Below are 55,412 nucleotides of genomic sequence, written 5' to 3' on the forward strand. Positions count from 1 at the left end.
CGAGGAGGTCGACGGCGTCGTCGACGCGGCCGTGCTCGAGGAGGAGCTCGACGTGGTCCGGCGTCCACCACCGCACGCTCGGCTCGCTCCAGCCCAGCACGGCCGCCGTCCGGTCGGCCTGGGCGAGATGACCGAGAGCGGCGGAAGGATCCCCACTCCACCGGGCGACCATGCCCAGCACCGCCACATGCTGGGGCGGGTGGAAGCCGAACTGCTCGTCGGCCAGGACCATCGCGCGCTCGGTGTGCTCGCGGGCCAGCTCCAGCTCACCTCGATGCACGGCGATGACGGCGATCGGCAGGTGGTCCTGCGGCACCTCGTGGCCGTACTGGCTGGCGATCTCGTGGGCGTGGGCGGCATGCTGCCCAGCGAGCTCCCAGTGCCCCGCCCAGAACTCGACCCAGGCGAGTCCCCACAGCGCGCGAGCACTCCGTGGTTCGTCCCGTTCCGACCACGCGGCGTACTCGCCGTCGAACAGGGCGCGGGCCTGTCCTCTTGTCGAGACGGGCGCCAGGGTGTGCACGATCGCCAGCGTCGCCTCCTGCACCAGCCGTTCTCCGCCGAGGGAGCTCGGCAGGTGCTGGGTGAGGGACACCAGATCGGCCGGCGTCGGTGCGGGGCCGGCGAACCAGTCGAGGATCGCCTGGACAGCCCGGGCCCGCGATCGAAGCCCAGCGTCGCCCAACCCCTCGGCGAGCTCGAGGGCCGCAGCCGCATGGTCGAATCCCGGCTGGAAGCGCATCGCCCAGGCCAGCCGGCAGTGGATCATCGACTGGAGCGCGGGTGAGCTCGTCTCCCTCAACGCCTCGAGGAGGAACTCGGCGACCCTGTCGACGCTCAGCTCGGCCAGAAGAACCAGGGCCTCCGCGCGCCAGTAGCCGAGCTCCGTCTGCTCCATGAGGTCGGTGGCCATGGTCCGGGCGCGCGTCCACTCCCCGGCGACCTGATGGGTACGAGCCGATGCCAGCGTTCGGCGACATCGTGCCTCGGGCTCATCCGACGGGGTCAGCCTGAGGGCGTGCTCGGCGAGCTCCGCCGCGGCCGCCACCGCCCCGCGCTCGCGCGCCAGCACCACCGCTTCGTCGAGCACGCACGCCACCTCGGCGTTCGCGTGGTCCTTTGACAGGGCCAGGTGGCGGGCCCGGACCAGAGGGTCCTCGGACAGTCGGGCCACCGTCGCGTGAACGCGCCACCGGCTTTCGCCGAGGTCGCGGTAGACGACCGAGGCCAGCAGCGGGTGGGTGAACCGGATCGTCCCGTCGATCAGCTCGATGACGTGCGCAGCGACGGCAGGTTGGACGACGCTGGGCTCGATCCCGGTCCGCTGCAGCATCGACTCCGGGAGCGAGCCGAACGCCGCCACGAAGGACAAGGCCTGCAGGGTCGGGCCGGGCAGCCCGGCGATCCTCGCACCCAGCAGGTCCTCGAGCGTCTTCGGCACCGGGAACGGCTCTGACGGGGTGCGGTCCGTACTCAGGACCCGGGCCAGCTCCATGGCGAAGAACGGGTTCCCGCGCGACTGCTCACGGATACGCAGCAAAGTCTGCCGGCCGAAGCTGGTCCCGAGGCGGTCGAGGAGCAGACGGTGCAGGGCTCCGACGCTCAGCGGCCCGACCGGCAGGCGCAGCAGGTGCTCTGGAGGGAGCGCGTCCTCAACCGGGTGGGGCTGCGGACTGTCGAGCAGCCGCCGAGTGAGCAGCACCAGAACCGGACTGGTCCGGAGCCTGCGGAACGCAAAGGCGAGCGCGGCGGATGAGGACGCATCCAGCCACTGGACGTCATCGACGGCAACCAGGACCGGTGCGTGCTCGCCGAGCTGCTGGAGCACATCGCGCACCGCGAGGGCGACGGCACGGTGGTCCACCGGGGCGCCGGAGCCCGGGTCTCGGAGCATCGCGACGCCGAGCGCACTGCGCCGGGGGGCCGCCAAGGTCGGCAGCGCCTCGTCGAGGACCTCTTCGAGCAGATCGCCGAGGCCGACATGGACAAGGGTCCGCTCCGCCTCGGCCGGCCGCGACGAGAGCACCCTCAGCCCCCAAGCCCGAGCCTGGGCCACGCCCTCGAGCCAGAGCGTCGACTTGCCGATGCCCGCTTCACCCTCCAGCACCAGCGCGGAAGGTGAGTCGGGCACCCCGGCGACGAACGCGGAGACAGACGCGCGCTCCACGTCCCGCCCGACGGTCTCCGACCCCGACATGCTCCCGCCTCCTCTGGAACGGGTCCCCACTCGCACCGGTCGCCACGCCTTGCCGGGCAGGCGATCCTTCGAGAAGCCACCACCCACTATCCGGCACAGCAGGCGTGTCCGGCTGTCGAACGAGGATCACCGACCACGTGGGCGATCTGCGAGACCGCAGGCCGCCCGCGAGGGCCCGAGGGGTGGCAGGCTGCCAGCCGTCACGGGCGACCGGCCCGGCGCGTCAGGGGGTCGTGCACATGTTCGGCATGAACAGCTATGGAGAGCTACCCGTTTCAGGGGGTTCACCCCGCAGCGCGCCGTCGACGGGACGCGCTGAGCCGGCCAGGCGGCATACGCCCTCGGTTGGTGCAGCTCAGGCCCCGGCGAGGTTCGGGTCCCGCCAGCGGCGCTCGAACGGCAGTCGCCAGGTGAACGGGGCGACGAGCTGGTGGATCTGGTTGGGGCCCCACGTGCCGGGGTCGTAGGGCCGCACGACGGGCGGGTTGTCGAGGAGCGGCTGGGAGATCTCCCAGAGGCGCTCGATGCCCTCGGCCGAGGTGAAGAGCGTGCGGTCACCGCGGGCGGCGTCGTAGATGAGCCGCTCGTAGGCCTCGAGCACCGCTCCGGCCCAGTCGGTCTCGCCCATGGAGAACTGCATCGACAGCTTGTCGAGCTTCATCCCCGGGCCGGGACGCTTGCCGTAGAACGACAGGGACATCCGCGACCGGTCGGCGAGGTCGAAGGTGAGGTGGTCGGGGCCGTTGTCCCCGACGCCCGAGCCCGCCGGGAACATCGAGCGCGGCGGCTCCTTGAACGCGATCGAGATGATGCGCGCACCCTCGGCCAGTCGCTTGCCGGTGCGCAGGTAGAACGGCACGCCGGCCCAGCGCCAGTTGTCCACGAAGCACTTGAGCGCGACGAACGTCTCGGTCTGGCTGTCGTGCCTGACGCCCGGGACGTCGCGGTAGCCGACGTACTGACCGCGCACGACGTCGTGCGGCTCGATCGGTGACATCGACCGGAAGACCTTGTTCTTCTCCTCGCTGATGGCCGCCGGCTCGAGCGCGGTCGGTGGCTCCATGGCCGTGAAGGCCAGGACCTGGAAGAGGTGGGTGACGACCATGTCGCGGTAGGCGCCGGTGCTCTCGTAGAAGTCGGCCCGCTGCGCCAGGCCGAGCGTCTCGGGCACGTCGATCTGGATGTGGTCGATGTGGTTGCGGTGCCAGATCGGCTCGAAGAGGCCGTTCGCGAAACGAAAGGCGAGGATGTTCTGCGCCGCTTCCTTGCCGAGGAAGTGGTCGATGCGGAAGATCTGCTCCTCGTCGAAGACCTCGTGCAGCTCGGCGTTGAGCGCTCGGGCGCTCGCGAGATCGGTGCCGAACGGCTTCTCCATGATGATCCGGCTGCGCTCGACCAGGCCGCCGGCGGCGAGCTGGCGCACGACCGTCAGCGCCGCCTTGGGCGGCACCGAGAGATAGTGCAGACGTCGCGCGCCCTCTCCGAGGATGGCCTCGGACTCGTCGACCGCAGCCCGAATCCCTTGCGGTCCAGCGCTGCCCGGCACCCAGTGGATGCGGTCGGCGAACTCGCGCAGGTCATCGTCGGTGACGGAGTGGCTCGAGTGCTCGCGGATGGAGGCGAACACGAGGTCGAGGAACTCGTCACGGCTCAGCTCGTCGAGCGACGTCGCGACGACCCGCAGGCCCTCGAGCAGCTGCGACTCGTGCAGGTGCAGCATGCCCGGGAGCAGCTTGCGCTTGGCGAGGTCTCCCGTGGCGCCGAAGAGGACGACCGTGGTGGCTGGCATGGGTCCAGAGTGGCCCAGATCGGGCGCCAGCGGGAGGTGCTTTCTCGCCGAACACCTGTGCCGGGAGGAGATGCAGCCCTAGGCTCAGAGCATGCTCATCATCGGCATGATCCTCTTCGGCATGCTCGTCGGCGCCGCAGCCCAGCTCCTCCTGGGCCGGGAGGGCAAGAGCATCGACTGGACGATGGCGATCGTCGCGGGCCTCGTCGGCTCGTTCGTCGGCGGCCTGCTCGCGAGCCTGCTCGCGGGTGACGGCATCCAGCTGCGTGCGAGTGGCATCATCGGCTCGATCGTCGGCGCCGTGATCGTCACGGGCGTGTGGCGCTGGAGCCGCACCCGCAGCGTGACGCGCTGAGACGTCGGGCGAGCGCCCCCAGCGTTCGAGCGGCCACCGCTGTCGCCGGCCTCACAGCGTCTCGACGCGCACGCGGCCCCGTGCGACCACCCACCGGTGGGTGAGGCGTATGCCGTCCAGCAGGCTCTCGTCGTGGCTGACCACGAGCACGGTCCCCCCGAAGGCCGCGACGGCGGCCTCGAGCTGCCCGATGGCGTCGACGTCGAGGTGGTTGGTCGGCTCGTCGAGGACGAGGACGTTGACCTCGCGGCCCTGGAAGAGCGCCATGAGGGCCCGGGTGCGCTCGCCCATCGACAGGCTCCGCGCGGGCCGTGACACGTGCTCGGACCCGAGCCCGAACTTCGCGAGCAGCGTGCGCACGTCGGCGACCGGCCACTCCCTGGACGTCTTCGGGTCGGGACCGAGCTCGCGCCGCACGACGTCCAGGACTGTCGCGTCGTCGTCGAGCAGGTGCCGGCGCTGGTCGATGACCCCGACGGCGACGCGGGTGCCGAGGGACTGACGCCCCGAGACGAGCGGCAGGTCACCGAGCAGGGCGCCCAGCAGCGTCGTCTTGCCCGAGCCGTTCTCGCCCACGACGGCGATGCGGTCGCCCCGACCGACGACGAGGTTGACCGGGCCGAGCCGGAAGCCGTGCCGTTCGACGACCGCGTCGGACAGGGTCGCCACGACGTCGGCGGAGGGGCGCCCTTCGGTGATGGCGTAGCGCAGCTGCCACTCCTTGCGCGGCTGCTCCACGGCGTCGAGCCGGTCGGCGGCCCGCTCGAGTCGGCCGCCCTTGGCGGCCTGACGGTCGGCCCGGGCCTTGTGCTTCTCGCGGATGTGCTTGTCCGGCTCCGTGCCGAGGGCGACGTTGCGCCGGCCCCTGTCGGCCCAGTCGTGACGTTGCCGGGACTGCGCGAGCAGCGAGTCGCGCTCGGCGGCATACCCCTCGTAGGCCTCCCACGCGTGCGCGCGGGCGAGCTTTCGTTGCTCGACGAACGAGCTCCAACCGCCGGCGTAGTGGCCGATGCGCTGCTGCTTGACGTCGAGCTCGACGACGCTCGTCGCCACCGCGTCGAGGAAGGTGCGGTCGTGGCTCGCGATGAGGATCGGTCCCTCGTGGGTCCGGACGAAGTCGGCCATGAGGGTGAGGCCCCGCGCGTCGAGGTCGTTGGTCGGCTCGTCGAGCAGGAGCACGTCGTACTGGCTGAGCAGAACGGCGACGAGGCAGGCCCGAGCGGCCTGCCCGCCGGAGAGGGTCCCGAGCGGACGGTCCGTGGCGACGTGCAGCCCCACCCGGACGGCCACCTCGGGCAGGCGTTCGTCGAGGTCGGCGGCGCCGAGGGCCAGCCAGCGCTCGAGCGCCGTGGCGTAACGGTCCTCGCTGCCCTCGTCACCGGCCGCGATGGCTGCGGACGCAGACTCGAGCTCGGCGTCCGCCGCGGTGACGCCGGTGCGCCGACGTGCATACGTCAACAGCGTCTCCGACGGGTCGGGCACGACCTGCGGGAGCCAGCCGATCGTCGCGTCGCGCGGGGCGAGGCGGATCGAGCCGGCCTCGACGGGCAGCTCGCCGACGATGGTGCGCATGAGCGTCGACTTGCCCGACCCGTTGGGGCCGACGACGGCCGTCACGTCGCCGTCGGCGAGCGTCAGGTCGAGGCCGGAGAAGAGGGTGCGCGCGCCGAAGGCGACGTCGAGGCCGGAGAGGGTGAGCGTGCAAGACATGAGAGGTCCTTGATGGTCGGCAGGGCCCCGCGGGTGACGTCGGACGATGGTCGACGGGTCAGCGGCGGGCGGGCTCGAGGCATCAAGAGATCCACACGGGAGCGACCTTAAGGGGCGTCCCCCGGGCGCGTCCACCACTTTCCGGCTCCCCCACGCCGGAAACCCCGCCGGGGCGGAGTTGTTGCGGTCGGCGGGTGTGCTTGGGGCGCCATAAGTCCGCCGGGGCGGAGTTGTTGAGGCCTGGAGGGGTGGTTCGGGCGACATAAGTCCGCCGGGGCGGAGTTGTTGAGGCCTGGAGGGGTGGTTCAGGCGCCATAAGTCCGCCGGGGCGGAGTTGTTGCGGTCGGTGGGAGGGGTGGGGCGCGGACGCGGCGGGACGGCATACGACCAAGGTCTGCTCTCGCACCCGACAGGGGCCGCCGACCCTGAGCACGGACCCTGACTCCGGTCAGGGTCGGGTGCGACCTTGCTAGGGGTCGGAATCAGGCTTGTGACGGATGTGCGACCCCGCCCGCCTTCGGGAGGGTGGAGCCCATGATCACAGTGGAGCGACTCACCAAGCGCTACGGCCCGTTCACGGCCGTCGACGACGTCTCGTTCGAGGTCAAGCCGGGCCTCGTCACCGGCTTCCTCGGACCCAACGGTGCCGGCAAGACGACCGCGATGCGCGTCATGGCCGGCCTCACCCCCGCCACCTCGGGGCGGGCCACGGTGCTCGGCAGGCCGTATGCCGCCCTGCCGAACCCGGGCCGCCACGTCGGCCTCCTGCTCGACGCGTCGGCGCAGCACGCCGGCCGCACCGGCCGCGAGGTGCTGACCCTCGGCGCGATCCTCATGGGAGTCGGCAAGCACCGCGTCGACGAGATGGTCGAGCTCGTCGGCCTGACGGAGAAGGAGGCGAACCGCCGGGTCCGCAACTACTCCCTCGGCATGCGCCAGCGCCTCGGCATCGCCCACGCCCTCCTCGGCGACCCCGAGGTCCTCGTCCTCGACGAGCCGGCCAACGGCCTGGACCCGGCCGGCATCCGCTGGATGCGCGACCTGCTGCGGGGCTACGCCAACGAGGGCGGCACGGTGCTGCTGTCCTCGCACCTGCTCAACGAGATCGAGCGCGTCGCCGACGAGATCATCGTCATCGGCCACGGCAAGATCGTCGCCCAGGGCACCAAGGACGAGCTGCTCGCCGGCGCCGGCACGTTCACCCGCTCCACCGACGACGACGCGCTCATGGCCGCGCTGGCCGAGCAGTCGATCGTCGCGCAGCGCACGCCGACCGGCGGCCTGCAGGTCGACGCCGAGCCGATCGCCGTCGGCCGCGTCGCCGTCGCCCACCAGATCGTCCTGACCGAGCTGCGCGGCGCCGACAGCCGGGGTCTCGAGGAGATGTTCCTCGACCTCACGGCCGACGCTGCCCGAGAGGAGGTGGCGGCATGACCGCGACCACGACCACCACCACACCCGCGACGCCCACCGCGCCCGTCTCCAAGAACGCCGAGTCGGCGCTCCCCACCCACGCCAAGGTCCCGAGCCGCATCGACGGCCCACGCCCCACCACCGGGGTGCCCTTCGGCCGCCTCGTCCACGTCGAGCTGCGCAAGATGCTCGACACCCGCGCCGGCCGCTGGCTGCTGATCGGCATCGGCGCGATCATCGCCATCGCCCTGACGATCATGTTCTTCAACGAGGGCGGCCAGCACGCCTTCGGTGAGTACCTCCAGGCCACGACGATGCCGATGGCGCTCATCCTGCCGGTCGTCGGCATCCTCGCCGTGACGTCGGAGTGGAGCCAGCGCACGGGCCTGGTCACCTTCGGGCTCGAGCCGCGCCGCATCCGCATCGCCTGGGCCAAGCTGCTGTCGGCGCTCCTCGTCGGCGTCTGCGCCTTCGCCCTCGCGCTCGTCCTCGCGGCCCTCGCGCACCAGGCCGCGATCACCTTCCGCGGCATCACCGGCGACTGGTCGACGGACGCGCTCGTGCTCCTCGGCGCCGGTGGCTACGTGCTGCTCGGCATCGCCCAGGGCGTCGGCTTCGGCATGCTCTTCAAGAACACGCCGGCCGCCGTCGTCGTCTTCTTCGTCCTGCCGACCGCGTGGTCGATCCTCGGCTCCATGGTCTCGTGGCTGCGCGACGCCGCCACGTGGCTCGACCTGAACCAGACGATGAACCCGCTCTTCCAGGGGTCGCTGACCAGCCAGCAGTGGGCGCACCTCGCCACGTCGGTCGCCCTCTGGGTCGTCGCGCCCCTCGCCGTCGGCATCTGGCGCCTCACCCGCGCCGAGGTGAAGTAGCCCACCCCCCCGGCTCCAACCGTCGAGAGGCCACGTGTGGTCGCCTCGCGCACGTCGAGAGGCCAATCCTCGCGACACGACGTGGCCTCTCGACTGACCGGACCCGGCCACACGTGGCCTTTCGACGGTCACCACGAACGAGAGGTGTGCCGTGTGCCCGACGGGGGCACACGGCATACCTCTTCGAGGCGGTGTCAGTGCGCGGCGTTCGTGTCCGTCTCGACGACGGGGTCGGTGACCACCTTGGCGTCGTCGGCGTCGCCGCCCGGGTTGGCGCCGCCGAGGCCGGCCCGGACGAGCTCCTCGATCTGCTTGCCGGTCTCGGCGTCGACCTGCTTCCAGTAGTCGAAGGCGCGCTCGAGCACCGGCGACTTCACGCCCCCGAGCAGGTGCCCGGCGACCGTCTCGGTGAAGGCCTCGCGCTGGGCGTCGTCCCACACCTCACGGACGAGCCGCCCGGCCTGGCCGAAGTCGTCGTCGTCCTCGCGCAGCGTGTAGGCCTGACGCACCATGGCGCCGTCGGTCTCCCAGCCCTCCTCGACCTCGCCGACGTGGTCGGCGTAGCCGCGGCCCTCGCTGTTCGGCGCGTAGACCGGGGCGTCGCCGCGGTGGTCGTACGCCATCGGCCCGTCCTGCGTGTACGTGTTGAGGTTCTCGACGCGGGGACGGTTGACCGGCAGCTGCAGGTAGTTCGGGCCGATGCGGTAGCGGTGCGTGTCGCTGTAGGCGAAGACGCGCCCGAGCAGCATCTTGTCCGGTGAGAAGCCGATGCCCGGGACGATCGCGGACGGCTCGAAGGCCGCCTGCTCGATCTGAGCGAAGAAGTTGTCGGGGTTGCGGTTCAGGGTCATCGTGCCGACCTTGATGAGCGGGTAGTCGCTGTGCGGCCACACCTTCGTCAGGTCGAAGGGGTTGAGGTGGTAGGTCTTCGCGTCCTCGTAGGGCATGGCCTGGATCGACAATGTCCAGCTCGGGAAGTCGCCCGCGTCGATGGCCTCGTAGAGGTCGCGCCGGTGGTGGTCGGCGTCCTGCCCGGCGATGCGGGTCGCCTCCTCGCCCGTCAGTCCCTCGACGCCCTGGTTGCTGTGGAAGTGGTACTTCACGAAAGTCTTGTCGCCCGCCGCGTTGATCCAGAGGTAGGTGTGGCTGCCATATCCGTTCATGTGGCGGAAGGTCTTGGGGATGCCGCGGTCGCCCATGAGGTAGGTGACCTGGTGCGCCGACTCGGGGTTGAGACTCCAGAAGTCCCACTGCATGTGGTTGTCGCGCAGGCCCGAGCCGCCGCGACGCTTCTGGCTGCGGATGAAGTGCGGGAACTTCATCGTGTCGCGGATGAAGAAGATGGGCGTGTTGTTGCCGACGAGGTCGTAGTTGCCCTCGGTCGTGTAGAACTTCAGCGCGAAGCCGCGCGGGTCGCGCCACGTGTCGGGGCTGCCCTGCTCGCCGGCGACCGTCGAGAAGCGCGCGAGCATCTCGGTCTTGACGCCCGGCTGGAAGAGCGCCGCCTTGGTGTATGCCGTCACGTCCTCCGTGGTCTCGAACGTGCCGAAGGCGCCCGAGCCCTTCGCGTGCACGTTGCGCTCGGGGATGCGCTCGCGGTTGAAGTGCGCCATCTGGTTGGTGAAGTGGTGGTCGTGCAACAGGATCGGGCCGTCCGGGCCGACGGTGAGCGAGTTGCGGTCGCTCGGTGCCGGTGCGCCCGTCTCGGTGTGGGAGCCGAGCTCGGCCTCCGTGCTCGGTGCCGTCTCGATCGACTCGCGTGACTGCGTGCTTTCGCTCATGTCTGCTCCTTCGACGTCGGAGTAAGGGCCATACCCACTTGACCGGGGGAGACCTAGAGTCGGCGCATGAGGCAGCATGTCGCTGGGAGTCGGGCGGTGGCGCTCGCCGTGCTGCTCGGCGTGGGTGCGGCCGCGGTCGCCGGGTGCACGAGCAGCGAATCGCAGGCCGCCGCGGAGACGGGCTGGTTCTCGCCGGGGCCTGCTCCGACACCGGAGGTGCCGCTGACGCCGATCGACCCCGGGCCACCGCCGGTCGTTACGGTCCCGGCGCCCGTGGCCGGTGAGGTGGCGCGCGTCGTCGTGACGAGGCAGGGCGCCGGCAAGGCCTTCCACAACGTGCCGGGGGTGCCGGTCGCCGCGGGCCGCACCTACACGGTCGAGGTGGCCTGCGCGGCCGGCCGCCCATCGACGGGCACGAGCTATGCCGTCTACGACGCGGCGCCCGGCACCTGGGGGCACGGCGAGCCGCTCTACTCCCAGCCCTTCCCGTGCGACGGTGCGGTCCAGCGGACGGTCCACCTCGGCCTGCCCCCAGGCAGGGTGCAGATCGACATCCGCGGCCTCCCCGGGGACGCCGTGACGGCATACGCCCTGATCCGGCCCGAGTGAGCGGGCGGCCGTCGGGCGCGGGGGTATCTCGGTCGTGGGGCGCGGCAGCGCGCCGATAGGCTGGCGCGCGTGATCGACATCAAGCTCGTGCGCGACGAACCCGACCGGGTCCGCGCCTCGCAACAGGCCCGTGGTGAGGACCCGGGGATCGTGGACGCGATCCTCGCTGCCGACGAGCGCCGTCGATCGTCCCTCGGCGAGTTCGAGAAGCTGCGCGCCGAGCAGAAGACCGTCAGCAAGTCGGTCGGCGCCGCGATGGGCGTCTTCCAGAAGGCCAAGAAGGCCGGAGCCCCCGACGCGGAGCACCTCGAGAAGGTGGCCCACGAGGCGCGTACGCACGCAGGCAGGCTGAGCGAGCAGGTCAAGTCGCTCGAGAGCGACGCCGACGAGGCCGGGGCCGAGCTCGAGCGCCTGCTGCGCCAGGTCGGCAACGTCATCATCGACGGCGTGCCCGTGGGTGGCGAGGACGACTACGTCGTGCTCGAGACCGTCGGCACGCCAAGGGATTTCGTGACGGAGGGCTTCGAGCCGCTCGACCACCTCGCGCTCGGCGAGAAGCTCGGCGCCATCGACATGGAGCGCGGCGCCAAGGTCGGCGGGGCCCGCTTCTACTACCTCACCGGTGTCGGCGCGCTGCTCGAGCTGGCCCTGCTCAACATGGCGATGGCCCAGGCCACCGCGGCCGGGTTCACGGCGATGATCACGCCGACGCTCGCGCGCCCGGAGATGATGGTCGGCGCCGGCTTCATGGACGCGCACGCCGAGGAGGTCTACCGCCTCGAGGCCGATGACCTCTACCTCACCGGCACCTCCGAGGTGGCGCTCGCCGGCTACCACGCCGACGAGATCATCGACCTGTCGGACGGTCCGAAGCGGTATGCCGGCTGGTCGGCCTGCTACCGCCGCGAGGCCGGGTCGCACGGCAAGGACACCCGCGGCATCATCCGCGTGCACCAGTTCCACAAGGTCGAGATGTTCAGCTACTGCCGTCCGGAGGACGCCGAGGCCGAGCACCAGCGCCTGCTCGCGTGGGAGCGCGAGATGCTCGCCAAGATCGAGGTGCCCTACCGCGTCATCGACACCGCGGCCGGTGACCTCGGCGGTCCAGCAGCGCGCAAGTTCGACTGCGAGGCCTGGGTGCCGACGCAGGGCAAGTACCGCGAGCTGAGCTCGACGTCGAACTGCACGACGTTCCAGGCGCGGCGACTCAACACGCGCGAGCGCGACCCGAACGGCTCGGGCACCCGCGCCGTCGCGACGCTCAACGGCACGCTGGGCACGACACGCTGGCTCGTCGCGATCCTCGAGAACCACCAGCAGCCCGACGGCTCGGTCGTGGTCCCGGCCGCGCTGCGCCCGTTCCTCGGTCTGGACGTCCTCAAGCCCCTCGCCTGACTGCGCCGACCGCCCCCCCGCCTGCCCCATCCCGATCGAAAGAGCAATCCGACCGGACGGATTGCTCTTTCGATCGGGTTTTCAGGGGGTGCGATCGGGTTTTCAGGGGGTGCGAGCGGGGGCGTAGGTGATGCCGAGCTGCCGGGCCACCTCGTCGAGCGCGCCCATGTTGGCCTCGACCGACTCGTGGTCGTGCAGGGGAGACGCGATCAGGCCGTCGCCGATGCAGCGGGCCGCCTCGAGCGCGGAGTGGTGGAGCGCGCCATGGCCGACCGGCTCGGGGTCGGTCCACGTGACCGACCGTGAGCCGTCGGCCGAGGTGACGACGACGTCCCCGGGCATGAAGAACGGTCCGGGCAGGGTCAACGTCGCCGCCGTGCCGGCGATGGTCGCCGACGTGGGCGTACGCGTGAGCAGCGTCGAGTGCAGCACGCTCGTCGCGTCGCCGGCATGGGTCAACAGCATGGCGGCCTGTCCGTTGACGCCCGTCGAGGCCATCTCGCCGGACGCCTGCACCCGCGTGGCCGGCCCGAGCACCCACGTGGCCAGCGTCGTCACGTAGGTGCCGAGGTCGAGGAGAGAGCCGCCCGCCATGGCCGGGTCGAGGATGCGGTGCGGCGGGTCGAAGCGCTCGCCGTGGTCGGCGAGGACGGTGCGCACGTCACCGAGCAGGCCCGCCCCCAGCACCTGGCGGACGACGTCGAAGCGCGGCAGGAAGAGCGTCCACATCGCCTCCATGCAGAAGACTCCGGCAGCCGCCGCCGCAGCCGAGACCTCCTGTGCCTCGGGGACATCGAGCCCGATGGGCTTCTCGACCAGGACGTGCTTGCCCGCCTGGATCGCGAGCAGGGCGCCCCGCCGGTGCAGGTGGTGCGGCGTCGCGACGTAGACGACGTCGACGCCTGGATCCTCGACGAGGTCGGAAGCCCGACGGAATGCTCTCTCGATCGAGAAGGTGGAGGCGAACGCATCGGCCGAGGCCTGGGTCCGCGACCCGACGGCCACGACCCGCTGGGTCGTCGAGGCCTGCAACGACGCGACGAAGCGCGAGGCGATCCACCCGGTCCCGAGCACGCCCCAGCGCAGGCTCGGCACGGACGAGGGCGACGGACGGCGCGGCGCGGGGAGGGCGTCGGGCAGCGAAAGGGTCGACACGGCATACCTTCTCGGTGGTCGGGCGCCGTGACGAAGCCGGCGCGGTCAGCGCTCGTCGAGCATGACCTCGATGGAGTAGTCCTGGGCGCGGTAGCAGTGGTCGCCGTACTCGACCGGACCACCGATGGCGTCGAATGCCGTGCGTGACATCGTCAGGACCGGCTGGGACGGGGTGATGGCGAGGTGCTTGCGCTCGACGGCCGACGGCTGGCGGGCGCCGATGCGCTGGTGCGCGACGACGGGTTTGCCCCCGCGGGCGCGGAGCAGAGCGTAGAGGCCGTCGCGCTCGAGGTCCTCCCGGCTGATGTCGGAGTAGGCCGGTGGCAGCCAGTTGCGCAGGATCGCGAGCGGCCGGTCACCGTCGAAGCGCAGCCGGACGAGCCTGAGCAGCGGGGTGTCGACGGGCAGGCCGAGTGCCGTCGCCGCGACCTCGTCGGTCGTCACCTCGTGGGTCAGCACCACGGTGCGAGGGTCCCCCGATCCCTCGCGCCGCAGGTCGTCGTAGAGGCTCGTCAGCTCGGCGCGCCGGTGGATCTGGCGCCCCGCGACCGTCGTGCCCAGACCGCGCCGCCGGAGCAGCAGACCCTGTCCGACGAGCTCCTGGATGGCCCGCCGCACCGTCGGCCGCGAGAGGCCCAGCCGGTCGGCCATGGCGACCTCGTTCTCGAAGGCGTCGCCCGGCTGGAGCTGCCCGCTCGCGATCGCCGCACTCAGCTGCTCGGCCAGCTGGTGGTAGAGCGGGACCGGCGTCTCGCGGTCGATGCGGACGTCAACGGGGTTGGACATGTCCGCACACTAGCGAGGGCGCACGAACCTGCACAGATGTGTTCATGTCAGCACACCTTCGTGTCATCACCTCGGGCTCTTGACGACGAGCACCGGCACGTCGACGTCGAGGAGGATGTGCTGCGTCACGCTGCCGAGGAGCGCCTTGCCGACGGGGGAGCGGCGGCGGGCGCCGATGACGAGGAGGTCGGGTGCGATCTCCGCGATCTTGCCGATGATGGCGGACGCGACGTCGCCCACCCCCGGTTTGCTCGCGACGAGGTGCAGGTCCCACGTGACCTCCTTGAGCGAGTCGTCATCGGCGAGCGCCTTCTCGATGGCGTCGGAGATGCCGGCCCGGTTGGCCTCGGCGATGTCCTGGTCCAGGGAGTCGACGACGTGGATGACGTCCAGCCGGACCCCGCGGAAGGCGGCCTCGCGGGCGCCCTCCCACAGCGCCCGCGCGGCGGACGCCGACACCTGATGTGCGACAGCGACGCTCATGACCGCTTCCCCCCGTTCACGACTTCTGCAGCTCGTGCGACAGTTCGGCGAGCTCGTCACCGCCGGCCATCTGCCGGGTGAGCTCGTCGAGGCTCACGTCGCCGCGCTTCTTGTCGAGCACGGCCTCGCCGAGCTTGAGGATGACGAAGTGGTTGCCGACGAGGTAGGCGTGGTGCGGGTTGTGCGTGATGAAGACGACGCCGAGGCCGGCGTCCCGAGCTGCCGCGGTGTACTTCAGCACCACACCGGACTGCTTGACGCCGAGGGCCGCGGTGGGCTCGTCGAGGATGAGCACCCGGGCGCCGAAGTAGACGGCGCGGGCGATCGCGACGCACTGGCGCTGGCCGCCGGAGAGCGTGCCGATGGGCTGGTTGATGTCCTTGACGACGATGCCCATCTTGCGCAGCTCCTCGTCGGCGATGCGCTTCATCTCGTTGATCTTCATCGGTGCCAAGGGGCCACGCCTGCTGACCATCTCGGACCCGAGGAAGAAGTTGCGCCACACCTCCATGAGCGAGACGACGGCGAGGTCCTGGTAGACGGTCGCGATGCCGTGCGCGAGGGAGTCGCGCGGCGAGGAGAACGAGACCTCCTTGCCGTCGACCTTCATCGTGCCCTCGTTGTGCGCGTGCAGGCCGGCGATGATCTTGATCAGGGTCGACTTGCCCGCGCCGTTGTCCCCGAGGACGCAGGTGACCTCCCCGGCGTTGACGGTCAGGTTGATGCCCTTGAGCGCCCGGATCGCCCCGTAGGTCTTGCCGATGTTGATCATCTCGACGAGCGGCTCGCCCTTGTACAGTCCCGGATCGGCGTGGTCGTGAAGGGTGTCGGTCATGTCAGCCCACCTTTCGGGCGGTCGAGAGCTTCTTGACGTAGAGGTTGACCATGACGGCGAGCAGGAGCATGACGCCGAGGAAGGCCTTGAACCAGTTCGGGTCCCAACCGGCATACACGATGCACAGGCTGGTCATGCCGAAGATGAAGGCGCCGATGGCCACGCCGATGGCGTTGCCGTAGCCGCCGGTGAGCATCGTGCCGCCGACGACCGCCGCGATGATGTAGAGGAACTCGTTGCCCACGCCGTTGCCGGCCTGGAGCGTGTTGTAGTTGTAGAGGTAGTGCATGCCGGCGAACCAGGCCAGGAAGGCCACGGTCATGAAGAGGCCGACCTTCACGCGGGTGACGGGGACACCGACCGCGCGTGCCGAGTCGGCGTTGCCGCCGACGGCGAAGATCCAGTTCCCGGTCTTCGTGCGCTGCAGGATGAAGGCGGAGAGCGCTACGAAGAGGAACCACCAGACGACGGTGATCGACAACGAGACCGATCCGATCTGCCACTCGTGGGCGAAGATCCAGGTGAGGGTGTCGTAGCCGGCCATCTGGTTGATGTTGGGGCTGGACACCGATCCGGTGACGAGCTTGGTCACGCCGAGGTTGGCGCCCTGCAGGACGAAGAAGGTGCCCAGGGTGATCAGGAAGCTCGGGATCCCGGTTCTCATGACCAGGTAGCCGTTGAGGAACCCGATCGCCAGGCACAGCACCAGCGACAGGATGGCGCCGACCCACAGGTTGATCCCGAGCTGGTAGCAGAACATCGCGTTGACGAGCCCGGCAGTGGTGACGAGCACGCCGGCGGACAGGTCGAACTCGCCGCCGATCATCAGCATGCCGACCCCGACGGCCACGATGCCGATGGTCGAGGACTGGTAGAGGACGGTGAAGAACGATGCCGGGGTGCGGAAGGCCGGCGCGACGATGAGGAAGAAGATGAAGATGACGATCGCCGCGACGAGGGCGCCGATCTCGGGTCGGGCCAGCAGTCGGTTCGACCAGCCCAGGGTGACTCGGTTGGATGCCTCGGCAGGGGCCGAGGGCGAGGGATCGGTTTTGACGGGGGTGCTACTCATGACAGCTCCAGTGCTGTTTCGGCGGGGGCCGGGCTGCCCAGACAGACGTGGACGGGCCCGACCCCCTGGAGGCGGTTAGCGAGTGTTCTGCTTGATGAACGGGAGGACCTGGGCGATGTTCGTCTTGTCGACGAAGGAGGGGCCGGTCAGCACGGCCTGGCCGCCACCGAGGACGTTGCCGTTCTTCTTGAAGAGGTAGAGCTGCGTGATGGCCATGTAGCCCTGCAGGTAGGGCTGCTGGTCGATGAACCACTGGATCTTGCCGTCCTGGACCGCTTGGGCCGCATCGGGGTTGGTGTCGAACGTGCCGACCTTCACGTCCGACCGCCCGGCTGTTTGGGCGGCCTTGACCGTGTCGAGGGCCTGCGGCGCACCGAGGGTGATGACCCAGTTGATCGTCTTGTCCTGGGTCAGCTTGGCCTGGATGGCGCTGGTGACGGCAGCGTCGTCGGCGCCGTTGACCTGCAGGTTCTCCGTGTTCGGGAAGGCCGCCTTGACGCCCGCGCAGCGGTCCTCGAGGGCGACCGACCCGCTCTGCTGGATGGTGCAGAGGATCTTGGTGGCGCCGGCGGCGGCGGCCCGCTTGCCTCCCTCCTGCCCGGCCAGCTTCTCGTTGGAGGCGAAGTGCGTCAGGGCCCCCGCCTGCTGGAAGAAGTCGATGCCCGAGTTGAAGGTGTCGACCGGGATGCCGGCCGCCTCGGCCTTCTTGATCGTGGGGATGAGCGCGTCCGGGGTGACCAGGGTCGTGGCGATGCCGTCGACCTTGGAGTCGATGGCGTTCTGGATCAGCACCGCCTGCTTGGCGGCGTCCGGGTCCGAGGAGTACTTCAAGGTGGAGCCGGTGTCCTTGGCGGCCTGCTGGGCCCCCGCCTTGATGCGATCCCAGAACGTGTCACCCGGCGTCTCGTGGGTGATCATGGCGAAGGTGTAGCCGCTGTTGCCGCCGCCACCTCCGCCCCCACCCGTCGAGGTGGTGCTGGGCGCACCGCCGCTGCTGCAGGCGGCGAGGGTGAAGCTGGCCGCGGTGACCACGGCGGCGGCGACGGTCAAACTCTTGCGAGTCCGAGTCGGAGTCATCGTTGATTCCTTTCGTTGCGTCGCGGTGGCCGGTCGCCGGATTGCGCGACGTGCTGTGACGGCAGATCCCGTCGGTCAAGGGGTGCGGCCCCGGGCCCGGCGCGCCGGTGGCGCGGTGGGCGGAGAGCCGTGGAGCGTCGGCCTGGCTCCTGCGTCGCGGCAGACCTCGCGGTGGAGGTCTGCTGGTCCCGGCGTCGATGCCAGCGATTCGAGGATCCCCCGCGCTCATCGTCGTGTCAAGAGATTGAGCAAACATCAGAATGTCCTAACATTTGCTTGACACGACGTGGCCCCTGGCACGACGATCGTTGTCGGAAGGCCGACGGCGCCCCCGCGCACGTCGACCGGACCCAACCGGACCCCGCGGCGACCAACCCACCCGATCGCCGCCCACCGCGATCACCCAAGGGAGTGTGCACATGCGCATCGGACTGGCCGGAGTCGGCCGCATCGGGGCATTTCACGCCGAAACCCTCCGCGACCTCTCGGACGTCGACGAGGTCGTCGTGGCCGACCTGGACACCGACGCGGCTCGCGCCGTCGCCGACAAGCTCGAGGTCGGGTATGCCGCGTCGCCCGCCGAGCTGCTCGCCTCCGGCGTCGACGGCTTCGTCATCACGACGGCGACGCCGGGCCACGCGCCCCTCATCCGCCTCGGCCTCGAGGCCGGCGTGCCGACCTTCTGCGAGAAGCCGGTCGCCGCGACGCTCGAGGAGACGCTCGACCTCGCCGAACTCGTGTCACGGACCTCCACGCCCGTCCACGTCGGTTTCCAGCGGCGTTTCGACCGCGGCTACCAGCGCGCCCGGCAGGCGGTGGCGGGTGGCGAGCTCGGCTTCCTGCACAGCATCCGCGCCCAGACGCACGACCAGGCGCCACCCCACGCCGCCTACATCCCGACGAGCGGCGGCCTCTTCCGCGACTGCTCGATCCACGACTTCGACATCATCCGCTTCGTCACCGGCCGCGAGGTCGCCTCGGTCTACGCCACCGGCGCCAACAAGGGCGCGGCGTTCTTCACCGAGGCCGGCGACGTCGACACCGCCGCCGCCGTCCTGACGCTCGACGACGGCACGCTCGTGTCGCTCTCCGCCACCCGCTACAACGGCGCCGGCCACGACGTGCGCATGGAGGTCCTCGGCAGCGAGGGCACGATCGGTGTCGGCTACGACGACTCGCTCGCCGTCACCTCCGTCGAGCCCGGAGCGACCTTCCCGTCCGGCCCGCGCCACTGGTCGTTCATGGAGCGCTTCCTGCCGGCCTACCGCGCCGAGCTGACAGCTTTCGCCGCCGTCGCCCGCGGCTCGCTCGCCTCGCCGTGCACGGTCCACGACGCCCTCCAGGCCTTCCGCGTCGCCGAGGCCTGCGAGCTGTCGCGCCGCGAGAACCGCCCCGTCGCCCTCACCGAGATCCCCGGCCTGTGAAGGAGGTTGCCGCGATGAGCGCCCCCACCACGACACCCGGCGACCCGGCATACGACACCGCGTACGACGTCGTTGCGATCGGACGCACCGGCGTCGACATCTACCCGCTCCAGCACGGCGTCGGGCTCGAGAAGGTCGAGACCTTCCAGAAGTTCCTCGGCGGCAGCGCGACCAACGTCAGCGTCGCTGCGGCCCGGCACGGGCACCGGGTCGCCCTCATCACCCGCACCGGGCAGGACGCCTTCGGTCGCTACATCCACGAGGCCCTCCAGGGCTTCGGGGTCGACGACGCCTTCGTCTCCGCCGTCGCGGGTCCGCCGACGCCGGTCACCTTCTGCGAGGTGTTCCCACCGGACGACTTCCCGCTCTACTTCTACCGCTACCCGATCGCGCCCGACCTCATCATCGAGGCCGACGAGCTGCCGCTCGGCGCCATCCGTGACGCAGGCGTCTTCTGGGCGACGGTCACGGGACTCTCGCAGGAGCCGAGCCGCTCGGCGCACTTCCGGGCCTGGGAGACCCGTGGCCGCCGCACCCACACGGTGCTCGACCTCGACTACCGCCCGATGTTCTGGACCGACCCGGCCGAGGCGAGCGAGCAGGTCGGGCGCGCGCTGGGGCACGTGACCGTGGCCGTCGGCAACCGCGAGGAGTGCGAGGTCGCCGTCGGTGAGACCGACCCCCAACGGGCCGCCGACGCGCTGCTCGAGCGCGGCGTCGAGCTCGCCGTCGTCAAGCAGGGCCCCAAGGGGGTGCTCGCCGCGACCCGCGACGAGCGCGTCGAGGTGCCGCCGTTCCCCGTCGACGTCGTCAACGGCCTCGGCGCCGGCGACGCGTTCGGCGGCGCCCTGTGCCACGGCCTGCTCGAGGGATGGGACCTGCGGCGCGTCCTCGAGTTCGCCAACGTCGCGGGTGCGATCGTCGCGAGCAAGCTCGAGTGCTCCACCGCGATGCCGACCTCTGCCGAGGTCGAGGAGCGCCTGGCCACCCGTGACCGGCCCGCTGCCCCGTTCGCCACCGTCGCCGAGGAGGCACGATGACCACCACGCCCGTCAGCCCGGCCGTCAGCTCGGCCGTCAGCCCGGCCGCCAGCCCGAAGGTCGCGGTCGCCGACCTGACCGAGATCCGCGTCCGCGAGCCCGGCCGCATCGCCGCCGCCTGGGCCGCCCGGCAGCGCCGCCCGCTCGTGCGCGAGGACGGCCGGATGCTGATCGTGGCCGCCGACCACCCGGCCCGCGGGGCCCTCGGGGTCCGTGGCGCCGGCACGGCGATGGCGAGCCGGAGCGACCTGCTCGACCGCCTCGTCACCGCTCTCGAGCGTCCCGGCGTCGACGGCGTGCTCGGCACGCCCGACATCCTCGACGACCTGCTCCTGCTCGGCGCCCTCGACGGCAAGGTGGCCATCGGCTCGATGAACCGCGGTGGCCTGCAGGGCGCCAGCTTCGAGCTCGACGACCGCTTCACCGCCTACACCGCCGCGGAGATCGCGGCGCGCGGCATCGACGGCGGCAAGATGCTGACGCGCATCTGCCTCGACGACCCGGGCACGGTGGCCACGCTCGAGGCGAGCGCACGGGCCGTCACCGAGCTCGCCGAGCACCAGGTCATGGCGATGGTCGAGCCGTTCCTCTCGACGCGCGAGGGCGGTCGGGTCGTCAACCAGCTCGACCCGGACTCGACGATCAAGTCGGTCCACATTGCCGCCGGGCTCGGCGCGTCGAGCGCCTACACGTGGCTCAAGCTGCCCGTCGTCGACGACCTCGACCGGGTCATGGACGCGACGACGCTGCCGACGCTGCTCCTCGGCGGTGACCCGCAGGGCGACCCGCAGGACACGTATGCGTCGTGGGGGCACGCGCTCGACCTTCCCGCCGTGCGCGGTCTCGTCGTCGGTCGCGCCCTGCTCTTCCCGCCCGGCGGCGACGTCGCCGCGGCCGTCGACATCGCCGCCGGCCTCGTCCACGGGTCCGTCAACGGGTCGGTCAACGGGAACGGGGTCGGCGCGTGAGTGACAACGAGCGCTGGGTGCGTCCGCTCGGGAGCGCCGGCACGGCCGAGTGGTCCGTCGCGATCGACGACACCGTCGACGGGTGGGCGCACACGCGGTTGTATGCCGTGGACCTCGCTCCCGGACAGAGCCGCACCGTCGTCGCGGGCGAGTGGGAGCACGTCGTCGTGCCGCTCGCCGGATCCGTGTCCGTCACGGCCGTCGACGCGGACGGCGAGAAGCACGAGGCGCACCTGGCCGGGCGGGAGTCCGTCTTCGCCGGCCCGACCGACGTCGCCTATGCCTCCCGGGACTGCGAGCTGACGGTGACCGCCGTGGGCGGCCCCGCCAGGGTCGCGATCTGCGGCGCCCGCGCGGCGGAGCGGCACACGCCGCCGTTCCGCCACGTGGGCGCTGCGGACGTGCCCGTCGAGCTGCGCGGTGCGGGGGTCGCGTCACGGGAGGTCCGCAACTTCGGCATCCCGGGCGTGCTCGACGCCGACTCGATCATCGCCTGCGAGGTGATCACGCCGGGTGGCAACTGGAGCTCCTACCCGCCGCACAAGCACGACGAGGAGCGCCCGGGCGTCGAGACCGAGCTCGAGGAGATCTACTACTTCGAGGTCGAATCAACCGAGCGAAGCGAGCTTGATTCGACCTTGGAGGGGCAGCCCGCCGAAGGCGGTCCTGGCTTGGGCTATGTGCGTGTCTACGGCACCGACGACCGTCCGATCGACGTGCTCGCCGAGGTCCGGTCCGGCGACGTCGTCCTCGTGCCGCACGGCTGGCACGGGCCGGCGATGGCGGCGCCCGGCTACGACCTCTACTACCTCAACGTCATGGCCGGCCCCGGAGCGGAGCGCGCCTGGCTCATCTGCGACGACCCCGCCCACGGGTGGGTCCGCGACACGTGGTCCGACCAGCCGGTCGACCCCCGACTTCCCCTTGGAGGTGCTCGATGACGAGCGACACCCAGGCGGCCACGACCGTGCGCCTCACGGTGGCCCAGGCCGTGGTCCGCTTCCTCGCCAACCAGTGGAGCGAGCGTGACGGGGAGCGGCAGAAGCTCTTCGCCGGTTGCTTCGGCATCTTCGGCCACGGCAACGTCGCCGGGATCGGTCAGGCGCTGCTCCAGAACGAGCTGGCCGACGGCCGGGAGCGCGTGCCCTACGTCCTGGCCCGCAACGAGCAGGCGATGGTCCACACCTCCGTCGCCTACGCCCGCCAGAAGGACCGCCTGCAGACGTGGGCGTGCACGGCCTCGGTCGGTCCCGGCTCGACGAACATGCTGACCGGCGCGGCGCTTGCGACGATCAACCGGATCCCCGTGCTGCTGCTGCCGTCCGGCACCTTCGCGACCCGCGTCAGCGCTCCGGTGCTCCAGGAGCTCGAGCTGCCGTATGCCGCCGACGTGACGGTCAACGACGCCTTCCGTCCGCTGTCGAAGTTCTTCGACCGGGTCAGCCGTCCCGAGCAGCTGCCGTCGGCTCTCCTCGGCGCCATGCGGGTGCTCACCGATCCGGTCGAGACCGGCGCCGTGACGATCGCCCTGCCGCAGGATGTCCAGGCGGAGGCCCACGACTGGCCGGTCGGGCTCTTCGCGCCGCGCACGTGGCGGGTCGCCCGCCCAGTGCCCGAGGCCGTCGACGTCGCGGACGCCGCGGCCGTCATCCGCTCGGCGAAGCGGCCGCTCGTCGTCGCCGGTGGTGGCGTGCACTACTCGGGGGCCGAGGAGGCGCTCCGCGCGTTCTGCGAGGCCACCGGCATCCCCGTCGGGGAGTCGCAGGCCGGCAAGGGCTCGCTGCCGCACGGTCACCCGCAGGAGATGGGTGCGATCGGCTCCACCGGCACGACCGCCGCCAACGCGCTCGCGGCCGAGGCCGACGTCGTCATCGGCATCGGCACGCGGTGGAGCGACTTCACCACGGCGTCGCGGACTGCTTTCCAGGACAACGGGGCCCGTTTCGTCAACATCAACGTCGCCCGCTTCGACGCGGGCAAGCACTCGGGCCTGTCGGTGGTCGCCGACGCGCGAGAGGCGCTGACGGCTCTCACGACGGCATTGCAGGGGTATGCCGTCGACGACGCCTACCGTGACCGTCAGGCGGCGCTGTGGGCCGAGTGGGACGCAGCCGTGGAGGGGGCCTTCCACCCGGCCGCCGAGGTGACCGACCGCCTCGCCGAGGGGCTGCTGACCCAGGGCCAGGTGCTCGGCGCCGTCAACGAGCTGAGCGACCCGCGCGACGTCGTGCTCTGCGCGGCCGGGTCGATGCCCGGCGACATCCACAAGCTGTGGCGGGTCCGGGACCGCAAGGCCTACCACGTGGAGTACGGCTACTCCTGCATGGGCTACGAGGTGCCGGCGTCGATCGGCATCCGCCTCGCCGACGAGTCACGCGACGTCTTCGCCATGGTCGGTGACGGCGGCTACCTCATGATGCCGACCGAGCTCGTCACCGCCGTGCAGGAGCGGGTCAAGGTGATCGTCGTGCTCGTGCAGAACCACGGCTTCCACTCGATCGGCTCGCTGTCGGAGTCGTTGGGGTCGCAGCGCTTCGGCACGAGCTACCGGTTCCGGGGGGAGTCGTCCGGCCGTCTCGACGGTGACGTGCTGCCCGTCGACCTCGCGGCGAACGCGCGCTCCCTCGGGGCGCACGTCATCGAGGTGCACTCGCTGGACGAGCTGCACCAGGCGATCAAGGAGGCCAAGGCCTGGCCGACCGACGGCGGACCCGTCGTCATCCACGTCGAGACCGACCCGCTCGTCCACGCGCCCGACAGCGCGTCGTGGTGGGACGTGCCGGTCTCGGCGGTCAGCGAGCTCGACACGACGCAGACGGCATACGGCGAGTACGTCCACCACAAGGCCACCCAGCGCCCGCTCCTCACCCCCGGCCGCCCGAACACCAGCCCGACAAGCCCGGAGTCCTCGTCATGAAGCTCGCCCTCGACCCGTACATGTTCCGTGAGACGCCACTGCTCGAGCTGCCCTCTCTCGTCGCTGATCTCGGCTACGAGTGGATCGAGCTGTCGCCGCGCGACGACTTCATCCCGTTCTTCAACCACCCACGCGTCGACGACGCCGGCGTCGCCGCCTTCCGCACGGCGTTGCGCTCGGCGGGTGTCGGGGTGTCGTCGGTACTGCCGCTCTTCAGGTGGAGCGGTCCCGACGAGGAGGACCGCAAGGCGGCGGTGCGCTACTGGACGCGCGCCATCCAGATCGCCTCGCTGCTCGGCGTCGACACGATGAACTCCGAGTTCAACGGCAACCCGCGCGAGGCGGCGACCTGCGAGCGGATGTTCTGGCAGTCGATGGAGGAGCTGCTGCCCGTCTTCGAGAAGGAGGGGATCCGGCTCGTGCTCGAGCCGCACCCCGACGACTGGGAGGAGGACGGCAAGCGCGCGGTCGACATCATCAAGGGGATCAACAGCCCCAACGTCAGCTTCCTCTACTGCGCTCCGCACACCTTCCACCAGGGCAACGACTGCGACGGGATCCTCGACAAGGCAGGCGATCTCGTGACGATGGTCCACGTCGCCGACGCCTACGACCACACCGCGTCGTCGGGGCTGCGCTACATCGTCAACCCGCCCGGCTCTCAGGTCACGGTGCACCAGCACCTCGACATCGGACAGGGCGAGGTCGACTTCGGCCAGTTCTTCGCCGGCCTCGAGCGCATCGGCTTCGACGGCATCGTCACCTCGTGCGTCTTCGCCTGGGAGGACCGGGCGCGTGAGTCGAGCACCTACATGCGCGACACCATCCGCTCCTACCTCGACAAGTGGGCCACCGCTCCCACGCTCGTCTCCCCGAACCGCCGCTGAGCCCACCCCGGCCAAGCACACGGCATACCCCTGAACCAGCTTGCAAGAGAAGGAAACCCTCATGAGCACGCCAACCCGCATCACCCACCTCATCGACGGCCGGCCGTGGACCGGCACCGCGGAACGCACGTCGCCCGTCTTCAACCCTGCGACGGGCGAGCAGACCGGCGTGCTCGACCTCGCCTCGGCCTCGCTCGTCGACGAGGTCGTCAAGAGCGCGGCCGGCGCCTGGGAGGGCTGGGCCGAGGCCTCGCTCGCCAAGCGGACTGCCGTCCTGTTCGCCTTCCGCGAGCTGCTCAACGACCGCAAGGAGGACATCGCCGCGCTCATCACGGCCGAGCACGGCAAGGTGCTGTCCGACGCGCTCGGTGAGGTCACTCGCGGCCTGGAGGTCGCCGAGTTCGCCTGCGGCATCCCGACGCTCATGCGTGGCGGCTTCTCCGAGAACGCCTCGACCAACGTCGACGTCTACTCGATCCGCCAGCCGCTCGGCGTCGTCGCCGTCATCTCCCCGTTCAACTTCCCGGCCATGGTGCCGATGTGGTTCATCCCCGTCGCCATCGCGTGCGGCAACGCCGTCGTGCTCAAGCCGTCGGAGAAGGACCCGTCCGCGGCTCTTGCGATCGCCGCCCTGTGGAAGGAAGCCGGCTTGCCGGACGGCGTCATGCAGGTCGTCAACGGCGACAAGGAGGCCGTCGACGCGTTGCTGACGCACCCCGACATCAAGTCGGTGTCCTTCGTCGGCTCGACCCCGATCGCGAAGTACGTCTACGAGACGGGCACCGCCCAGGGCAAGCGCGTCCAGGCGCTCGGCGGCGCGAAGAACCACATGCTCGTGCTGCCCGACGCCGACCTCGACCTCGCCGCGGACGCCGCCGTCAACGCCGGCTTCGGTTCGGCGGGGGAGCGGTGCATGGCGATCTCGGCCCTCGTCGCGGTCGAGCCGATCGCCGACGAGCTGATCGGCAAGATCAAGGACCGGATGGGCAAGCTCGTCACCGGCGACGGCACGCGGGGCTGCGACATGGGCCCGCTCGTCACGTCCCAGCACCGCGACAAGGTGACGTCCTACCTCGACGCCGGGGTGTCCGAGGGGGCGACGCTCGTCGTCGACGGGCGTCGGGACGACTACGACTCGGACGGCGAGGGCTACTTCCTCGCGCCGACGCTCTTCGACAACGTCAAGCCCGGCATGTCGCTCTACGACGACGAGATCTTCGGGCCGGTGCTGTCGGTCGTGCGGGTCCACTCCTACGACGAGGGGCTGAAGCTCATCAACAGCAACCCCTACGGCAACGGCACCGCGATCTTCACCAACGACGGCGGCGCGGCGCGCAAGTTCCAGCGCAACGTCGAGGTCGGCATGGTCGGCGTCAACGTGCCGATCCCCGTGCCTGTGTCGTACTACTCCTTCGGCGGGTGGAAGAACTCGCTCTTCGGCGACACCCACGCCCACGGCATGGAAGGCGTCCACTTCTTCACCCGGGGCAAGGTCGTCACGTCGCGCTGGCTCGACCCGAGCCACGGCGGACTCAACCTCGGCTTCCCCCAGAACGACTGACTCCCAAACCTTTCGAGAGGAACGACCAACGATGGCCGAGTCCAAGGCCCGCAACACCGACGAGCGCTACAGCAAGCTGACGATCGGCGTCTGTCCCGACCAGTGGGGCGTCTGGTTCCCCGAGGACGACAAGCAGATCCACTGGGAGACCGCCCTCGACGAGATGGCCGAGGCCGGCTTCTCGGTGATGGAGACGGGACCGTTCGGCTACTTCCCCAAGGACCCGAAGCGCCTGCAGGAGGAGATGGACCAGCGCGGCTTCAAGGTCGTTGCCGGCACCGGCTGGGGCATCCTCCACAAGCCGGAGGCGTGGGCCGACACCGAGAAGACCTTCCGCGAGATCGCCGAGACGCACGCTGCCGTCGGGGCGGAGTACATCGTGCACCTGCCCCCGATGTTCCGGGACGAGAAGACGTGGGACTACACCGACGACCGCGTGCTGTCGACCGAGGCCTGGAACGCCTACATCAGCAACGCCGACCGGCTCGGTCGCATCATGAAGGAGGACTACGGCCTCCAGATGGTGCTGCACCCGCACGGGGACAGCCACATCGAGACGCCCGAGGACATCGACCGGGTCTTCCAGGCCACTGACCCGGACTACGTCGGCTTCTGCCTCGACACGGGCCACATCGTCTACGGCGGCGGCGACCCGATGGAGCTGTGCCGCAAGTACCCCGAGCGCATCTCCTACGTCCACATCAAGGCGATGGACGAGGGCCTCGTCAAGCAGGCGCACGACGAGGACTGGCCCTTCGGCCTGGCCGTCGCCAAGGGCTGCTCGGTCGCGCCGCCGGCTGGCGCTCCCGACATGCCGGCCTTCGTCGAGGCCCTCGCCGACCTCGACAAGGAGCTCTACGTCGTGTGCGAGCAGGACATGTACCCCTGCGACCCGTCCTACCCGCTGCCCAACGCCATCCAGACCCGCGAGTACCTCGCATCCATCGGTCTCGGCCACCGCTGAGCCCCAGTGACGAAGGAGTCACAGCAATGACCGTTCGCATCGGCATGATCGGCCCCGGCGGGATGGGCCAGGCCCACATCGACCGCATCCACACCGTCATCGCGGGCGGCCGTGTCGTCGCCGTCGCCGATGTCGACGAGGTGCGCGCCAAGGAGGTCGCCGACCGGATCGGTGGGACCGCGTACGCGTCGTCGGGCGACCTCATCGCCGCCGACGAGGTCGACGCCGTGATGATCTGCAGCTACGGCCCCGCTCACGAGGTCGACGTCCTGGCCGCGATCGCGGCCGGCAAGCCGGTCTTCTGCGAGAAGCCGCTGACACCGACCGCCGAGGCGGCGCTGCGGATCATGGAGGCCGAGCAGGCGGGCGGGCGCCGCCTCGTGACAGTGGGATTCATGCGTCGCTTCGACCGCAGCTACCGGCAGATGAAGTCGCTGCTCGACTCCGGGGAGCTCGGCGAGACGCTCATGGTGCACTGCGCGCACCGCAACCCGACCGTGCCCGAGCACTACACGTGGGACATGGCGATCAACGACACCGCGATCCACGAGATCGACACGATGCGGTGGCTGCTCGGGGAGGAGTTCGTCTCGGCGCGTGTCGACAAGCCGAAGAAGACGTCTCTGCGCTTCGAGCACCTGCAGGACCCCTTGGTGCTGGTGCTCGAGACCGAGTCCGGCGTGCGCGTCGACGACGAGATCTTCGTCAACTGCCAGTTCGGCTACGACATCCGCTGCGAGGCGGTTGCCGAGAAGGGGACGGTCTCGTTGGGGGACCAGAACGCGATCGTCGTGCGCGACGGAGTCGGGGTGCGCAACTCGATCGCGCGCGACCACAACGACCGCTTCTGGGGCGCGTTCGTCACCGAGGTGCAGGAGTGGATCAGTGCCGTCGCGCGCGGGGAGCACACGGGCTCGACGTCGTGGGACGGGTATGCCGCGGCCTGCGTCTGTGACGCCGGCGTGCGTGCGCTCACCGACGACGGCGTCGTCAAGGTCGAGATGATCGCCAAGCCCGCCTTCTACGCCTGATCCGTCCGGCGGCCAAGGGCTGGCCCGTTCTGCGGGGTCAGCCCTTGGCGGCGAGGTACCAGACGGCGGATGTCAGCACGACGGCAACGAGGAGCGCGAAGAGCAGGCCGCCCGCCACGGGCAGGAACCAGCCGGGCGCGCGCCTCGACCGAACCGCGGTCACCTTGACGACCAGTGCACCGATGACGGCGCAGCCGAGGAGGCCGTGCACCACCGTCCGGGTCGGCACGGGCTCGCCGTCGGCCAACGTCCCGGACTCCAGGCCCAGCGCCCAGAGGCAGTGGTAGGCGACGACGACGATGAGCACGACCGTGACCGCGCCGGAGACCCGGTGTGCCGTTCCCAGCCAGGACGGCGGTTCGACGCCGAGCCGGCCGTAGATCCAGAGTGCCCCGACGAGCTGGACCACGGCGAGGATCCCGATCACGACGGTGAGCACGACCTTCATGTCGATGACCGTGTGGAACCCGAGGGTCGTCGTGCCGGCGAGGGTCGGGTCGTGCACCTTGCCGAACACCCCGACGAGCAGCGCGACGACCGCTCCTGCGGCAAAAGCCGTCAAGGGGACGGCCATGTTCCTCGACGGCGCACTTGCTGCCATGGGGTCAGGATGCTCCCGCACGGCGATCGAGGGAAGGGGTCAGTCCGACGTCGCCGCGTCGAGCGCGTTCCTCGCGCTGTCGGCGGCGCGGGCGAGCGCCTCGCCGACCGGTCGGGCGCGGTGCTCGTCGGAGAGGATCTCCACACCCCAGGGCCCGTTCCAGCCAGCCGTGCGCAGGGCTGTGATCATGCCCGTCAGGTCGAAGGTGCCCTCGCCGCAGTACTGGCGGCGGTGGACCGTGTCCTCGAACAGGGTCCCGACGACGTCGGCGTCGGCGTCGTTCAGCTCGACCCCGATGATCCGGTCCAGCGGCACGACTGCGAGGTCGGACACCGGCGTGTGCGCACGGGCGACGTGCCACGTGTCGATGATGACGCCGCCCGCCTCGTGACCGGCGTCGGCGACGAGCTGCAGTCCGTCGTGCAGGGTCTTGATGTTCGACCACGGGAAGAACTCGATGCCCAGGCGCGCCCCCACGCCCGCGGCCTGGTCGGCGAGCCCCGCGAACCTCGACGCCCAGACCGTCCGGTCCCACGGCCCGTCTTCGCCGTCGGGGGTCACCTTGAGGTGGCGCGGCTCGAGCACCTCGGCCGCCTCGAGGAGGAGGTGCCGGACCCGGTCCGACTCCGCACGGTGGGGCCCTTCGTCCCACCACCAGGGGATCCCCTCGAGCTCGAGGTGGACGATCCCGTTGTCGGCCAGCAGGTCACGGATCCCGCTGAGGCCGTAGGTGGTCACGGCGCCCGGAAGGTCGTCCGAGAGCAGGCCGAAGCCCCGGAAGCCGGCGTCCGAGGCGGCCTCGACGCGTTCGCGCAGGGTCAGCGGGCTGCGCAGGTCCGGGCGGTCGGAGGCGGCATCGCCCGCGCTCGTCCAACAGGTGGCCATCAGCTCGTCGGTGGGCATCGTCATCGGTGGTCGCTCCCGGAGTGGGCGTCGGAGGGTGTGGCGGTGTCGGAGTGGGACGGGCGCGGTGGCAGGCCGATCGCCTCGTAGCACTCGTCGATCAGACGCATCGTCCGGACGGCATCGGCCGCGTCCGTGCGGGCCGGCGCACCGGTGCGCACCGCCGTGGTGAGGGCCTCGAGCTGGTAGGTGTAGGAGGACCGGCGGCCGAGGTGTTCGGTGCGGCTGCCCTCGCTGGTGGTCACGATGAGCCGGTCGTCGTTGTGCGGGTTGACGAAGTCGGTGATCACCGCCTGACCGGCGGTGCCGACCAGGCGGTGGCTCATCTGGTGGCGGTCACTCGCCATGTTGCAGCCGGCGGTCCCGGTGACACCGTTCGGGAACGCCAGCTCGGCGGTCAGCCACTCGTCGACCCCAGGCTGCCCCGGTCGTTCCCCGCCCGTCGCGCTGACGAGCGCAGGCTCCCCGCCGGCGAACGGGGCCAGGATGCGCATCGAGTGCAGGCTGTAGCAGCCGAGGTCCATGAGGGCGCCCCCGCTGAGCTCCAGCGACCAGCGCGGGTCGCCGGCGTCAGGCGCGGGCATGTCCATGACGGTCTCGACGTGTCGCAGCTCGCCGAGCTCCCCGCTGGCGAGGATCGCGTGGAGGCGAGCGACCAGCGGATGCCAGAGGTAGTGGAACCCCTCGAAGAACATTCGGTCGGTGGTGCTCGCCAGGGCGGCGACGTCCTCCGCCTCGACCGCGTTGCTCGCGGATGGCTTCTCCGTGAAGACGTGCTTCCCGGCGGCGAGGGCGGCCTTGTTCCAAGGTGCGTGGAGGCTGTTGGCCAGCGGGTTGTAGACCGCCTCCACGTCGGGGTCGTTGATGACGTCGAGGTAGGACTGGTGCACCTTCTCGACGCCATGGGCCTCGGCGAACGCCGCCGCGCGGGCGGGATCCCTCGCCGCCACGGCGACCAGTCGGGTGCCGGTGACGCGCGCCGGCTTGATGACGGCCAGGTCAGTGATGCGGGCGGCCCCGAGGAGGCCGAGCCGCAGGGGCTCCGCTGCAGCGTCACCGTGGGGCATCGTCATCCGCGCCGCACCTCATCGACCCGCACCGGGCGGTGCTCCCGGAGTGACAGGGTGGCAGCCTCGGCGATGAAGGCAACGGCCAGGGCGTCGTCGACCGTGCAGGGCGATTTCCGCTGTCCGGCAACGACATCCGTGAACGCCTGCAGCTCTGCACGGAAGGCGGCCGTGAGTCGGTCCATGAAGAAGGTGGCGGGTGGCCCAGTGGGCCAGGTGGCGCCGGGCTCGAGGTTGCGCAGTGGCGTTGCATCGGTCCACCCCGCGGCGACGCTGTCACTGGTGCCGTGCAGCTCCAGCCGGACGTCGTAGCCGCGAGGGTTGTAGCGGGTGTTCGACACGACCGCGGTGGCGCCATCGTCGAACGTCAGCACCGTGGCCGCGGTGGCGACGTCACCCAGCTCTGCGAAGACGTCGTCCCCCCGGGCGCTCCCGGTGGCGTAGACCTCGACGACCTCGCGGCCCGTGACCCACCGGACGGTGTCGAAGTCATGGACGCTGCAGTCCCGGAAGATGCCTCCGGACGCCTCGAGGTAGGGACGTGGCGCGGGCGCGGGATCCAGAGTGGTGGACCGCACCGTGTGCACCCACCCGAGCTCACCGGACTCCACTGCCGAACGGGCTGCGCTGAAGGCGGGGTCGAAACGACGCGGGTAGCCGACCTGCACGGGCGTCCCGCTGGCGCTCGCATAGCGAGCGATCTCTACGGCCTCGTCGAGATCACCGGACAGAGGCTTCTCGCAGAACACGGGGACGCCCGCATCCACCCCCGCACGGATGAGTTCGGTGTGGGCCGTGGTGGCCGCCGCGATGACGATGGCGTCGACGCCGCTGCGCAGCAGAGCCTGCGGCGAGTCCGCTGGGTCGGCTCCCACCCGCTCCGCCACACTCTTCGTGGCAGCGGGGACGACGTCGGTCACCACGAGGGACTCGACGGCGGGGAGCTGGGACAGGGTATCGGCATGGAAGGAGCCGATTCGGCCGAGTCCGATCAGGCCAAGGCGCATGGTTCTCCTCGAGCGGGCGAAGGGGCGAAGGGGCGACGCCGACCCGCCGAGGCGACCGATGACGTCGTGGTCCCGGTTGATGACCCCATCGTGCAGTGGCGACGGCTGCCATGGCAGCACCTCGACCCCTCAGAAAGACCTCAGCGTCAGTGCACGCGGGTGCGGGGAGGGATGTTGTATGCCGTGACGACCTCGACGTTGGCCGCCACCGAGGTGGGTGCGCCACGCAACAGGCGGTGCGCTCGCATCAACTGGCGCACGCCGTTGCGCATGTCCGCGTGGAGGTCGTGGTGCAGGACCGCCGTGAGCACACCCGAGCGCAGCAGCTCGACGTTGTCCTCGTCGAGGTCGTGCGCGATGAACACGGTCGGTCGGCGGTCCGCCGCCGCGCACGCCTCGGCGATGGCCCGGTTGCCGCCGCCGACGGAGTAGACGGCGCGCACCTTCGGTTGCGCCGCAAGCAGATCGGACACGAGGGCGCTCATCGTGGCGTCGAGCCCGTCGCTGTCGGTGATGGTGTGCACGCGCCGTGCAGGGGAGAGACGTGCGAGGGCCGCCCCGAAGGCGGCGGCCCTCTCCCGTTCCCCGAAGAACGACGACCGGCTCAAGGTCAGCAGGACGTCACCGGGACGGTCCCCGAGCACCTGGGTCACGAGGTAGGCCGCCGTGGCGCCGGCCGCGGCGTTGTCGAGCCCGACGTAGGCCACCCTCGCGCTGTGGCGGACGTCCGTGACGAGCGTGACGACGGGGATGCGGCGTTCCGCGAGCCGCCCGATGGCAGCGGCCACCCCGGGGTCGTCCGGTGCCTTGAGGATCACCCCGTGACAGACGCGGCCTCGACGACCGAGACCGTCGAGGACCTCGACGGCGGCGTCGACGTCAGCGTTCTCGCGCAGGTGAAAGCGGGCCCGCACGGCGGCCGGACGCGCCGCCGGCAGCTCGTCCTCGAGCGCAGACCGGACGGCGGAGCTGAAGCGGGACGGCGCCTGCACCACGACGTCGAGCAGGATCGTGCGGGCGGCCAGGCGCAGCTGCGTCTGCTGCCGGTCGAGGTCGAGCACGGCCCGCTCGACGGCCTGGACCGCCCTGGGGCTCGCGCCCGGACGGCCGTGGAGCACCCGGTCGATCGTCGCCTCCGAGAGGCCCGACTGCTCGGCGATGTCGCGGACCCGGTGCGACGTGGATCGCTGTGGAGCCATGAGCCGGAGCCTAACGCCGGGCCACTGTGCCTGAGGTCTTTCTGAGGTCTTCGGCGGCCTGACCGGGGGCGGTCACGACCGCATCCTTGAGAGATCACCCCACCACCCTCGCCACCGTCCGCGCCGTCAGCCGGTGAGCACCGTTCAGCCCGAGGAGGGCACCATGACCGTCACGGCCACCAGCTCAGCGACGCACTGGATCCGTCCCGAGGATGCCCACCTGTCCGACCTGCTCGAGGTGCTCACCGAGCAGACCCACCTCGCCGACTACCCCCATGCGACCCGCGTCGAGCGGCAGGTGCTCGTCTACGACTGGGCCACGCTGCGGCATACGGCAGCAGACGACGCCTCCCGTCGCGACGTGCAGGCGGAGCTGGCCCGGGCGCTCTCGGACGGCCCCGGGATCGTCGTGCTGGCAGGCGCTTTCGACGCCGAACCCCTGGACCGCGCCACCGCGGCCTTCGAGCGGATGATCGCCGACCAACGCGCCAGCGGTGCCGCGGCCGGCGACCACTTCGCCAAGCCCGGCGCCAACGACCGCATCTGGAACGCCCTCGAGAAGCTCGCCGTCGCCGACCCCGAGGCGTTCGTCGACTACTACGCCAACGACGCCGTCGCACTCGCAGCCCAGGCCTGGCTCGGCCCCGGCTACCAGGTCACCTCGCAGCTCAACGTCGTCAACCCCGGAGGCGCCGGCCAGACGGTCCACCGCGACTACCACCTCGGCTTCCAGTCCGCCGAGACGTGCGCGGCCTACCCGGCCCACGTCCACGCCCTCTCGCAGGTGCTGACCCTGCAGGGCGCGGTGGCCCACGTCGACATGCCGGTGGAGTCCGGCCCGACGCTCTACCTGCCGCACAGCCAGAAGTACGCCCATGGCTACGTCGCCTACCAGCAGCCCGAGTTCCAGGACTACTTCGTCGCCCACCACGTCCAGCTGCCCCTGTCGGCCGGCGACGCCGTCTTCTTCAACCCGGCGCTCTTCCACGCTGCCGGCACCAACCACACGACCGACGTGCGACGCATGGCGAACCTCCTGCAGGTCAGCTCGGCCTTCGGCCGTGCCATGGAGACCGTCGACCGCGCCCGGGTCGTGCAGGCGGTCTACCCGGCCCTGCGAGCAGCCCGTGACTCGGGTATGCCGCGTCGCGAAGTCGAGAACGTCATCGCCGCCAGCGCCGAGGGCTACGCCTTCCCGACGAACCTCGACCGGGACCAGCCCGTCGACGGCATGTCTCCGCCGACGCAGGCCGCCATCGTCTCGGACGCGGTCGCCGCCGACCTGCCCACTCGCGAGCTGGTCAGCAAACTGCGACAGCAGCTCTCGGGGCGCGAGAGCCACTGACCCTCCGCGCCGACTGAGGAACCGGAGCCGCCGCGCCGCCCAGCGCCGTCGTCGGAACGACAACACCCCTCCGAGGGCTTCATTCCTCGGAGGGGTGTCGACCAACCGGTGTCGCTTACCGCGTCAGGAGCCAGGCTCCCGAGGCTGCGTCACATCCCGACTCACCGGGTCGGGGAGGCATCGGATCAGTCCGCGATCTGGAGGGCCTTGACCTCGTCGCGAGCCGCCACGATGGCGGCGTGCTGGCGGGCGACGACTGCACGGAAGCCTGCGCTGAGGTCCGCCTTCTCGGCCTTCTCGTACTCCGAGACCGCGTGGTCCTCGCCCGTGACCGCGGCACCGAGGACGCTGCTCGCGTCGTCACCGGTCAGGGCGTCCTTGAGCGAGATCCACCCGCGGTGCAGGGCCGCGGCGGCCGAGCCGCTCTCGTCGACGTCGTCGCCGTACTCGTGGCCCATGGCGACGATCTCGTTCCGGAAGCCCGCGCGCTGCTCAGCGAGGCGCTGCAGGGTGGTGGCCCACTCGGCGCGGTCGCTGTCCCGCAGCTTCTCGGCGGCGGAGGCGAAGCCTCGCTCGCCGTCCTTCAGGGTCTCCACGAGTTCCTTGGCGACGTTTGCGTCGTCCGACATGTGCGCTCCTTCGATCGGTGTGCTGGACCCACGAGTCCTACCCGCCTGAGCAGTAGACCAACCTCCCACGTCGGGTCCCACCCGGAGCCACGGGCCGGTCAGATCGGCGCTAGACGATCAAGCCGACCACCCCGGTGAAGGCGGTCCAGCCGCCGAGGACGCACGCGACGGCCAGTGCGATGGTGCCCAGGGTCGAGGGATCCGTGCGGCGGGACCGGAAGCCCACGATGACCGCGGGGGTCGCGACGGCGAGGACGGCGACAGGGACGAGTACGTGCAGCCACAGGGGCGCCGACTGCGAACCCCCGTTCGTGACCGCGTCGGACACGTAGTAGAGCAGCAGGCCGGCGGCAGCGACCCCGAACCCGAGGGCGACAGCGGTCCAACCGATCGGGGAGTGCGGCGCGAACGCCTTGACCGCGTTTCTCATGGGGGCGCCCCTTTCGATGGCCGGCGAGTCTGCTCCTCTCTCTGACATCGTTGCCGATGAGCCGCGCGCAGGGACGCGAATGAGCCGGTCAAGCGCGACGTACAGCAGTCCGGAGGCTGGCCCTCCAGAGGTGGGTTGCTAGAGGACGACGAGCAGGCCCGCCCCGACGCCCAACAGAGCGGCCATGCGCCGCAGCGAACGCGACGACGAAGAAGGCCGGGACGAGGGCGATGGAGATCCACGCCCGGGCCAACGGGCTCCGGGTCCGCGGGCCCTGCTCGTCCGCAGTGTTGCTGGACGAGCTGGTCGTATGCGTCGTGCTGGCCATGATGAGCGCCTCCTCCAGTGCAAGCGTCGCTCGCCGTGCAGGGCGTGAGAAGAGGCGAAGGTCCTTGCACTGTCGCTCTGCAGCGACCCGGGTGGGGCCGGTGACGGCGCTAGACTCACGACGTGCCGAGCCGGGTCCGCGTCGCGGGAGTCGTGGCTGCGCTCTCGGTGACGAGTGACCTGACTCGAGGCCGTCCGCCGGGAGAGGCCATGCGGGCGTGCTTGGTGGCCGGCGAGCTGGCTCGCCGTGACGGTCTCCCTCCGGTCCGTCTGGGCGAGGTCTACTACTCGACCTTGATGCGCTATGCCGGGTGCGCGGCCACCTCGCACGAGGCGGCGGCGGCCTTCGGGGGCGACGACATCGCGGTGCGTGCCCGCGGCGACCTCGTCGACACGGCCCGTCCGGCGGAGGCCGTGCGGTTCCTCGCGAGCCTCGGGACCGGGGTCGAGCGGCTTCGCGTGCTGGCCCGGATGCCGAGGGTCCCCGGCCTGGTGGCAGCGGGCGCGCGTGCCGACTGCGAGGTGGGCGCCGAGCTCACCACGCTGCTCGGCCTGCCCTCGGCGGTCACGGCATCCGTGCTGTGCGCCTTCGAGCGGTACGACGGGAAGGGCGCGCCGGTCGGTCGGTCGGGGGACGAGCTGCCGGAGCCGGCCCGTTACGCCGCTGTCGGCCACGCCGCCGTCATGTTCGACGCCGTCGGTGGGCCGGGTCTCGCCGTAGAGAACCTCACCCGGTGGTCCGGACGTGCCCTGGACCCGCGGATCACCGGCAGCTTCCTCGACGCGTCGCGCGAGCTGCTCGAGCTTGCGGATCCCGAGGACCTGTGGGCGACGGTCGTTGCCGCAGAGCCGGATCCGCACCGCTTCTTCCGGGACGACGACCACCTGGACGAGGTGCTGGCGGGGTTCGGCGATGCGGCCGACCTCAAGGCCCCGTTCTTCCAGGGCCACTCGCGTGGTGTGGCACTGCTGGCGCGGGCAGCGGCCCATGAGCTCGACGGCATCGAGCCGAGGCTGGTGTACCGCGCCGGGCTCGTCCATGACCTCGGCCGGGTGGCCGTCCCGACGGGTGTCTGGGAGCAGCCCCGGGCGCTGCGACCAGAGGAATGGGAGCTGGTGCGCCTGCATCCCTACCACTCGGGCCGGATCCTGTCGCGGTCGCCGGAGCTGGCGCCGCTCGCGCCGATCGCGAGCCGACATCACGAGCGGCTGGATGGCTCCGGCTACCCCATGGGCGTCCAGGCCGGCGAGCTCGACGCCGCCACAAGGCTGCTCGCCGCCGCGGACGTGTGGCACACGCTGGGGGAGCCACGGCCCCATCGGCCCGCACATCCACCTGCGGACGCCGCCCGGCTGATCTCGGCCCTGCCGCTGGACCGGGACGCCGTCCGCGCCGTCCTGGCTGCCGCCCACGGCCCGCGGCCGACGTTCCCGCCGCTGCCCGTCGACCTCACCGGGCGGGAGCTGGAGGTGCTGCGCCTCCTGGCCGACGGGCTCACCAAGAAGCAGATCGCCGCACAACTGTTCATCTCGCCGGCCACGGTGCACACCCACACGGTGCACGTGTACGCCAAGTGCCAGGTCACGACCCGCGCCGGTCTGGCGATGTTCGCCATGCGCCACGGCCTCGTCACGGCACCCGTCCGGGCCGGACGGGATATCGACTGAACGGTCGATGTGCCGGTCATCCGCCCCCTCCTAGCGTGGGCCGGACCAACCAAGCACCGACCTCAGGAGGACCCGATGACCACCATGACCCACTCCACCGCCGAGACGGACGTCCAGGCGGTGCGGTCCGGTTTCGAGGCTGTCGGCACCGGCGACCTCGCGGCCTTCGCGGACGGCTTCCACGCCGATGCGACCTGGAACCACCGCAACCCCGACCGGCTCGGCGGGATCAAGCAGGGCATCGACGAGATCCTCGCGTTCCTCGGAGCCTCGATGGAACTGACCGCCGGCACCCTCCGGCCGGTGCCCGAGCTGTTCATGCCCGACGGCGCCGGACACGTGGCGGTCCTCACCCGGATCACGGGGGCGCGCCCCGACGGCCGCACGTTCGACGACACCCAGGTCCTCTACTTCCAGCTCGAGGACGGCAAGGTGCGTTCGGTCGACCAGTTCGTCGGCGACCCGCCCGCAGTGACCGCGTTCTGGGCCTGAGCGGGCGCCCGGGCGCCGTCTCGTCAGCTGGTCGCTCGGCTCTGCGGTCTCGGCGCTGCCGCCTAGCCTTGTGGGATGGATCTCGGCCTGGACTTCGGCACCACGCACACCGTCGTGGCCCACGGCGACCGCGGCAACTACCCGGTCGTGTCCTTCCTCGACGAGGACGGCGACGCCCGTGACCACTTCCCCTCCGTCGTCGCAGACGACGCGGGCACGCTGGTCTACGGCTTCGCGGCGCTGGAGGCGGCCCGACGCGGTATGCCGTGCGCCCGCTCGTTCAAGCGAGTGCTCGCCGAGCCGCGGGTCACACCGGACACGCTCATGCGTCTCGGTGACCGCGAGGTGCCGCTCTTCGACGTGCTGACCGGGCTCTTCTCGGCCGTGCTCGACGCGCTCCGGACCGCGTCGAGCATCGAGAGCCGGCTGGAGGGGGCGGTCCCGCCCCGCGCCATGCTCGGGGTGCCGGCCCAGGCCAACAGTGCCCAGCGCTTCCTCACGCTGGAGGCGTGCCGACGTGCCGGTTTCGACGTGGCCGGCCTGGTCAACGAGCCGTCGGCAGCCAGCTTCGAGTTCGCGCACCGGCAGGCCCGGTCGATCACCTCCCGGCGCGACCTCGTCATCGTCTACGACCTCGGCGGCGGCACCTTCGACGCCTCGCTGCTGCGGCTGTCGGGCACCCAGCACGAGGTGCTCGACTCCTTCGGCGTCAACCGGCTCGGCGGTGACGACTTCGACCACGCCCTCGCCGAGGCCGCCCTGCAAGGAGCCGGCCGCACGAGGACCGAGCTGTCCGGGGCGTCGTGGGCGAGCCTGCTCGAGGAGTGCCGCGAGGCCAAGGAGCGCATCGGTCCGCAGTCACGCCGGGTCGCCGTCGAGGTGCCCGCGGCCGATGGCGAGGCCGGCACCGCCGTGACCGTCCCCGTCGACGACTTCTACGCCGCGGTGACTCCACTGGTCACGGCGACGACCGAGGCGATGGAACCGCTGGTGCAGTCCCTGAGCTCGCCCGACGGGGACGGTGACGAGCTCCAAGGGGTGGCCGGCATCTACATCGTCGGCGGCGCGAGCGGACTGCCGCTGGTCCCACGGCTGCTGCGGTCTCGGTTCGGCCGCCGCGTGCACCGCTCCCCGATGCCGAGCGCCTCCACCGCCATCGGCCTGGCCATCGCGGCCGACCCCGACGCGGGGTTCTCGCTGCGCGACCGGCTGTCGCGCGGCTTCGGCGTCTTCCGGGAGCGCGAGGGTGGGGCCGCGGTGTCCTTCGACCCGGTGCTGGACCGGTCGCTCCGGACCACCGACGCACTCGGCGACCCGGCATCCGCCGAGCCGGTGGTGGTGACGCGCCGCTACCGGGCCGCCCACAACATCGGCTGGTTCCGCTTCGTGGAGTACTCCTCCGTCGACGACCAGGGCGAGCCCCGCGGGGACCTCACCCCGGTGGCCCAGATCGTCTTCCCCTTCGACCCGGAGGTCCAGCGAACGGTGAGCCCGACCGGAAGCGAATCCCCCGCCGAGGCCTCGGCCCTGCGCGAGCTGCCCATCGTGCGCCTCGAGGCCGGCCCGCTGCTCGAGGAGCGCTACACCGTCGACCCGGCCGGCATCATCGAGCTGTCCCTCACCGATCTCACGACCGGCTACCGCCAGGAGCACGTGCTCCACGTCTGATCCGGATCGGACCGGGTGCGGCCCCTTGGCAGACTGGTCGTATGACGGGACCTGATCGTGACCGGGACGCCGTAGGCCGCGCGCGCCAGGGGAGGCCTCGCGACGCTCTGGGCCGGCCCTTGCCCTACGGCGCCGAGGGCGTCGAGCCGGTGTCGGAGGAACCACTGCCACCCGAAGAGACACTTGCAGCAGCGCGAGAGCTCGTGGGAGCAGGCCGGCCGTTCTCCGCGCACGAGGTGCTGGAGGCACGCTGGAAGGCGGGGCCGGTCGAGGAACGCGACCTGTGGCAGGGGCTCGCGCAGGTCTGCGTCGCGATGACACATGCCGCCCGCGGAAACCAGGTCGGAGCCGATCGACTCTTCGACCGCGCCGCGGAGCGGTTGACCGCCTTCGAGGCGACCGGCCGCTGGGCCTACGGCCTCGACGTCAACGCCGTCATCGAGCAGGCGCGGAGTCACGTCGGGAAGCTGTAGGCGCAAGCCCGGAGCGCCGTGAGGTGATGCCCGTCGTTGAACGATGCAATGATCACGTCGCCTCGCAACCACTGTCACGGAGGCCCGACGCAAAGGAGCGCGATGACTCACACCGTCACCGAGGGCCTGGCCGTCGCAGCCTGCGGACTGCTGCTGCTCGCCGCCGCGTTCCAGCTGGGGCTCAGCGCCGGGGCCCCATGGGCAGCAGCCGCCTACGGCGGCCGCGTGGCGCTTTCCGACGGCCGACTGCCGAGCAGGTACCGCGCCGCCAGCCTGGTCACGGCCGTGGTGCTGATCGCGATCGGCTGGCTGCTGCTGCTTCGCGGCGGAGTGGTCGGCTCCACGTCGCAGAGCTCGGCGCTGACCCTGGCGTGCTGGGTGTTCGCCTTGCTCTTCGCGGTGAACACCGTGGGGAACCTCGCCGGCCGGCACCCCCTGGAACGATGGGGCATGGGAGCGCTGACGGCGTGCCTCGCTGTGCTGTGCGTTCTCCTCGGTCTCGGCTGATCACCGACTCCCGGCACGCGGCGGGATGACTGTGAGGATCGCCAAGGCAGCCTGACGGCGCTGGGTCGCGCCCTGCCGGAGGGACGGGCCCGGGGAAGCCATGCCCCGCGCGTTGGCGCATGATGATGGAGACGTGCGCGGGGTGCTGCTCGATCTCGATGGTGTCGTCTACGTGGGTGACCGGCCGGTGCCGGGCGCCGCCGAAGCCATCGGCTGGCTGGAGCGTGAGGGCATTGGACACCTCTTCCTGACCAACACCACCTCGCGTCCGCGGCTGTCGGTGGTCGCCAAGCTGGCTGGTCTGGGGATCTCGGCAGGAGCGGACCAGGTCCTGACACCGGCAGTGGCTGCAGTGACCTGGCTGCGAAGCCAGGGCATCACTCGGCCCGCGGTGTTCGTCCCGGAGGCCACCGCCGCGGAGTTCGCCGAGCTGGATCCCCTGCCGGACGGGCTCGAACACGGCGCTGGTGCGGTGGTCATCGGCGACCTGGGCGAGGGCTGGAGCTACTCCGCGCTCAACCGCGCTCTTCGTCTGCTGATGAGCGACCCTGCAATCCCTCTGGTTGCCTTGGGGATGACCCGGTACTGGCGAGCCGAGGACGGCCTTCGCCTCGACGCGGGCGCCTTCGTGCGGGCGTTGGAGTATGCCGCGGGCCGGACCGCGGTCGTCGTCGGGAAGCCCGATCGGACCTTCTACGACGCCGCGGTCGAGGCCCTGCACCTTCCGGCGGACCAGGTCGTCATGATCGGCGACGACATCCACACCGACATCGAGGGTGCCCAGCTGGCGGGACTGGCAGGCGTGCTCGTGCGCACGGGCAAGTTCCACGCGTCCGATCTCCACGGCGGGGTGAGCCCCGACGCGGTGCTCGACTCCGTGGCTGACCTGCCACGACGGTGGGCCGAACTCTGACCGAAGCCGATCGCTTGGGTGGGCGAGCTGGAAAACCGCCTCAGCCCCTTCGGTCCCGATGCAGAATGCCCAGCATGATGATCCGCTGGGGTGACGAGGATGCCGATGACGTCACGGCATACGACCTTCCCCGTGGCACGTGCCCAGCGTGCGGGGGCGGCCAGGTCCGGCATCTCGTGATCGGCCTGCCCGCTGACCCGGAACCCCTGACGAGTACGCCGCCGTGGGTCGAGTGGGTGGGCTGCCTTCACCCCGGGTACGACCGCGAGTGTGACCGTTGCGGTGCCCAGTGGGAGTCGGAGGATTCAGCGTCCTGACGCTGCGCGACCGCCTTGCTCCCGGCCGAGACTGGCCGCCACGGCGAGCCGGTCGACGAGGTCGTTCATCTCGTGGCCGGAGTGACCCTTGACCCATTGGAAGGCGACGTCGCCGCGCTCCTTGACGGCCAGTACGAGCGGTTCCCACAGGTCACGGTTCGCCACCGGCTTCTTCGCCGACGTGGTCCAGCCGCGCTTGAGCCACCCGTCCCACCACGTGTCGCGGAAGCAGTTCACGACGTAGGTCGAGTCGCTCACCACGACGAGCGGGCCAGAGAGCGCGGTGACGGCCTCCAGGGCTGCGCGGATCTCCATCCGCTGGTTGGTGCTCGGTCGTTCCGAGCCCGACGCGAAGTGGTCGCGGTCGATCGCCCAGGCCCACCCACCCGGGCCCGGGTTCCCCGAGCACGCGCCGTCGGTGTAGACGAAGGTCGCACCCTCGGGAGCGACCATCGCTGGCTTCGACGCCCGGGCCTTGCCCGCGGTCCGGCCATGCGGCGAACTGGACGTGTTCGACTGTGGCATGGTCAGGCCCGGGAGCGCGAGGTCGTCCCGGCAGTCGGTGTGCACCCAGCCCGTGGCGTCGCTGCCGGCGCCGACGATCTCGTCGCCTGCTCGGATGGGTGCCTGACAGCGCGTACAGCGTCCCGGAAACTTGGCCAGCACGGTTCTCCTCAAGCTCAGTGCGCCGCGGGGACGGTCGCCTGCACGGCCCGCCCACACGATCCGCGGATCCGAGCGTAGTGACACGGCCAAGACCACCTGAACGCACCCGCACCGCGCGACGGCAGGCGTAGCGTCCGAGGATGCGCAGCTTCCCGGTGACCGACGAGATTCGCTCCTACGCCGTGGCTCATGGGACCTGGCGCCCGGACGGTGTGGTGCGTGAGCTGCAAGCGCAGACAGCCGAGCTGGGGGACCCGGCAGGGATGCAGATCGGCGACGACCAAGGCCAGCTGCTCACGATGCTCGCTCGGCTGATCGACGCGCGCCGAGCGGTCGAGGTGGGAACGTTCACCGGCTACTCGAGCCTGTGCATCGCTCGGGGCCTGGCCGAGGGAGGCTCACTGCTGTGTTGCGACGTCAGCGCCGAGTGGACGGAGATCGGTCAACGCGCATGGGCCACGGCCGGGCTGGCCGACCGGATCGAGCTGCGCATCGCACCGGCGATCGACACCCTGCGCGCCCTACCCCTGGCGGCAGACATCGACCTGGTCTTCATCGACGCGGACAAGCCCTCCTATGCCGCCTACTGGGATGAGTTGGTGCCGCGCGTCCGCCCCGGCGGTCTGTTGCTTGCGGACAACGTCCTGTGGAGTGGCCGGATCACCGACCCGGAGGCGACAGACGCCAACACCACCGCCCTGCGCGCCTTCAACGACGTGGTCGCCTCCGACGATCGCGTCGAGGCCGTGGTTCTCACCGCATTCGATGGTCTGACCATCGCCCGACGGCGGTGACGGAGGCTGCGAGAGCAAGCAATCCTGGCGATGAAGCGCATGCGTGACAACGCTGACCGGCCGTGGGTGTAGCCGCCGGCCGCAGGCTGGGTGGGCCGAGCAGCGACTTGAGCTCTGAAGCGGCGTCCGGCTGCGCCCCTTCGAGGGTCGACTGCGGCGGTTAGACGCAACTCCGTGGGGAGGCGGACCGGTGCCGGAGACCCTCAACCCTGCAAACGGCGGGCCACGATCAGTCAGCGGACGGCTGTAACCGCTCCTTCAGGCTTGAGAACGTTCGCACGGTCGGCGTGTGATCGGCGACTTGAAGCCATTGTGTCCTCCGGGCCATAGAAGTTTCCGTGGGCAACACCAGGCAGGCCCAGTACGGAGTCCACTTCGTCTCTCGACAGGTAGCCGGCGTGACCGGCCACGCGGGTGATCACGTCAACGAGAAGCTCGATCTCCTCGAGCAGCTGATCGTCGACGAGGTCGCGCCGCGGCGGCGGTGCGGGATCACCCGTCCCCTGAACGGGAGGGGTGCCTTCTGGCATGGGGTTGTCTCCTCTTCAGGCGCTCTGTATGGCCGTCCTGTCGCGCATAGGAGCGGCCCCGTCCCACTTGTGGCGAGGAGCTGCTCCCTGCGACGGAGCCGCGATCTCCGACCGACCGGACGGTCACGAACCGATCTACCGGTCACCTCGCATCGCCAAGCGCGCCTACCTGGCCTGTGACGCCATTCCTGCCCGAAGGGCAGACTTCCATGAGGTGATGTCGGGCCGCTTCCGGAGCAGCGCTCGGCGCTCCCGCTCGGTCATGCCTCCCCACACCCCAGCCTCTGTCCTGCTGTCCAAGGCCTCGGCCAGGCACTGCGCGAGGACCGGACACGTCTTGCAGACGGCCTTTGCGGCATGCTGGGCCTTGCCCCGGACGAACAACGACTCAGGGTCTTGGCCGGCACAGTTGGCCTCCCTGGCCCACTCGTCCACCCACAGATCCAACGCGACAGCACTCATGTCAACCACCCCTCCCCGGCCCGGCGCCTCCCATGACTACCGAGCCGACCCGGGCCGTCACACCGGCCCCGATCATGCGGACCCCCCACAGGCCCAAGGACAGACACTACGAGCTCAAACCCTGTCCTGATATAGCCCATTTAGACCGTTTTGCGTAAGACGTGACTAGTCACTTTCGCCGAATCCTTGCTGGTCACTCCAGCCAGCTGGAGAGAGAGCTGCAGCAGCTGCGAGCCGACGTGGAGCGGACGCGGAGCTGGGGCTCTGCCCTTCGTCGTCCTCGCCCGAATTACGGCGAAGTGTCGCGCCGTGCAGCTGGGGCGGTCGACGGGGTGCCAGCGTCGATCCGGTCGGAAGTAGGCTCCTGCGATGACTGTGGACGTGGAGACCTCTATCGAGATCGACGTTGCCCGCGATCAGGTTGCCGCCTTCGCCTCCGATCCCGAGAACGCCCCTCGCTGGTACGTGAACATCCGCTCCGTCGTCATGGAGACTCCGCCACCTGTCGCTGTCGGGTCGCGTATGGCGTTCGTTGCACATTTCATGGGCCGGCGGATCGCGTACACCTACGAGGTTCGCGAAATGGTGGTCGGCGAGCGGTTCGTGATGAGCACCGCTGAAGGCCCGTTCCCGATGGAGACGACCTACACCTGGTCCGATACAGCGACCGGTGGAACCCGAATGACCCTGCGCAACCAGGGAGAACCGACAGGCTTCGGCCAGCTCGCAGCGCCTGTGATGGCACGCGCCATGCGCCGCGCCAACCTCAAAGACCTTCGGACCCTCAGGAGCCTCCTCGAGAACGCGGCCACCTAGCCCCCATCAGTAGGAACGCAGGCAGGATGATCGGCAAGCGGCGGTAGGACGCTGCCTCGAGCCATCGCTCGCCGACCGTCGCCCCGTGCGCGGCTACGCTGTGGGCGTGAGTCGGCCCTTCTTCGACGCCTCGGAGAGGGCGGCGCTGTGCGACCTCCTCGACCAGTTGGGGCCAGACGCCGCAACTGTTCTCGCGCCGTGGACCACCCGCGACATCGCCGTGCATTTGGTCCTGCGTGAGCGCGACCCGGTGGCTGGCCCCGGGCTGGTGGTGCCGGGCCCGTGGGCGCGTCTCGCCCAGCGTCACCATGCGCGTGCGGCGACGAGGGACTACTCGCAGCTCGTCGCGTCGGTCCGGTCCGGGCCCACCGGAGTGTTCCGGCTCAGCTGGCTCAGACACGTGCCGAATCTCAATGAGCTGTTCGTCCACCACGAGGACGTCCGCCGTGCGAACGGCGGCGCCCCTCGGGACCTCGACCCGGCTATGAGCCGGGCGCTCTGGGGGAATGTTCGCAGCGGAAGCTGGCTCCTGGCTCGCCGACTGCGCGGTTGTGGACTTGAACTGCACAACGCCTTGACCGGAGAGACAGTCCGCGCCCGGCGCGGCCCGGACATGGTCCGACTCGCCGGAGAACCAGGCGAACTCTTGCTGTATCTCTTCGGGCGTCAAGATGTTGCTGACGTCCAGATCGAGGGCCCACCGCGAGCCGTCGAAGAGGTGAGGTCCACCCGGTTCGGTCTCTGAAGAATCATCGACGCGCGGCTATGAGGATGACCGACTGGCGGCGGAGAGACGCACGCTGCTGGGGGCCGTCGCTCGAAACGGCCAAGCTCTGGGAGATGAGACGTTGAGCGTCACCTGCTCAGCGCCTCGTGGTTGCGGGATAGCTCGTTGTCGATCGTTGACAGGGTTTGCTGCGCCGTCGGCCGGTCCGTGCCGCGACGCTGAAGGAGAGCCAGCACGGCAATCGTCACGCGTTCGGGAGTGCCGGCCGTGTCCATGACCTGGCGGTACTCGTCGGCGATCTGTGCGTGGTTCAGCTGTTGTGCTTCGCCTTTGCCTGCTGAGGCCATCTGGTTGCGGTGGCCGGCGATGAGGTCGAGTGACCATCCGAGCACCTGCGCCAAGGTGATGCCCAAGGCGTAGCAGTCTTTGCTCTGCCATCCTGTGCCGACCGTCATCCAGTTGCCGGGCAGGTAGTGACGGGTGCCGAAGCCGGACGCTGTCTTGTCCTGGTCCTCGCAGGCCCCTTCGAAGTCGAGCGCCCACCCGGTGTCGGGGTCGGCCAGGATGATGTTGCCGGGCTTGCAGTCTCGCCAGGCCAGGCCCGAGCGGTGGATGTCGGTGACGAGGCCGGCGACGGTGCGGCAGATCTGCAGCCGTTCGTGCAGCGACGGGGGCGGCTCGTGCAGGATCCGCTGTTGCAGGTCGACGCCGTCCACCTCCTGCATCGCGAGGTAGAAGTGGTCGGACAACTCGACGGTGCCATAGGGCTGCGGCACCGGCACGCCAAGGGCGTGTAGGCGCTGCAGGGCCTCCGCCTCCCGCTGCATCCGGTGGAACCCGTCGACTCCGTGCCAGTCCGTCTCGCCGTGACGCCGTCCTTCCTTCAGGATGCAGGGGCGTCCTTGGACCTGGCTCACGTCCATCGCGCGGTACGTGCCGCCCTTGCCCCGCTGGCGCAGCGCTGCGTAGCCGAGATACGGGTGCGTGGTCTTAGCGTCCTCGCTGCCACGGGCCGGGTTCGGGAACGGATTGTCGACCCAGTCCGGGGTGGCGTGGTCGAGGTCCCTGAGATCAGGGACCAGCCGCCCGTCCGGAGTGCGTAGCTGCCGGTCGGACCCCTCTGTTTCGTCGGGCTCGGGCCGGAAGACGCCGTACCGGTAGGAGACTCGACTTCCGGGGCGGAGCGCAGGTTCGCTCGGGACCGCCGGCCCTGGCAGACCGTCGGTCGCTGCGTCGAGCTCAAAGGCGAGTGCGACGGGGTCACAGACGGGGTAGGCCGTGATGAACTTGCCGACCTGGGTGTACGCAGCGAAGAGGCCGCAGTTCAGCTCGGCTAGGTCGGCCAGCGTTCGGGGGGCCTTGAAGTGGACGCCCCAGCGTTCCAGGATCGGAGCGACGCGAGTCAGGGTCTCGGTGGCCGTGAGCACGGTCGCGGACACGTGCAGTTTCCAACCCTGCCGCGGCAAGGAAGTCTGGGTGAGGTTGGTGCACCAGATCCCATGCGAGTCAACGGGAAGGGTGTGGGACCGTACCCGGCCCCACACCGCTTCGAGCAGCTCGCGCTCCACGAGGCCGTCGACCGCATCGACACCGGTGAAGGCGCGCATCACATCACCAGTCGGTCGTGGTCGTGGTCGTCGTCGTCGACAGGCACTCGATGCTCGTCACGGTCGTCACCGTGGTCGAGGTGGTGCCGTTCATCTGCTCGGGCCCCACGGCGGGGTCGCTGAGCTGGGCGAGCTGGGCAGGACTGCTGAGCAACGTGATTCCAGTCATGGTGTGTCTCCCTTCACGTCGGGCGGCCCCTGCGGCAACCCGTCAGCCAGTGAGAGATCGCGACGGCGAGACTGATACCCAGCAGGACGAGGATGCGGGGTGATCAGGGCCCAACTTGAGTAGCCATGCTCAGGCACGCAAGGTGCGAGAGGCGGAGGCGCAACCGAGCCGCCGACAAGCCGGGTGCCGCTGGTGTGCCCCGGTGCGGTTTATCGCCGCCGTGAGAACACCAGCAACGATCAGCCCAAGCGGCGGCGCCCGGAACGCGGCGGAAGGACGCGGATATCGTTGCGGATTTGCTGTTCGGGCCGCTCAGCCTAGGCGTGTTGGTCCGCGGCCGAGTCTGGTTGTACCGACCAGTCTGCGGGTTCGTCGTCGGTGTCGGTGTCGGCGATCGCCTTGGTCTGGTGGACCTTGCCTGGTGTGTGGTGTTGCGGCGCGTAGACGGTGTAGACCTGCATCGGCTCGTCGCCGACGTTGGTCACGTTGTGCCAGCTGCCGGCCGGAACGATGACGCACCAGCCGTCGGTGACCTCTTGGTCGAAGGTCAGTTCGTCCTTGCTGGGTCCCATCTGCGCCCGGCCGCGGCCGCGGTCGAGTCGGATGAACTGGTCGGTGTCGGGGTGCTTCTCCAGTCCGATGTCGCCGTTCACTGGGATCGACATGAGCGTGACCTGCAGGTACTTGCCGCTCCAGGCCACGGTGCGGTAGTTCGCGTTGTCGAGCGTCTCGCCCTCGAGGTCGAAGGCCTGAGGATTGGGGCCGATGTCGGTGATGCTCATGGTTTCGACCCTAGCCTCGCTCGGACGTGACCGGACTGCTTCCTTGATCAAGGCAGTCCCGACGCGCTGAAGGCCGTGTTCGTGAAACGAGAACTCCCTTCTCATGAGGTGGTTTCATCCTCCAGGACGGCAAGCGGGCCGGAGGACCTGCCGCTTCGCGGCGGAGTGGAATACGCCCAATCGTTCGGTCGCCCGGGGGCGCCGCGCCCGATCTCAGCCTCTGGTGCGCGCCTACGATGCGGTATGACCGATCGGGCTACACCGAACCTGCCAGCGCGTGATTTCGTGAGTACGAGCGCGTTCTACGCGCGGCTGGGGTTCACCGAGGACTACCGCGACGACGGCTGGATGATCTTGCGACGCGGCGGGGTGCACCTGGAGTTCTTCCCCTTTCCCGACCTGGACCCATCCACGAGCTCGTTCAGCTGCTGCCTGAGGCTCGACGATGTCGACGACTTCTATGCGGTATGCCGCGCCGATGGATTGCCCGAGACCACACACGGATGGCCTCGGATCCATCCACCCCGCCGCGAGTCGTCCGGGCTGCGAATTGGTGCCCTGGTCAATCCGGACGGCAATCTGCTGCGACTCGTGCAGAACGGCTGAGCGACCTCGAGGATGCCTTGGAGTCGCGACGGGTTGGTAGGGGGAGTGCACTTCTGCACATTTCAGGAGGTGGCCGGCTCGCGGGCGGAAGGACGCATGTCGACCACCCGCGCGAATCGTGGCTGACCCGTCGATTACGCCCGAGGAGCGCCAAGGCGTGCCGTCCGCAACGGTCAGTCTGCCGAACGTGACTGACTCAGCCCAGGGATGCAGCGTTTCGCCACATCGTGAACACCTCGGGCCCGCCTACGGGCAGCTTGAACGAACCACGCACTTCGAACCCGTGCCGTTCGTACAGTGCGACGTTTGCGGGGTTGCTGGCCTCCAAGTACGCCGGCATCCCGGCGTCGTCGATCCGGCGCAGATTCTCCGCCAACAGGCCGAGTCCATACCCTCGCCCACGGTGCTCGACTCTCGTGCCCAGCAGACTCAGGTAGAAGTGCGGCACGTCTCGGGGGTGGGCGCGGTCAAACAGCTCGAAGGCGTGAACCACCGGGCCAGCATCTGCGCCTAGCATCTCGACGACGGCCGGCTCCAATGCTGCTTCCTGCTCTTCCGATAGCTCTGTTCCGTTCGGGGGGATCCACACGGACGTAGCGGTGTTACGCGAGGTCAGCCACACCCACGGATAGCGCATGGCCCCCTCGACGAAGAGCCCCCACAGCCGCCTGTGCTGTCCAGCCCTCCGGGACGGATCCGGGAACGCCCAGCTCCACGTCGGATCGTCGTGGAACGCGCTAACAAGGATCGCGACAACAACGTCCCGGTCCCGCGGGGACGCAACACGCGGGCTGAGGTCTTCTGCGGCCATGGATTCCACTCCAACAGTTGCGGGTCAGTCCAGCAGGGCCGACCGAGCCATGGCCGCCAGCGTAGAACGGCTCTTCACAATCGGGGGTGTAGTCGGGGGGACTGCTGACGGCCCGGCGTCGCACCGGAAGGTGGGGCTCGCCCGGCACCGGGCATACGCCCCCTAGCGACCAGCGCCGAGAGGCGGCGAAGTGACGCAGGTGTGGTGATCGCCGTGCGGCGGCGGCCTGGCGATGTGCGCTGCGAGGGTCCGCCGACCTGTCTGTCGTCATAGGCCCAGGTCCGGGTGTAGCGCAGCCTGCCCGACATGGCTTCTCCGCCAAACGTTCCGGCGATGGCCGCCCTGTGTCGACACCCTGAGAAACGCGGAGCCGGTGGTGCCGGAGACGAGTGCCTCGACGTCCTCTTCGGACAGCTCGGTGATGACGGAGAGGCCCGGGCGGTAGGCGGAAGTGTTCGCAGTTCACGGATTGTGATGAGGGTGGCCGGATCGTTGGGATGGGTCGATGCGCCCAGGCCCTTGGTTGCATATGCGCGCAGGGCTTCGGCGCCGGTGTTAGTGCGCCGAGCCTGTTCGAGCCAAGGTGGACGCGGCCGGGTCCGGACGGTCGACGCGGTGGGAGGCGGCGGTCGAGGTCACCCCACGGCGGCGGTGGCCAGGCAGGCTGTCGTTGGGGCCATCGGGTACTCGCCGGCGACTGCTACTCGACCGAGAACCTCCGCGATGTGGGACACGTAGTGGTCCAGCACGTCGGTCGCGACGGGGGTGTCGGGATGGCGGATGGCCAGGTGCAGTCCGTCGTCGAGCCGCGAGGCCCAGACGTGGCTGTCGTCTGCCACGGAGACTTGGCCGATGGTGCGGGGGGTGGACTCGGCGTAGCGGTCCGCGCCGGGCATCTTGCGGTAGTCCGTGTAGGAGACCATGGAGAACAGGTCTCGCCGGGTGACGCGGAAGTCGTCCCCGAGCAGCTGGATCATGCGCGCGGCGGGGTAGCGCGAGAGCCGGAGCGCGGCACGTACGCTTGCCTGGGCGCGCGGCAGGACGTCGGCGAAGCCTCGAGCATCCTCGATGGAGAAGTCGACGGGGGCGCAGGTGATGAACCAGCCCATCGCCGTTCGCCAGCTCTTCTGGTGACGGGTGTGGAGCGGGATGATGGTGCGGAACTGCTGCTGCCCGGTCATCTCCCCGACCGCGATCGCCATCGCGGACAGCAGTCCGGCGAAGATGCTTCCGCCCGCCTCCTGGCAGGCTGTCTCGACGGCCTCGACCGTTTCCTTGGTGAGCAGTCTGTGGGTGTGCATCCGTTGCGGCCACGTCTGGCCGACCTCGACTCCCAGTGGCAGGGGGAAGGCGGGGGTCGTCCCCCCGCAGGCGCGGACGAAGTCGCGCCACTGCGCAAGCGCCGGGTCATCAGGGCGGATGGCGTCGCCGAAGGCCCGTTCCTGGACGCAGGCGTCCGCGAAGCTGCCGGTCTCCGGCAGATCGAGCAGCCCACCGTCACGGACCGATTCGTAGGAGGCCTGCAGCTCCCAGACCGCAAGGGCAAGCGAGAAGCCATCACCGGCGACGTGGTCCATCCCGAGGAAGACAGTCGAACGATCCGGACGCACGATCACGCCCAGCACGAGCCCCGGCCACGCCAACGGGTTCACGCCGTGGACGAAGCGCTGGTCGAGGTGGGTGTGCAACGCCTGGGCATCGCCGAAGTCCTGCACGCCGCCCCGATCGAGGACGACGGCCTCCGCGGGCACGGTAAACCGCTCGATGAGCTCCCCGCGCTCACGGAACCCGCTCCGCAGGGCCTCGTGACGGCGCATCCATGATGTGAAGGCCGACCCCAGGGCGTCCAGGTCCGCGGCCCCCGCGATGTCGAACGTCGCCCCGATCCACGGGTTGCCCGGCAGGCCGGCGCGTGCGGCCGCTTGCGCGGACTTCAGGTGCAGCTCCTGGTTGTACGACAAGGGAAGCGGGTCGGCCGGCCCGGACCGGGCCGCAGCCACGGCGGCAGGGTCGACCGTCCACTCGGTCACCTCGCCTGGCTCGGGGCGGAAATCATGGAAAGAGATCGGTTGCATGGGGAAACCACCCTCGTTTGGAGAAGGCCACCGCGCCGGAGTAGCAGACAGTGACCGAAGACAAGCAAGACATAAGGGTCGAAAACGACAAGCCAGTTGATGGGGGCTGCACGTGATGTGAACGCATCGCACGCGCCCGCCACGAGAGGGTCACCGAGCTGCTGCTTGACTTCGGGCAGATCAGGCAGCGCCCGGCGCCCGCCGCCACGGGTCTGGACGTCGTCGCCAGCGCGAACGCGGGCCCGCCTCTGCCCGCGACACTTGATCTCACGGCATACCGGATCGTGCAGGAGTCGCTCACCAACGCGCTCAGATATGCGCACCCGCCTGCAGCCCGTGTCGAGATCAGCAGGCTCGACGGCTCGTTGCGGCTTCGGGGAGCAAGCCCATCGGGTCAGCCCAGCCCGCTCGGACCCGACGGAGCAGCCGGCGCCCGTGGGGGGGCAAGGGCTGGTCGGGCTCCGCGAGCGTTCGGGCTGTCCGGCGGCAGTTGCGAGGCAGGCAGCGCAGGGGACGGCTCATTCGTCGTGGAGGTATGCCTGCCCGTGCCCGAGCCTGAGGCGACCTCGTGATCACCGTGCTCCTGGCCGACGACCAAGCCCTCATCCGCAGCGGCTTGGCAGCGGTGCTAAGCCGCGAGCCGGACATCGAGGTCGTCGGGGAGGCAGCCACGGGAGGGAGGCCGTGACCGGCTCGACCCGACTTCGGCCGGACGTCGTGCTCATGGAGATCCGCATGCCAGATCTCGACGAGCTTGCCGCGACCCGCGAGCTGACGATGCTGCCCGCGGGTCCGCGGGTGCTCATCCTCACCACCTACGACCTGGACGAGTACGTTTAGGCCGGGTCAAGGCGGGCGCGAGCGGCTTCCTGCTCAAGGACGCCCAGCAGGAACGGATTGGCGAGGCCGTCCGCACCATGGCGGCCGGGGAGGCACTCCTTGCCCCGACCGTCACTCTGCGGCTCGTCGAGGCGTTCGTCACCTCGCCCAGCCCGGCGACCGAACTGGGCTTAACGCTGACCCGGCGGGAGGACGACGTGCTGCGGGAGGTGGCCAGAGGCCGGTCCAACGCGGAGGCGGCCAGCGCGCTCTTCCTCAGTGAGGCCACCGTGAAGACCCACGTCGCTGCGATCCTGGCCAGGACAGGCGCCCGGGACCGTCTCCAGACGGTCGTGCTGGCCTACGAGGCCGGGATAATCCAACCCGGCCGCTAACTGGAACCGGGGGGACTGTCAATGTGCAGGCATGGCGTGCATCGACCGTTCAGAGGACCGCGGCCGGACGTACCTGTCCCTCGACGCCTCCCATGCCTGCCAGATCTTCGGGATTTTGTGATACCTGCCGCCGGATCTGGACGGACATACGCTGAGCGGCATTATCTGCAAACGCGTGCGCCCGACAGGCGGCGGAAGGACGCACGGCCGGCCATCGCTTCGGCTCGTGGCGCCACACCAGGACGCGACGGCTATCGCAGTTCGAGCCATCAATCTATCGCGCCTAACAGGAGTTGAGGATCAACGGGCTGTTCATTGACCGCGCATTCCGCAAATCACGAGAGATGTCCTGCCGAAGGATCTGACGAAACCCTCGGGACTCGAAGGCGTTGCGAGCTCGAGTCGTTCGGGAGACGACGACGTAGTACTCCGCAAGATGGTCGGCGTCCGGGCCGGGACTGAAGAATAGCTGGTCGCACCAAGAGCGCTACTAGATCGTCACGGTTTCAACGATGACTCGGTCACCGTCTCGAGCCACCACGGCGTCTCGAGGAAACCGCGCTTGACCGTGAGCAGTTCGACGCTCGCGGTCCAGCCGCGGACCCCGTCGATGCGACCGAGGCCCTCGGTCATGAACTCGAAGACATCCTTGCTCGAGGGCATGATCAGCTCACACATGAGGGTTCCATTCAACGTGGCGGCGAGGTAGCGCACGCCCACGTAGGAGGACAGCTCGTGGGCGATGTCATCGATGCTGTTCGGCTGCACCGAGATGTTGAGAACGATCTCCGACTCGAAGCCGAGCACCGATGCCGCGACGAGGGTCAGGACCCAGGCGCAGCCGCGGTCGCGCATCGCCTCGAACCGGCGCCTCACGGTGCTCTCGTTGACCCCGATCGAGTCGGCGACCGACCGGAAGCTCGCCCGCCCGTCGGTCCGCAGCTCACGGAGGATGGACAGGTCCGTCTCGTCGAAGTGCGTTGGGTCGCAGATGTGCGGCGGCTTGATCTCGTCACCCGAGGACTCCCGGGAGGAGGTCGCACCCTCGGCCCAGTGCTGGGAGACCTTATAGGCGTGCAGCACCAAATCGCTCTCGCAGCCCTCGACCCCATCGATCGCGAGGATCTCGTTGATCTGGCGAACGTGCAGCGAGTCGGCCCGGCGACACACAAGCTCGGCGAGCAGGTCGCTGCCGCCCGTCACGAGGCAGAGGAAGCGCAGGTCCGTGCGGCGGGCCAGGGCCTTGGCCACCGTGACCTGTGAGCCCGCGCGGCAGGCGATCCGCAGCATGAAGAGGTCGGTCTCTCCCGGGGAGTTGATGTTGCTGCTGACACCGACCCGCAGCGCCCGCGACGCGAGCAGGCTCTGGCCCCGCCGCGTGACCGTGGGCAGCGGCGCGCCGCACTCCTCGGCGATCTCGGTCCAGCTGGCCCGACCGTCCTTCTGGAGCGCGGCGACGATCTGTCGGTCAAGGGCGTCGAGCGGGCGTGGGGGAGTCGACACCTAGAGCACCGTTCCTCGTGCCATGGAGCTCGCGAGGAAGTCGCGCACCACGGCCTGGAATAGCTCGGCCTCCTCGACCTGGGGCGAGTGGCCCGACTTCTCGAAGATCTCGAGCCGCGCGTTGGGGATCAGCGACGCGATCGTCTCGCTGCACGCGACCGGCGTGATCCAGTCGTCCCGCCCGACGACGACGAGGGTGGGGCAGGTGACGTTGGGCAGCTGGTCCTTGATGTCGTATGCGGGCATGTTCTCTGTGAAAGCCCAGTTGTGCGTCTCGTAGCGGTACGCCGTCGCCTCCACCTTGCGGGCGACGTTGGCCGGGTCGTAGACGTGGTCGTAGAGCGGCAGGATCTCGGCCCAGCAGTCGCGCAGATCGGCGTCGTCCCGCGTCGTGCCGTCCATGATCCGCTCGAACTTGCCGAGGTCGATCTCGACCCGGGCGCTGGCCAGGGCGTTGGCGCGGGCCAGCTCCTCGTTCGCGTGGTCGGGCGAGGTGTCGCGCAGCACCATTGCGACCAGGCGCTCGGGGTGCCGGATGGCGTACTCCATCGAGATGAACCCACCGTAGGAGCCGCCGGCGATGACGAACCGCTCGGCGCCTGCCCACTCGCGCAGCGCCTCGACGTCGGCCGCCCACTGCTCGTGCGTCAACGGCCCGCGCCCCTCGCTCTGCCCGGAGCCACGGGCGTCGAAGACGATGACCCGGAAGTCGTCGGCGAGCGGACCGAACGTGGCGCGCGGCTCCGTGAGCGAGCCGAGCCCTGGCGCGCCGTGGAGGGC

54 protein-coding genes (2 of these 54 running past the window's edge) are annotated in these 55,412 nt (G+C 70.1%); 27 read left to right on the forward strand and 27 right to left on the reverse strand.

Going from position 1 to position 55,412, the window contains the following annotated elements; translation table 11 throughout:
• Both AB4030_RS08210 and zwf read right to left on the reverse strand, forming a co-directional pair.
• Positions 1-2,197, reverse strand: the 5' portion of a protein-coding gene (locus AB4030_RS08210) for an AAA family ATPase (protein ID WP_442278719.1). It extends 527 nt beyond the left edge of the window; only the first 2,197 of its 2,724 coding nucleotides appear in the window; its start codon is at positions 2,195-2,197; its stop codon lies beyond the left edge, outside the window.
• A gap of 355 nt (positions 2,198-2,552) precedes the next feature.
• Positions 2,553-3,986: a glucose-6-phosphate dehydrogenase gene (gene zwf, locus AB4030_RS08215; RefSeq protein ID WP_442278720.1), complete on the reverse strand. Its 1,434-nt coding sequence runs from the start codon at positions 3,984-3,986 to the stop codon at positions 2,553-2,555.
• 91 nt (positions 3,987-4,077) lie between these two features.
• Between zwf and AB4030_RS08220 the strand changes: the two genes are divergently transcribed.
• Positions 4,078-4,341 (forward strand): GlsB/YeaQ/YmgE family stress response membrane protein, encoded by a 264-nt coding sequence (locus AB4030_RS08220; protein WP_442278721.1) that lies wholly within the window; start codon positions 4,078-4,080, stop codon positions 4,339-4,341.
• A 51-nt stretch (positions 4,342-4,392) separates the two neighbouring features.
• Here AB4030_RS08220 and AB4030_RS08225 read toward each other — a convergent pair whose 3' ends face one another.
• The gene (locus AB4030_RS08225) at positions 4,393-6,051 is read right to left on the reverse strand and encodes an ABC-F family ATP-binding cassette domain-containing protein (RefSeq protein ID WP_442278722.1); all 1,659 of its coding nucleotides are present in this window, start codon (positions 6,049-6,051) and stop codon (positions 4,393-4,395) included.
• Between the two features lie 534 nt (positions 6,052-6,585).
• Between AB4030_RS08225 and AB4030_RS08230 the strand changes: the two genes are divergently transcribed.
• Together AB4030_RS08230 and AB4030_RS08235 are read left to right on the forward strand one after the other, a co-directional pair.
• Positions 6,586-7,485, forward strand: coding sequence for an ABC transporter ATP-binding protein (locus AB4030_RS08230; protein ID WP_442278723.1), 900 nt, complete (start codon positions 6,586-6,588; stop codon positions 7,483-7,485).
• Positions 7,482-8,339 (forward strand): ABC transporter permease, encoded by an 858-nt coding sequence (locus AB4030_RS08235; protein ID WP_442278724.1) that lies wholly within the window; start codon positions 7,482-7,484, stop codon positions 8,337-8,339. The genes AB4030_RS08230 and AB4030_RS08235 overlap by 4 nt, the downstream gene beginning before the upstream one ends.
• Positions 8,340-8,533: 194 nt before the next feature.
• Here the strand turns inward: AB4030_RS08235 and AB4030_RS08240 are convergent, their stop codons facing one another.
• Positions 8,534-10,120, reverse strand: a complete 1,587-nt coding sequence (locus AB4030_RS08240) for a catalase (RefSeq protein WP_442278725.1) — start codon at positions 10,118-10,120, stop codon at positions 8,534-8,536.
• Positions 10,121-10,186: 66 nt separating this feature from the next.
• On the opposite strand from AB4030_RS08240, the gene AB4030_RS08245 reads away from it, so the two are divergent.
• Both AB4030_RS08245 and serS read left to right on the forward strand, forming a co-directional pair.
• On the forward strand, positions 10,187-10,729 hold the full coding sequence (locus AB4030_RS08245; RefSeq protein WP_442278726.1) for a hypothetical protein: 543 nt from the start codon (positions 10,187-10,189) through the stop codon (positions 10,727-10,729).
• Between the two features lie 69 nt (positions 10,730-10,798).
• Positions 10,799-12,124 carry a serine--tRNA ligase gene (serS, locus tag AB4030_RS08250; RefSeq protein WP_442278727.1) on the forward strand — a complete coding sequence of 442 codons (1,326 nt, stop codon included), beginning with the start codon at positions 10,799-10,801 and terminating at the stop codon, positions 12,122-12,124.
• Positions 12,125-12,226: 102 nt separating this feature from the next.
• Here the strand turns inward: serS and AB4030_RS08255 are convergent, their stop codons facing one another.
• The 6 genes from AB4030_RS08255 to AB4030_RS08280 all read right to left on the reverse strand — a co-directional run bounded on the left by AB4030_RS08255 (position 12,227) and on the right by AB4030_RS08280 (position 17,532).
• The gene (locus AB4030_RS08255) at positions 12,227-13,279 is read right to left on the reverse strand and encodes a Gfo/Idh/MocA family protein (protein WP_442278728.1); all 1,053 of its coding nucleotides are present in this window, start codon (positions 13,277-13,279) and stop codon (positions 12,227-12,229) included.
• A gap of 45 nt (positions 13,280-13,324) precedes the next feature.
• Positions 13,325-14,065: a GntR family transcriptional regulator gene (locus AB4030_RS08260; RefSeq protein ID WP_442278729.1), complete on the reverse strand. Its 741-nt coding sequence runs from the start codon at positions 14,063-14,065 to the stop codon at positions 13,325-13,327.
• 66 nt (positions 14,066-14,131) lie between these two features.
• Entirely contained in the window at positions 14,132-14,548 is a 417-nt protein-coding gene (locus AB4030_RS08265) for a universal stress protein (RefSeq protein ID WP_442278730.1), read from the reverse strand.
• 16 nt (positions 14,549-14,564) lie between these two features.
• Positions 14,565-15,383, reverse strand: a complete 819-nt coding sequence (locus tag AB4030_RS08270; RefSeq protein ID WP_442278731.1) for an ATP-binding cassette domain-containing protein — start codon at positions 15,381-15,383, stop codon at positions 14,565-14,567.
• A 1-nt stretch (position 15,384) separates the two neighbouring features.
• Positions 15,385-16,455, reverse strand: a complete 1,071-nt coding sequence (locus AB4030_RS08275) for an ABC transporter permease (RefSeq protein ID WP_442278732.1) — start codon at positions 16,453-16,455, stop codon at positions 15,385-15,387.
• A gap of 75 nt (positions 16,456-16,530) precedes the next feature.
• A complete protein-coding gene (locus AB4030_RS08280) occupies positions 16,531-17,532 on the reverse strand; it encodes a substrate-binding domain-containing protein (RefSeq protein ID WP_442278733.1) in 1,002 nt (333 codons plus the stop codon).
• A 419-nt stretch (positions 17,533-17,951) separates the two neighbouring features.
• Here AB4030_RS08280 and AB4030_RS08285 point away from each other — a divergent pair, with 419 nt between their 5' ends.
• The 9 genes from AB4030_RS08285 to AB4030_RS08325 all read left to right on the forward strand — a co-directional run bounded on the left by AB4030_RS08285 (position 17,952) and on the right by AB4030_RS08325 (position 28,324).
• Positions 17,952-18,956 (forward strand): Gfo/Idh/MocA family protein, encoded by a 1,005-nt coding sequence (locus AB4030_RS08285; protein ID WP_442278734.1) that lies wholly within the window; start codon positions 17,952-17,954, stop codon positions 18,954-18,956.
• A 14-nt stretch (positions 18,957-18,970) separates the two neighbouring features.
• Entirely contained in the window at positions 18,971-19,996 is a 1,026-nt protein-coding gene (gene iolC / locus AB4030_RS08290) for a 5-dehydro-2-deoxygluconokinase (RefSeq protein ID WP_442278735.1), read from the forward strand.
• The gene (locus tag AB4030_RS08295; RefSeq protein WP_442278736.1) at positions 19,993-20,964 is read left to right on the forward strand and encodes a Cgl0159 family (beta/alpha)8-fold protein; all 972 of its coding nucleotides are present in this window, start codon (positions 19,993-19,995) and stop codon (positions 20,962-20,964) included. The genes iolC and AB4030_RS08295 overlap by 4 nt, the downstream gene beginning before the upstream one ends.
• Positions 20,961-21,905, forward strand: a complete 945-nt coding sequence (iolB, locus tag AB4030_RS08300) for a 5-deoxy-glucuronate isomerase (protein WP_442278737.1) — start codon at positions 20,961-20,963, stop codon at positions 21,903-21,905. The genes AB4030_RS08295 and iolB overlap by 4 nt, the downstream gene beginning before the upstream one ends.
• Entirely contained in the window at positions 21,902-23,881 is a 1,980-nt protein-coding gene (gene iolD / locus AB4030_RS08305; protein ID WP_442278738.1) for a 3D-(3,5/4)-trihydroxycyclohexane-1,2-dione acylhydrolase (decyclizing), read from the forward strand. Before iolB ends, iolD begins: the two co-directional genes overlap by 4 nt.
• On the forward strand, positions 23,878-24,768 hold the full coding sequence (locus tag AB4030_RS08310; RefSeq protein ID WP_442278739.1) for a sugar phosphate isomerase/epimerase family protein: 891 nt from the start codon (positions 23,878-23,880) through the stop codon (positions 24,766-24,768). The genes iolD and AB4030_RS08310 overlap by 4 nt, the downstream gene beginning before the upstream one ends.
• A 61-nt stretch (positions 24,769-24,829) precedes the next feature.
• The gene (locus tag AB4030_RS08315) at positions 24,830-26,329 is read left to right on the forward strand and encodes a CoA-acylating methylmalonate-semialdehyde dehydrogenase (protein WP_442278740.1); all 1,500 of its coding nucleotides are present in this window, start codon (positions 24,830-24,832) and stop codon (positions 26,327-26,329) included.
• A 31-nt stretch (positions 26,330-26,360) separates the two neighbouring features.
• A complete protein-coding gene (locus tag AB4030_RS08320) occupies positions 26,361-27,293 on the forward strand; it encodes a TIM barrel protein (protein WP_442278741.1) in 933 nt (310 codons plus the stop codon).
• 26 nt (positions 27,294-27,319) lie between these two features.
• Positions 27,320-28,324 (forward strand): Gfo/Idh/MocA family protein, encoded by a 1,005-nt coding sequence (locus AB4030_RS08325; protein ID WP_442278742.1) that lies wholly within the window; start codon positions 27,320-27,322, stop codon positions 28,322-28,324.
• Positions 28,325-28,361: 37 nt separating this feature from the next.
• On the opposite strand, the gene AB4030_RS08330 is transcribed toward AB4030_RS08325, so the two are convergent.
• The 5 genes from AB4030_RS08330 to AB4030_RS08350 form a co-directional block, all read right to left on the reverse strand.
• Positions 28,362-28,925 carry a DUF6529 family protein gene (locus AB4030_RS08330; protein WP_442278743.1) on the reverse strand — a complete coding sequence of 188 codons (564 nt, stop codon included), beginning with the start codon at positions 28,923-28,925 and terminating at the stop codon, positions 28,362-28,364.
• A gap of 39 nt (positions 28,926-28,964) precedes the next feature.
• Positions 28,965-29,834, reverse strand: coding sequence for a sugar phosphate isomerase/epimerase family protein (locus AB4030_RS08335; protein ID WP_442278744.1), 870 nt, complete (start codon positions 29,832-29,834; stop codon positions 28,965-28,967).
• Positions 29,831-30,901 carry a Gfo/Idh/MocA family protein gene (locus tag AB4030_RS08340; protein WP_442278745.1) on the reverse strand — a complete coding sequence of 357 codons (1,071 nt, stop codon included), beginning with the start codon at positions 30,899-30,901 and terminating at the stop codon, positions 29,831-29,833. Before AB4030_RS08340 ends, AB4030_RS08335 begins: the two co-directional genes overlap by 4 nt.
• On the reverse strand, positions 30,898-31,902 hold the full coding sequence (locus AB4030_RS08345; RefSeq protein ID WP_442278746.1) for a Gfo/Idh/MocA family protein: 1,005 nt from the start codon (positions 31,900-31,902) through the stop codon (positions 30,898-30,900). Before AB4030_RS08345 ends, AB4030_RS08340 begins: the two co-directional genes overlap by 4 nt.
• 146 nt (positions 31,903-32,048) lie before the next feature.
• A complete protein-coding gene (locus AB4030_RS08350) occupies positions 32,049-33,101 on the reverse strand; it encodes a LacI family DNA-binding transcriptional regulator (protein WP_442278747.1) in 1,053 nt (350 codons plus the stop codon).
• A 163-nt stretch (positions 33,102-33,264) separates the two neighbouring features.
• Here AB4030_RS08350 and AB4030_RS08355 point away from each other — a divergent pair, with 163 nt between their 5' ends.
• Complete coding sequence (locus tag AB4030_RS08355; protein ID WP_442278748.1) at positions 33,265-34,446, forward strand: phytanoyl-CoA dioxygenase family protein; 1,182 nt, start codon at positions 33,265-33,267, stop codon at positions 34,444-34,446.
• Between the two features lie 185 nt (positions 34,447-34,631).
• Here AB4030_RS08355 and AB4030_RS08360 read toward each other — a convergent pair whose 3' ends face one another.
• Both AB4030_RS08360 and AB4030_RS08365 read right to left on the reverse strand, forming a co-directional pair.
• Positions 34,632-35,075 carry a PA2169 family four-helix-bundle protein gene (locus tag AB4030_RS08360; protein ID WP_442278749.1) on the reverse strand — a complete coding sequence of 148 codons (444 nt, stop codon included), beginning with the start codon at positions 35,073-35,075 and terminating at the stop codon, positions 34,632-34,634.
• Between the two features lie 109 nt (positions 35,076-35,184).
• The gene (locus tag AB4030_RS08365) at positions 35,185-35,505 is read right to left on the reverse strand and encodes a hypothetical protein (RefSeq protein WP_442278750.1); all 321 of its coding nucleotides are present in this window, start codon (positions 35,503-35,505) and stop codon (positions 35,185-35,187) included.
• Positions 35,506-35,955: 450 nt separating this feature from the next.
• On the opposite strand from AB4030_RS08365, the gene AB4030_RS08370 reads away from it, so the two are divergent.
• The 6 genes from AB4030_RS08370 (at position 35,956) to AB4030_RS08395 (ending at position 41,553) form a co-directional block, all read left to right on the forward strand.
• Positions 35,956-37,500 carry an HD domain-containing phosphohydrolase gene (locus AB4030_RS08370; protein WP_442278751.1) on the forward strand — a complete coding sequence of 515 codons (1,545 nt, stop codon included), beginning with the start codon at positions 35,956-35,958 and terminating at the stop codon, positions 37,498-37,500.
• Between the two features lie 75 nt (positions 37,501-37,575).
• The gene (locus AB4030_RS08375; protein ID WP_442278752.1) at positions 37,576-37,992 is read left to right on the forward strand and encodes a nuclear transport factor 2 family protein; all 417 of its coding nucleotides are present in this window, start codon (positions 37,576-37,578) and stop codon (positions 37,990-37,992) included.
• 75 nt (positions 37,993-38,067) lie between these two features.
• Positions 38,068-39,660 (forward strand): Hsp70 family protein, encoded by a 1,593-nt coding sequence (locus AB4030_RS08380; RefSeq protein WP_442278753.1) that lies wholly within the window; start codon positions 38,068-38,070, stop codon positions 39,658-39,660.
• 41 nt (positions 39,661-39,701) lie between these two features.
• Complete coding sequence (locus tag AB4030_RS08385; protein ID WP_442278754.1) at positions 39,702-40,133, forward strand: DUF309 domain-containing protein; 432 nt, start codon at positions 39,702-39,704, stop codon at positions 40,131-40,133.
• Positions 40,134-40,235: 102 nt separating this feature from the next.
• Positions 40,236-40,640 carry a hypothetical protein gene (locus tag AB4030_RS08390; protein WP_442278755.1) on the forward strand — a complete coding sequence of 135 codons (405 nt, stop codon included), beginning with the start codon at positions 40,236-40,238 and terminating at the stop codon, positions 40,638-40,640.
• A 133-nt stretch (positions 40,641-40,773) separates the two neighbouring features.
• Positions 40,774-41,553, forward strand: a complete 780-nt coding sequence (locus AB4030_RS08395) for a TIGR01458 family HAD-type hydrolase (RefSeq protein WP_442278756.1) — start codon at positions 40,774-40,776, stop codon at positions 41,551-41,553.
• 305 nt (positions 41,554-41,858) lie between these two features.
• On the opposite strand, the gene AB4030_RS08400 is transcribed toward AB4030_RS08395, so the two are convergent.
• Positions 41,859-42,323 (reverse strand): ribonuclease H family protein, encoded by a 465-nt coding sequence (locus tag AB4030_RS08400; RefSeq protein WP_442278757.1) that lies wholly within the window; start codon positions 42,321-42,323, stop codon positions 41,859-41,861.
• A 353-nt stretch (positions 42,324-42,676) separates the two neighbouring features.
• On the opposite strand from AB4030_RS08400, the gene AB4030_RS08405 reads away from it, so the two are divergent.
• Entirely contained in the window at positions 42,677-43,330 is a 654-nt protein-coding gene (locus AB4030_RS08405; RefSeq protein ID WP_442278758.1) for an O-methyltransferase, read from the forward strand.
• A 233-nt stretch (positions 43,331-43,563) separates the two neighbouring features.
• On the opposite strand, the gene AB4030_RS08410 is transcribed toward AB4030_RS08405, so the two are convergent.
• Complete coding sequence (locus AB4030_RS08410; protein WP_442278759.1) at positions 43,564-43,860, reverse strand: hypothetical protein; 297 nt, start codon at positions 43,858-43,860, stop codon at positions 43,564-43,566.
• Between the two features lie 165 nt (positions 43,861-44,025).
• Complete coding sequence (locus tag AB4030_RS08415; protein ID WP_442278760.1) at positions 44,026-44,322, reverse strand: WhiB family transcriptional regulator; 297 nt, start codon at positions 44,320-44,322, stop codon at positions 44,026-44,028.
• Between the two features lie 369 nt (positions 44,323-44,691).
• On the opposite strand from AB4030_RS08415, the gene AB4030_RS08420 reads away from it, so the two are divergent.
• A complete protein-coding gene (locus AB4030_RS08420; RefSeq protein ID WP_442278761.1) occupies positions 44,692-45,138 on the forward strand; it encodes an SRPBCC family protein in 447 nt (148 codons plus the stop codon).
• A gap of 106 nt (positions 45,139-45,244) precedes the next feature.
• On the forward strand, positions 45,245-45,883 hold the full coding sequence (locus AB4030_RS08425) for a TIGR03085 family metal-binding protein (protein ID WP_442278762.1): 639 nt from the start codon (positions 45,245-45,247) through the stop codon (positions 45,881-45,883).
• A 110-nt stretch (positions 45,884-45,993) separates the two neighbouring features.
• Here AB4030_RS08425 and AB4030_RS08430 read toward each other — a convergent pair whose 3' ends face one another.
• The 3 genes from AB4030_RS08430 to AB4030_RS08440 form a co-directional block, all read right to left on the reverse strand.
• A complete protein-coding gene (locus tag AB4030_RS08430) occupies positions 45,994-47,472 on the reverse strand; it encodes a protein kinase domain-containing protein (RefSeq protein ID WP_442278763.1) in 1,479 nt (492 codons plus the stop codon).
• A gap of 4 nt (positions 47,473-47,476) precedes the next feature.
• Positions 47,477-47,641 (reverse strand): hypothetical protein, encoded by a 165-nt coding sequence (locus AB4030_RS08435; RefSeq protein ID WP_442278764.1) that lies wholly within the window; start codon positions 47,639-47,641, stop codon positions 47,477-47,479.
• 317 nt (positions 47,642-47,958) lie between these two features.
• Complete coding sequence (locus AB4030_RS08440) at positions 47,959-48,423, reverse strand: cupin domain-containing protein (RefSeq protein ID WP_442278765.1); 465 nt, start codon at positions 48,421-48,423, stop codon at positions 47,959-47,961.
• Positions 48,424-48,666: 243 nt separating this feature from the next.
• Here AB4030_RS08440 and AB4030_RS08445 point away from each other — a divergent pair, with 243 nt between their 5' ends.
• Entirely contained in the window at positions 48,667-49,029 is a 363-nt protein-coding gene (locus AB4030_RS08445; RefSeq protein WP_442278766.1) for a bleomycin resistance protein, read from the forward strand.
• 196 nt (positions 49,030-49,225) lie between these two features.
• Here the strand turns inward: AB4030_RS08445 and AB4030_RS08450 are convergent, their stop codons facing one another.
• Both AB4030_RS08450 and AB4030_RS08455 read right to left on the reverse strand, forming a co-directional pair.
• Positions 49,226-49,840, reverse strand: a complete 615-nt coding sequence (locus AB4030_RS08450; RefSeq protein ID WP_442278767.1) for a GNAT family N-acetyltransferase — start codon at positions 49,838-49,840, stop codon at positions 49,226-49,228.
• Between the two features lie 635 nt (positions 49,841-50,475).
• Entirely contained in the window at positions 50,476-51,870 is a 1,395-nt protein-coding gene (locus tag AB4030_RS08455) for a condensation domain-containing protein (RefSeq protein ID WP_442278768.1), read from the reverse strand.
• A gap of 729 nt (positions 51,871-52,599) precedes the next feature.
• Here AB4030_RS08455 and AB4030_RS08460 point away from each other — a divergent pair.
• Positions 52,600-52,755, forward strand: coding sequence for a hypothetical protein (locus AB4030_RS08460; protein ID WP_442278769.1), 156 nt, complete (start codon positions 52,600-52,602; stop codon positions 52,753-52,755).
• A 77-nt stretch (positions 52,756-52,832) separates the two neighbouring features.
• On the forward strand, positions 52,833-53,129 hold the full coding sequence (locus AB4030_RS08465) for a response regulator transcription factor (protein ID WP_442278770.1): 297 nt from the start codon (positions 52,833-52,835) through the stop codon (positions 53,127-53,129).
• Positions 53,130-53,627: 498 nt separating this feature from the next.
• Here the strand turns inward: AB4030_RS08465 and AB4030_RS08470 are convergent, their stop codons facing one another.
• A complete protein-coding gene (locus AB4030_RS08470) occupies positions 53,628-54,632 on the reverse strand; it encodes an Lrp/AsnC family transcriptional regulator (protein ID WP_442278771.1) in 1,005 nt (334 codons plus the stop codon).
• On the reverse strand, positions 54,633-55,412 hold the 3' portion of the coding sequence (locus AB4030_RS08475; RefSeq protein WP_442278772.1) for an alpha/beta fold hydrolase. 72 nt of this gene lie beyond the right edge of the window; 780 of the gene's 852 nt are visible here — the last part of the coding sequence; the start codon falls outside the window, past its right edge; it ends in the stop codon at positions 54,633-54,635.

It is taken from the genome of Terrabacter sp. 2YAF2 (assembly GCF_052114705.1).
Lineage (GTDB): Bacteria > Actinomycetota > Actinomycetes > Actinomycetales > Dermatophilaceae > Terrabacter.

Excerpts from the sequence above, each read along its gene's own strand:
- zwf (WP_442278720.1), bottom strand. The coding sequence starts at position 3,986 with ATGCCAGCCACCACGGTCGTCCTCTTCGGCGCCACGGGAGACCTCGCC.
- AB4030_RS08220 (WP_442278721.1), top strand. The coding sequence starts at position 4,078 with ATGCTCATCATCGGCATGATCCTCTTCGGCATGCTCGTCGGCGCCGCA.
- AB4030_RS08225 (WP_442278722.1), bottom strand. The coding sequence starts at position 6,051 with ATGTCTTGCACGCTCACCCTCTCCGGCCTCGACGTCGCCTTCGGCGCG.
- AB4030_RS08230 (WP_442278723.1), top strand. The coding sequence starts at position 6,586 with ATGATCACAGTGGAGCGACTCACCAAGCGCTACGGCCCGTTCACGGCC.
- AB4030_RS08235 (WP_442278724.1), top strand. The coding sequence starts at position 7,482 with ATGACCGCGACCACGACCACCACCACACCCGCGACGCCCACCGCGCCC.
- AB4030_RS08240 (WP_442278725.1), bottom strand. The coding sequence starts at position 10,120 with ATGAGCGAAAGCACGCAGTCACGCGAGTCGATCGAGACGGCACCGAGC.
- AB4030_RS08245 (WP_442278726.1), top strand. The coding sequence starts at position 10,187 with ATGAGGCAGCATGTCGCTGGGAGTCGGGCGGTGGCGCTCGCCGTGCTG.
- AB4030_RS08260 (WP_442278729.1), bottom strand. The coding sequence starts at position 14,065 with ATGTCCAACCCCGTTGACGTCCGCATCGACCGCGAGACGCCGGTCCCG.
- AB4030_RS08265 (WP_442278730.1), bottom strand. The coding sequence starts at position 14,548 with ATGAGCGTCGCTGTCGCACATCAGGTGTCGGCGTCCGCCGCGCGGGCG.
- AB4030_RS08270 (WP_442278731.1), bottom strand. The coding sequence starts at position 15,383 with ATGACCGACACCCTTCACGACCACGCCGATCCGGGACTGTACAAGGGC.
- AB4030_RS08275 (WP_442278732.1), bottom strand. The coding sequence starts at position 16,455 with ATGAGTAGCACCCCCGTCAAAACCGATCCCTCGCCCTCGGCCCCTGCC.
- AB4030_RS08280 (WP_442278733.1), bottom strand. The coding sequence starts at position 17,532 with ATGACTCCGACTCGGACTCGCAAGAGTTTGACCGTCGCCGCCGCCGTG.
- AB4030_RS08285 (WP_442278734.1), top strand. The coding sequence starts at position 17,952 with ATGCGCATCGGACTGGCCGGAGTCGGCCGCATCGGGGCATTTCACGCC.
- iolC (WP_442278735.1), top strand. The coding sequence starts at position 18,971 with ATGAGCGCCCCCACCACGACACCCGGCGACCCGGCATACGACACCGCG.
- AB4030_RS08295 (WP_442278736.1), top strand. The coding sequence starts at position 19,993 with ATGACCACCACGCCCGTCAGCCCGGCCGTCAGCTCGGCCGTCAGCCCG.
- iolD (WP_442278738.1), top strand. The coding sequence starts at position 21,902 with ATGACGAGCGACACCCAGGCGGCCACGACCGTGCGCCTCACGGTGGCC.
- AB4030_RS08310 (WP_442278739.1), top strand. The coding sequence starts at position 23,878 with ATGAAGCTCGCCCTCGACCCGTACATGTTCCGTGAGACGCCACTGCTC.
- AB4030_RS08315 (WP_442278740.1), top strand. The coding sequence starts at position 24,830 with ATGAGCACGCCAACCCGCATCACCCACCTCATCGACGGCCGGCCGTGG.
- AB4030_RS08320 (WP_442278741.1), top strand. The coding sequence starts at position 26,361 with ATGGCCGAGTCCAAGGCCCGCAACACCGACGAGCGCTACAGCAAGCTG.
- AB4030_RS08325 (WP_442278742.1), top strand. The coding sequence starts at position 27,320 with ATGACCGTTCGCATCGGCATGATCGGCCCCGGCGGGATGGGCCAGGCC.
- AB4030_RS08330 (WP_442278743.1), bottom strand. The coding sequence starts at position 28,925 with ATGGCAGCAAGTGCGCCGTCGAGGAACATGGCCGTCCCCTTGACGGCT.
- AB4030_RS08335 (WP_442278744.1), bottom strand. The coding sequence starts at position 29,834 with ATGACGATGCCCACCGACGAGCTGATGGCCACCTGTTGGACGAGCGCG.
- AB4030_RS08340 (WP_442278745.1), bottom strand. The coding sequence starts at position 30,901 with ATGACGATGCCCCACGGTGACGCTGCAGCGGAGCCCCTGCGGCTCGGC.
- AB4030_RS08345 (WP_442278746.1), bottom strand. The coding sequence starts at position 31,902 with ATGCGCCTTGGCCTGATCGGACTCGGCCGAATCGGCTCCTTCCATGCC.
- AB4030_RS08350 (WP_442278747.1), bottom strand. The coding sequence starts at position 33,101 with ATGGCTCCACAGCGATCCACGTCGCACCGGGTCCGCGACATCGCCGAG.
- AB4030_RS08355 (WP_442278748.1), top strand. The coding sequence starts at position 33,265 with ATGACCGTCACGGCCACCAGCTCAGCGACGCACTGGATCCGTCCCGAG.
- AB4030_RS08360 (WP_442278749.1), bottom strand. The coding sequence starts at position 35,075 with ATGTCGGACGACGCAAACGTCGCCAAGGAACTCGTGGAGACCCTGAAG.
- AB4030_RS08365 (WP_442278750.1), bottom strand. The coding sequence starts at position 35,505 with ATGAGAAACGCGGTCAAGGCGTTCGCGCCGCACTCCCCGATCGGTTGG.
- AB4030_RS08375 (WP_442278752.1), top strand. The coding sequence starts at position 37,576 with ATGACCACCATGACCCACTCCACCGCCGAGACGGACGTCCAGGCGGTG.
- AB4030_RS08380 (WP_442278753.1), top strand. The coding sequence starts at position 38,068 with ATGGATCTCGGCCTGGACTTCGGCACCACGCACACCGTCGTGGCCCAC.
- AB4030_RS08385 (WP_442278754.1), top strand. The coding sequence starts at position 39,702 with ATGACGGGACCTGATCGTGACCGGGACGCCGTAGGCCGCGCGCGCCAG.
- AB4030_RS08390 (WP_442278755.1), top strand. The coding sequence starts at position 40,236 with ATGACTCACACCGTCACCGAGGGCCTGGCCGTCGCAGCCTGCGGACTG.
- AB4030_RS08400 (WP_442278757.1), bottom strand. The coding sequence starts at position 42,323 with ATGGTCGCTCCCGAGGGTGCGACCTTCGTCTACACCGACGGCGCGTGC.
- AB4030_RS08405 (WP_442278758.1), top strand. The coding sequence starts at position 42,677 with ATGCGCAGCTTCCCGGTGACCGACGAGATTCGCTCCTACGCCGTGGCT.
- AB4030_RS08410 (WP_442278759.1), bottom strand. The coding sequence starts at position 43,860 with ATGCCAGAAGGCACCCCTCCCGTTCAGGGGACGGGTGATCCCGCACCG.
- AB4030_RS08415 (WP_442278760.1), bottom strand. The coding sequence starts at position 44,322 with ATGAGTGCTGTCGCGTTGGATCTGTGGGTGGACGAGTGGGCCAGGGAG.
- AB4030_RS08420 (WP_442278761.1), top strand. The coding sequence starts at position 44,692 with ATGACTGTGGACGTGGAGACCTCTATCGAGATCGACGTTGCCCGCGAT.
- AB4030_RS08430 (WP_442278763.1), bottom strand. The coding sequence starts at position 47,472 with ATGCGCGCCTTCACCGGTGTCGATGCGGTCGACGGCCTCGTGGAGCGC.
- AB4030_RS08435 (WP_442278764.1), bottom strand. The coding sequence starts at position 47,641 with ATGACTGGAATCACGTTGCTCAGCAGTCCTGCCCAGCTCGCCCAGCTC.
- AB4030_RS08440 (WP_442278765.1), bottom strand. The coding sequence starts at position 48,423 with ATGAGCATCACCGACATCGGCCCCAATCCTCAGGCCTTCGACCTCGAG.
- AB4030_RS08445 (WP_442278766.1), top strand. The coding sequence starts at position 48,667 with ATGACCGATCGGGCTACACCGAACCTGCCAGCGCGTGATTTCGTGAGT.
- AB4030_RS08450 (WP_442278767.1), bottom strand. The coding sequence starts at position 49,840 with ATGGCCGCAGAAGACCTCAGCCCGCGTGTTGCGTCCCCGCGGGACCGG.
- AB4030_RS08465 (WP_442278770.1), top strand. The coding sequence starts at position 52,833 with ATGGCGGCCGGGGAGGCACTCCTTGCCCCGACCGTCACTCTGCGGCTC.